Genomic DNA, 57671 nt, shown 5'->3' with positions numbered 1-57671 from the left:
AGCCGGCGGGAGGAAGTGGATGTTGGTGAGGGCGCGTGCGTGAGCAGCGTCGCGGAGTGGAGTTTGCTGCGCCCCACGCCCGACGAAAACGATGGCGATATGCGGGGCGGTGTCGCGGAGCGCGGCGGCGATTTCGAGGATGGGGGGGAGGTCGTGAACGCGGCCTAGGTTTCCCGAATAGAGGACGATGAATTTATCGGCGAGACTGGCGGGCCAAGTGGCTTTGAGCGCGGCGACTTCGGCGGGTGGGGCTTCGCTGAGTTCGGGTAGTGGCCAGTTGGGGATTGTGTGGATGCGGTCGGGAGCGACTCGGGCAGCGGATAGGACGGCGGCCATGTCGGGGCCTAGGGTGACGGTGGCGTGCGCTTTGCGCCACGACCAATCGCGCAGCGGACGAAGGACGCGTAGCCAGCGTTGGCCGCTGAGCTCGGCGGCGATTTCGGGGTAGATGTCTTGCACCCAGTGGATGATGCGCGCGCGGCGGAGACGAAGAAGGGGTGTGGCGAAGAGACCGAGTAGCGGCGGATCGGTGAGGAGGGCGACTGTGTCGCCGCGCTGGGTGTGGCGGGCGAGGTAGCGCAGCGTCGCGAGGAGAAAACAGGCGAGGTCGAATGCACGCGAAACGAGAGAGGGCGAATCACGGCGTGCGGAGCCGAGCCGGGTGATGCGCACGTTTTTGTGTGTTTCGCGGCGGGCGAGTCCTTGGCGGCGCGAGGTGAGGATGAGCACCTCAGGGGAAGTTGGGCGCCCCTTGGCGTCGCGTTTTAGAGTTGAGCTTTGCTCGTTTTGCCGAGGTGGGCTTTCCGATTCCGTTTTGTTGGCTAGCGCTTGGGCGAGGTCGGTGAGGAGCTGGCTAGTGGCGGGCTCCTCCGGCCAGTAAAAGCGATTGACGAAAATGAGGCGCGACATCGGAGAGCGCGGGTGGGAGGGGCGTTGCGAGGGAGCTAGCCCTTGCGTTGTTCGGCGCGGGCCTCGCAGAGGGCGTCGAGGATGAAGCGTTCGTAGTGCATGAGGAGCCCGCAGTAGCGAAGACCTGGGGGGCCATCGAGGAAGCCGCCTCGTAGGAAATATTGATAGAAAAAGCGGAGCTGGGGGCGCAGTGGCAGGTGAAAGGCGAGGCGTTTGAGCGCGCGGCGGCGGGTGATTTTTTTTCGTGAAAAGAGGTCGGCGAAACGGAAGGGCGGCGTGTCTGGGCTCAGGTAGGCGGCGACTTCGGCGGCGGCGTAGCGGCGGTGTTTGGCAAGCCAGTCGACTTCGCCCGAGGCCGATAGGTCGTGGAGGTAGTTGGCGTGAATCGTGCCGAGGCGGAGTCCACTCGCTTCGCGCTGGCCGTGGCCGACCTCAATGAAGCGAAAGCGTTGTACGTGGACGAGGCGGGCTTGGTAGCTGGGGTAGTCGGTGCAGTGGGGAATCCAGCGGTTTTGGAAAAACATCTTTGGCGCAACGTAGTAGCCGTCGAGTGGGAGTGGGCTTTGGGCATCGCGGGCAGCGATTGCGCAGCATTCGGCCCAGAGCTCGGGCGTCATGGTTTCATCGGCGTCGAGATGGATGAGCCAAGGGTGGCGAAAGGGAATGTGCTCGTGGGCGTAGTTGCGCTGTTGGGCGAAGTTTTGGAAGGGGTTTGCGAAGATGCGTGCGCCATGTGCGCGGGCGATCTCGATCGTGCGATCAGTGGAGCCTGAGTCGAGGAGGACGATGTCGTCGCATTCGCGGAGGCTGGCGAGACAGGTCGGGAGTTTCTTCTCTTCGTTTAGGGTGAGAATGATGGCGGAAATCATGCGGAGGCACGAGTCGGCAGCTAGCGACTCGCTAGCGTGTGTGATGAGGGGCGCGCAGCGAAGCCGTGTGTTCCGTATAAGTGAGGTGCGCGTAGCGGATCGCCGCAAAAAGGAAGACCCAGAAAGTGAGCCGCACTGCCGTGTTGCCGAAGGGGAACTCGAGCCAAGCGTAAAGGAGTATCAGTGCACAGCCGCCAAAGAGATAGGCGGAAATAGGGTTGGCGCGGATTGTTTTGCGAAAAGCAAGGAGTGGAGCCAACCCGCAGAGGGCGATGAGAGAGGAGCCCACCACGCCAAATTCGGCGAGAGTCTGGAGCCAGTCGTTATGCGCGTCGTGATAAAGGAAGGGGATGCCGAGGGTCGCTCCGTAGGTCTGGGTGTTGTAGATAGGAAAGGTGTGTGGGAAGGAGGCCATACCCCAGCCAAAGAGGAGTCGGTCGCGGGCCATGTGATAAGTGTCGCGGTAAAGTGTGAGTCGGTGGTCGATAAGGACTTTCTTTCCGCCGCTGAACTGGCCTTGGGTTTGGCGAAGGCGATCAGCGATTTGCGGCTTGGCGAGATCGTAGCCGATGAAGAGCAAGATCGCAAAGGTAACAGTCGCGAGCACAGCGGGAAGCGGTCGGCGCGCGGGTGGGCCGTCGTGGCGTTTCCAGAAAACGACAAGCGCGTGGATGGTGCCGACGAGTAACGCCAAAAGCACGAGGACGGTACCTGATCGGGAGTCGCTGAGCGGCGTCGTAATCGCAGCGGCGGCGACTACGGCGAGCACATACATCGCAGGGGTGCGGGTGAGGTCACGTAAGAGATGGCGTCGCAGGTAGTGGGCGAAGAGGCCGAGCGAGAGGGCGAGCGTCAGTACACAGAAGGCTCCCCAGTGGTTGTGATAAATAAATGAGGAGAAGAAGCGCTCCTGGGGAGAGCGGACCAGTCCGAAGAATAGGCCCTTGGCTCCACTGAGTTTTTGGAAAGTCCCAAAAACTGCGAGGAGCAGCGCATTACTCAGCGCGATAAAGAAAAACCGTCGCAGGGTGCGGCGACTTTTGGGGGCGAGAAGGAGATTAAACGCGGAGAGATAAGCTCCATTAAAAAGCCAGAGCGTGATTCCCACGGCGGGTGGGTAGGCAGCACTGGGAATCCAAGTCGCGACGCGATTGCTGATATAGAGCGTCTCTCCTTCGAATAGGAAGGTTCGGAAGCCCGGGAAGAGGAGTGAGACGGCCACGATCGTGTTGAGCGCGAGCAGCGGACACAGGCAGAGGAGGAGGCTTCGTATGCTGGGAGATGGGGCGCGAACTGTGTGTGTGCTCTCGTAGTGCTGACTCAAAATTTGGGTCTTTTGGCGGAGGTCGGCGATCTCGCGAAGATTGAGGACAAACAGCGGGAGTGAGAGCGAAGCCCATGCTGCAAGGTAAGGCTTTACCCAACCCGCATTGCCCCCGAAGAGCCAAGTTGTGGCGATGAGAAGAACGACCACATGCAGCACTGTAAGCTGCTCAAGCCGGGGCGACTTGTCGGCTACAAAACTTGGGGGCTGACGCCTTGCTGCGACTGCGGTCATGGGAGTGATTTTAGGGCGGCTAAGAGGCCTGCAGTGGCGTTGTCGTAGTTAAATGAGGCGGCGTGAGCTTGGGCGGCCCGGCCTTTTTCTGCGAGTTCAGCACGAGAGAGAGAGAGGACGTTTCGGAGCGTTTCAGTGAGTGCCTCTTTGGCTCCCGAGTGAAAGACCCAACCTGTCTTTCCATGCTGAATGAGGTCTGGATGGCAGCCGACTCGGTCACTCACGATTGCAGGACGCCCGAGGTGCATCGCTTCATTCACAGCGAGCCCCCAAGTCTCGCTCTCCGAGGGAAGGATGAGACAATCCCCTAAAAGGTAGCGAGCGGGCATCGCCGACTGGTTGGCAAAGGGAAGGAAGTGCACGCGTTGCCGAATGAGTTTTTCCGCTGTAGATAGTGTTTCGCGGAGCTTGGGCAGCAATGCGCCATCTCCAGAAAAAACCAGATGGGCACTGGGAAACTCTAAGGCAATAGGCAGAAAGGCCGATAGGAGCAGATCCGGACGTTTCTGCGGGATGAATTTTCCGGCAAAGAGCAGGACTGTTGCGTCAGCGGGAATGGAGAGTGAACTGCGGAGTTCTGAGGCGTTCTCGAGATGATCTGGAGTTGGCGTGAAGTGCTCTACATTGACGCAATGAGGCGCGGGGAACAGCTTCTTCTGCGGGACGCTACAGTGCCGAAAGTAGGCTGCGTTTGCTTGGCCAACAGGCAGAAAGGCCGCGCAGCGTGAATAGATGAAACGCAAGATAAGTCGCTTTAGTCCTTTGATAGGGTGTGGACGTAAAAGGGTGGAGTCCCCCCGAAAGATGAGTGGGGCGGGACGTCTCAGAATGAGATTAAGCAAAGACCAGTGAGGGTAGGTGAAGATTAGGAGCGCATCTGGAGAGTAGTCACAGATGGCTTTATGAAGGCCGGGGTTGCGCAGGCCCCAAAAATGATGCGTTCCGGGGTGCTTGGCAGCATTGGGGATAAACTCGTAGTCGTAGCCAGAAAGTAGATTGACATCCCAAGAAAAGGATTTCCCGAACTCGCGATCCTGTGTTTTTCTCTGGCCCTGGTCGTCCAGGTAAAAGACTCGAAGGTGTAGAGATGGCTCTCCGGCAATTTTTCGAAACCAAGGCGAGTAATACTGAATAGGATGACTTACGACAATCGCTAATCGAAGCTTGTCCGATTTATAAGACCCAAGTTTAGAAGTCATAAGCCTGCATATGTTATGGCATAAGGCTCCTCATTTTTTACTTAGACGATAAAGGAGAGGAGGTTATAGTTTTATAAAGCAAGGGAGCACCTATGCATATCACAGACATCTGAAAAAGAGTAGAGACCCAGACTGCGGCATTTTGACCGGACTGAGCTGTTGAGGAAAGCAGTAAGATTGAAAAAATGCCGACCACGGAAAACTGAGGTGAGTTTTGAGAAAGCAAGGAGATGTTTTTATATACTGCTCCCAAAAGCAAACCCAAGATGCCAACTCCAATAAACCCAAAGTTAACATAAGCCTCGATAGGTAGACCCAATGCAATATTTACTGTGATATTATCAGGATTGACAAGTCCGAGATGAATCATTAATTCATCGTTAGCAGCTAATGCGGAAGTCTTATTAGGTAAAAGAATGCGAGGGATAAGTAAGGTGGCTATACCGGTATAAGAACTCCCCATGAGATAACCTTTTTCTCTTGGGATACGATCCACAGCTAGACAGACCATTGGGAAAAGTGAAGCTCTCTCAAGGGAAGAGGTCTGGTCGATATTTGAGTATTTACTTGCGCGCTCCATTTTTAACCCATCATTAATCCATTCCGAAAAAAATGAGGGAACCTCATGGACTTTTAGCCTGTAGGATTGCGTAGCCCTCCCCGTCCCGGAAGAAGACCAGTATTTCCCTCTCATCTCCGCTTTTCCCAAATGGAGAATTGAGATTATAAAAACAAAAACTGAAAGGACTGTCCAAGGGATTTGTTTTCTTGCGCTACTATAGGATAGTATAGCCAAAAAAACTGTGGCAAACCCCATTATCAGGTAGAGTCCGAGGAATGACATGAGCGTATTGAGCGCAATGTTTATGATAAAGAGAAGCTTTCTTGATGGATTTAATAGTTTTAGTCCCCAAAGGTGAGAGGTGATGAAAATACTCAAGGTGCTTAGTCCTAGAAATAATGCTCCTAGAATGCGTTCAAGGCCTGAAGGGATTATTGAGTAAAATGTTGTAGTGAATAGGTATATGTTCGAGATAAATAGTCCTACATGGCCGAGATAGTAGAATTTACTTGGGATTAAGGAGGTGAGGAGGATTTTCTTAACTCTTGCAGGCCGACGAAAAATGGAAAATCCTAAAATTGATATGAATGTGTAAATGGCAATCAGCAAGGCTCCCTTTGAGATTGTGGCATCAGGGTAGAAACGAAGCTCAAGTGGATGAGATAGTAAGGGCAGCGCATATTGCGGTATTGCCATCAACGTCGATACTTCAAAAATAGGAAGCCATTTTTCCGAACGCTTTGCCCACATGAGGGAAGGGTAGCTGGCAAGTGACATTATTGTAATACCCCAAAGTGTTTTTCCATCAAACTCCCAATTGCCTTCGTTAAGAAACCAAATAGATACTAGGGCTAATGCAAACAATCCCCCGATATACAGACCTTTTGCGGCTTTTTTAGTTAAAAGTTGCTGGTGATACTCGAAAGGATTTCCTGTAGCTGATACTGCCATTGTTATTTTCTAGTTAAAAAATTTATAAGTCAGACATTGCCGGAGCTTGTAATTTAATTACATCATTTAATATTTCTTCCTAAAGAGTTGCTTGGGATTTCGACGAATCGATAAAATAGCTCTCCTATGGCGAAACTGCATACTAAGACTAGTATTAATAGGCTAGGAAGAGGCCAATCCATGATTCCGACTTTCATGAGGAAATAGGGTAAGGTTAAGTTGACTGCGCCATGAAGTAAGTAAGTGGAATAGGTATTCCTTCCGAGCAGGGCTAGGAAAGCGGGTTTGATTGGTTTTAATATTGCCCAGAAAAGAAAAATGAAAATCCCTAGGATAGTGGAACTGCCCTCGTGAAGCTGCCAAAGGCTCCATTCCGACACTCCAAAATAGATTGCATGGAGTGGAAGCATTGTCAGAATTCCACTTGCTAATCCAATTTTCACTGCCCGTGAATATTTCTTTCTAGGGTTTTCTGATAGGCTGTCTTCCTGCAGAACTGCACGACAGCACCCTCCCCAAAACATTAATAACATAGAGAAGGGGAGGCACTGGGAGAAATCAAAAAATGGAGCGAATCGTCCCCCTACAGTGGCGACCCAAACCGTATAAGGAATCGCTATGATAATAAGTATTGATATGAAAAACCTATATGTAAAACGTCCAAATAATAGGAAAAGAAGTGAGACTAGAAAGTAAAATACTAGTTCTATGTGCAAGGTCCAGAAATATGAACTGTGGCCGAATACATTTCGGTCTTGTACTGGTAGCATCGAAACTCTCCAGAGCAAATCTGTAATTGCGTATTTCTTTGGGTCTAGGAGTATGATGATGAGCGCAGCTGTCCAAAAAGGCGGGTAGAGTCTGAAAAAACGTCTTTTGATAAAAGTCTTTAAGCTGCCCAGTCGCGGGCCTTTTAGGGAGCTTGGGATAACAAAGCCACTGATCGAAAAAAATATCAAAACCCCGAGCCATCCCGGAGATAAGATTAAAATTATACGTTCTAGCGGGCTGCCTTGTGTTGCGGACTGAGGGAGATAGCTCAGCCCGTGCTGAATAATGACGAGTGCACACGCAATGAATCGAAGGCTATCGATTTCGATGAAGCGGGGGCTTAGGGTTTCCCTTGTTCTCACAAAGATTAGAAATTTTGAGTTAGCTCACTTGAGCGATTTTTCAAATACCTGGCACAAGTCACGTGTCATTTTTTGAGCACTGTGGGAATCTAATTTTGAGTCTTGGGTTAAACTTAAGGAGGGAGATCGAAACCCTTCATTGTCGAACCATTCATCATGGATTTTTTGAATGGTCGCTTGTGTGTTCTCCTCGGTATCCTTTGCAGAGAAATCATAGCTGGTAGCATGCCCAAATTCTCTGCTAAGTTTTAACATTAGGCTTTTTTGATATGCTATCGTGACGATTGGCTTTTGAGCAAAAAGGTAAGGGAAAATTTTGGATGCGCTGTAGCTTGGATCGTCGGATCCGATGAGTATCAGCGCCTCGGCATGGCACAGGTAACTGAGCGCATCAAAATAGGGGACGCGGTAGCAGTGCTCGGTGACGTGATCGGCGACCTCCTCGGCCTGCGCTATGGGCATAACGTGTTTCCGACCAAGAGGAGGTGGTGCATAGTCGGTACCGATGAAGTGAAAGCGCATGTGCGCAGCTTCACTAGGGGAGTTTCTCTTATAGAGCGCAAATGCACGGAAAAGCATACGTAGGGCTTGGGCCATGTCCGTATCCACTCGACCGGTGTAAACGAAGTGCACGTTGCCATCCCCGAAAGGAACTAGGGAGGGCATGGGGTGATGCGATCGTGCGACCTCTATGTCTTTAGCTGATGCTCCGAAAGGGAGGTGGTGGATTTTCTCGGGGGAAAGAGTAGGATAGCATCTGCAAAGCTCGGGGCCGTAGGACGACGATACGGAGACAATTTGTGCTGCTTGGAGTACTGCTTTGGGCTCGTGCCGTTTCGCTTGCCATTGGCTAAATGCATATTTGAGCGGCCCGCCTGGAGGAGCGGCACCGGTGAGGTCGTAGTAGTCGTTTATCCACGGGTCATGGTAATCGAGTACGTAGGGAATGCCGAATTTGCGCAGCCAGTGTGGGCCTAGGGAGAAGCTATTGAAGACCGTAGTGCTGAAAAATACGAGGTCAAAGGCCTCAGTGCTCAGAAGAGCATCACCCGCTTTGCGGAGTGCTCGTCCGCAGCGTAGCCACAACGAACCAATTCCGAAGGGGCGTGTTAATTTGGGCGAGATTCCGCGAACTCGGATTATGCGTATGTCCTTGGGGTAGGTTTTCTCCAAGAGCGGCTCGATAACGGCTCCTTCAATTGACTCGGGGGCGACGGCGAGGACGGTTGGCTCCCAGCCATGATCGCGAAGCCAAGGTAGGCAAAGTCGCACTCGATGCATGTCAGCGGTATTTACCGGTGCGAAGTGCGGACTAACTATGAGGATCTTGCGCATGATTTTGGCCGAAGGGAGGCGGCTGCTTGCTCAGTCTCGAAGGGCTCCTGCGACTAGCTCGAGGAGTCGGGGGGCTTCTTGCTCCCAGCAGTAGTGCGTCTTGGCGAGCTGGTAGGCCGCCTGTTGGCGTGCTAGGAACTCATCGGGGCTGCCAAGAAGGGTATCGAGTGCCGCAGCCGTTGTTTTGGGATCGTCAAGGTTATCGAGCAGAATGCCTGCAAGTGGCTCTTTTGAAAGGACTTCACATTGTCCTTTGGTGGCGGTGGCGATCACTGCGAGTCCTGAGCCGAGGTACTGAAGAATCTTATTAGTTATCGTTAAATCCCTGCTGAGAGGGGTGCTTTCTTCCAGCGCCAAGCCAATATCGTGTTGTGAGATGACGTTAGGGAGTTCCTCGGGAGAAACGAGTGGGCGAAAGCTGACACGATTGCGCAAAGGCTCGGGCAAGAGTGATAGGAGGTGTCGGCGATAATCATCACAGACCTGGCCGAGAAGTGTGAGGCGTGAGAGTTGCGTCGTGCGAGCATAGGCGGCAAGGAATGCTTCTAGGCCTCGGCCAGGGCCGATTGTTTGCGAAAACCAAAAAAATGAGGGCGCGGCTCCACGATTTTGTTCGCGGTGATGAGGTAGGGCGGGAAGTGGGAAAGAGTTGGTAATGACTTCCGGCCGCTGTCCTCCGTAGCGAGAAAAGAGCCCCTCCGCTAGTGCTTCCGAGGTCGTCGTAACATAGCAGGCCTGGTGTAGAAGGGCTTTTTCGTTGCGGCGGAGCAGAACAGTGGGGCGGGCCGCTCGGTCGGACGGGAGTAAGTCTTCGCTGTGCCAGTCCTCAATATCGGCAGCCACACGGCGGCCTTCTGCTAAAAGTTTAAGACCCACCCAGTGTGCGGCTTCATTGTGGACAATAGTGAGGTCGGCGGGGATCCGGCGTGCTGCGGCGAGAACTGCCGCCGAGGGCCCGAGTGCTTCGGCACTTTGCAGTCCGAAGCGGGAGACGAGTTCGCGTGCGAGTCGTTGTCGGCCCCGTCGCAAGGTGGCCTTAAAGCGTGAGGTAAAAGACTCATGCTCGCCTAGCATATCCACCCAAGTGTGCAGAAAAGGGGCTTTGGCTGTGAGTGATAGGTCGGTATCCGCAGCGTCCCTTCGATTGCGAATGCCGAGTACCGTGACGCGGTAGCCTGCTTCGCCGAGGGTGGTGGCCTCTTTGAGTACCCGTGGGTTTCGGCTAAGATGGCCTGTGGTCACGATCAGAATTTTGGAGGGGGCTGCGTCCACAGGGTCGAGGCTAGGAGAAGCGATTGCGAAGAAACTGAAGGCGGCGGGCGTTGGGCCAGCCGACTAGGCGAGCGGCGTAACTGACCCAGTTAGGGACTCCTATTGGGGTATCATTTTCAGCACCCAGTTCGCGAGCCGCTTGGCGAGCGCGGCGTGCGAGGTCCGCCGCTTCTGGGTAAAGTTCACCTGCAAGCCTGCGCCAGCCGAGCGCGGCGGCCGTGCAGCTGCGAGGAGAGTCGTTTGCGGCAAGCAGGTGGCTGATTGTGAGTTGCTCGGAGCGATACAATGAGTCGAGGGCTCGCGGGCTTCGTCGTCGGCTCAGGCTGCTGGAAATGGCCGATCGGTAGTGGACGCGGGCCTCGGGCACATGAAGCAGGTGTTCCGCTTGGAGAGCGACGCGGGCGAAGTACTCTCCGTCGTCGTTGAGGGAGAGTGATTCCTCCCAAGGGGCGACGCGCTCGCAGAGTGTGCGCGGGACGAGCCATGCTCCGGGCTGAATCATTGAGTGCGTTTCGAGTTTAAGCTGCAAAAACTCGACGCCTGAGCGTGCGTGATAAACGGCCTCGTGCTCGGCCCATACGGTTTGTGTCGGATCTGTGGTGAAGCGCCCCCAGGTCCCCATTGCTAGCGTGAGCAGGGGATGTTTTTTTAAGGCTGCAAGTTGTAGGCCGATTTTTCCAGGTGCGAGTAAGTCGTCCGCGTCGAGAAACTGGATAAAATCACCTTGGGCTAATCGCAGCGCATGGTTGCGAGCGGCACTGGCTCCGGCATTTTTTTGAGATTTGATGCGGATACGAGCCGCCGAGGCATTCGCGGCAAAGGCTTTTGCTCGCTCTAGAGTATCATCTCGGGAGCCATCATCGACGACGATGATTTCGCAGTTTGGATGAGTCTGACTCAGTGCAGAATGAAGCGTCTCTACAATCCATTGTGCTGCGTTATAGGCAGGGATAAGGATACTTACGAGCGCAGGTGGCACGGTGGAGCTGCGGTTAGGCAAAATTTATTGTGCAGTAAAGCGTCGCCAGTTGTGTTGGTAATACCAACGGCGTGACTCGGCGACGTAGTGATGCATGACTGCTTTGCAGTGGAGGGCCTCGGGAGCTTTTGGCAGGATGACGTAATCGCTCGGCGCGGGAACTATGCATTCGCGGCCTGCCAAGAGCATCGCGAGGAGTGCTTGCTCTTGATAATACGAAGGGCCTTTGCGTGCGAGCAGCTCGCGGCACCAATACTCCATTTTATCCCAATCGAAATCTTCGCTGCGCAAGCCAAGTAGCCCTGCATTAACGCGTTCCGGGACTTTGGGAAAACCCGAAAGCTCAGCGAGCATGCCGAGTGGGTAGCCGTAAGAGGTGATTATATCTTCTGCTCGAAGCGGATATTCCGGGTTGTCGTGCCAATCGAGCAGGCAGTCGGGACTCCGGAAAAAAAGCAGATCGGAGTCCATTTGGAGCCGGTAGCCGCGTTGTCCGACATGCAAGTCGAGGAGCTTTTTGAGGTGGGGATAGGCAAGTCGTCGTCCGCGCAGCGAAGGGTAGCGGCTTTCAGGTAAAAACTCGTCGAGCCTAGCGAGAGACTCAGCAGCAGTGACAATGCGCAGTGCTGGGAAGAGTCGTGCTAGTGGCTCGATGTACGGCTCGCTTAGGCTGCCATCATCGAAAAGCACGGGGCGCAGCGTGCGATTTGAGGCGGCCGCGAAAGACCAGAGGCAAAACGCAGTCTGATACCAATACTTGCGACCTGTTAGAAAATGCAACTCGACCGGCTTTCCGTGTCCAGAGGGGGGAGCTGGGAGCCTGTAAGCAGCAGCCTCCATCTCCTGCCGTCCTTTCTCGGTGAGTCGGCGTTGCTGTGGTCCACCGTCTTTTATGAGATCGCGCGTGTAGCCGTAGGGCCGATGCCACAGTTGGAAGAGGAGCTTGCCGGGGAGGCTCATGACGTCACAGGAAGAGGCGGAGCAGATGGGCTAGCGTACGCGTGCGGTAAAGTGGCCGACTGCCCCGCGCCAGTGGATTTTATTGGCGGGTCCTCGCCATGCGCGGTAGCGAAACCATGCTCGGGCAACCCGCAGCGGTAATGTCCAACGTGCAATGGGGGGCCAAGGGCAGGCATCGTGCCGCCGTAAGGCTTGGGTAAACCCAGCACTACAGCCGTAACTCAGCCTCTCTAGGTACTTAGGGGTCAGGCGAAATGGAGGAATGATGTTAGTGAGGTAAATTTCGGGCAAGTAGGCGACTTCCCAGCCCGATTTCAATATCGCCAAGATTGCGTCATTATCTCCCCCTGAAGACAGAGAGTCGCCGCAACGGTCACTCATTATGGGCTGAGTGTTGAGGTGTGCTAACCACGCCTCCCAAGCGGCACGACGCAGTACGAGACCAGCGGTGATTGGAGCAAATGGGGGATATTCGTTTCGTGTCGCTCCCGGTGGGCGAATTCCATTTGAAATCAGCATCGTATCACCATGGTCCCAAGAGGCGAAAAGGCCGTGAAGCGTATCCATCCAAACCGGAGGTTCTTTGAGGAACTCTAACTTAACTCGCCCTCCCAAGGCTCCCACTTGAGGGTACTCCTGTAACCTGATTAGTGCTTTTTCTAAATAGTCTTTGCCAAGAATATTGTCATCATCGACCAAAACCGCTAGGTCTGCGCTTGCCTCTTCTAAACCTCGCTTTCTTGCGTAAGTCGCTCCCTGCTGAGCTTCGACTAGAATTCGAATGTTTCCCCCTTCATATTTTGCGAAAAAGTCCTGAGCGGGCCACTGTGTAGAGGCGTTGTTGACTATAATGAGTTCCCATTTTTCTGAGCTTATGGTTTGCTCATACAAAGCATCCAAAACACGCTGTAAGATGCCTTCATCTGGGTTATAGCTCGGGATAATAATACTAACTAATGGATTCATAATAGTGTCCAGTGTCCTCCAATGTCTATTGATCCGGCGAGTTCGGTAGAAAATTGAGGTGGTCGAATACGATGCCCAGGGAAATGGAATTCTCTAGCAGAAGGCCAGTGATCATCCTCTCCTCGACCATTTTGGCCGAGCCAAGCATTGATCTGATATCGCCCAGAAGCGAGTGGAGGCGCTTTTAAAAGTAAACGAAAGGTTCCTCCTTGTGACGGCTTTAGGTCATTAATTGGATCTGAGCTCGTGTCTGTTCCTAAAACTGGATGTCCGAGCTCGTTCAGTATCGTAATGCCAGTATATGGCTTCTGGATAACATAGGGGGACTCGAAGGCTATCGATATAGCGATATCGCCATGCTCTAGCAACTCGGGGTCCACGGCTATATCAGTTATTCTAGGCCCCTTCGGTGCGCCTTGTACGTGTGGAGGGACAACTGTCTTCGAGCTGAAAACCTTGAGCACTTCGGAAGTATCGCTATCGGCGACGATTTTCCCGCGATCAAGGAGAATGGCGCGCGGGCACAGTTGGCGCACGTAGCCGAGGTTGTGGCTGACGAAGAGCACGGTGCGTCCTTGGCCGCGCGAGACGTCCTGCATTTTGCCCAAGCATTTTTCCTGAAATTGCATGTCTCCGACCGCGAGCACTTCGTCGACGATGAGGATTTCGGGCTCCAAGTGCGCGGCGACGGCGAAGGCAAGCCGCACATACATGCCGCTGCTGTAGCGTTTCACGGGCGTATCGAGGAACTTCTCGACCTCGGCAAAGGCGACGATTTCGTCGAACTTTTTCCGAATCTCGGCACGCGTCATTCCGAGGATAGAGCCGTTGAGGTAAATGTTTTCTCGACCCGATAGTTCGGGGTGAAACCCCGTCCCGACCTCTAGTAAGGAGGCCACACGCCCGCGCAGCGTAATTTGGCCACGGGTGGGTTCAGTGATTCGCGACAAGCACTTGAGCAGAGTGGATTTACCCGCGCCGTTTCGCCCGATGATACCGATCACTTCGCCCGGTTGGACGGCAAAGTTGATATCGCTCAGGGCCCAGAACTCTTCCTTTTCAAAACGGTCTCTCCCCCGCAGTCGCCGCCAGAGCTGGCGTGCCCCTTGGTGAAGCGTGTCGCGCAGGGTCCCTTGGTGTTGGGCTTCGTGCTGGATGATGTAACGTTTGCCCAAGTCAGAAACTTCGAGAATCGGCGCAGTCATGGAGGAGGAGAGTGAGGCTTTTGCCAGTGCGGGGAGGCGGCCTTAGATGATGTCGGCAAATTGCCGTTCGACTCGGCGGAAATACCAGAGTCCCGAGAGGAGCAGTGCGGCGGTGACGATGAGTGAAATCCCCAGCCCAGGCAGGTAGAGCTGGGTGTGCCCGCCGAGCAGACACCAGCGCACCCCATCGACGAGTCCGGCGAGTGGGTTGAGCGCGAGGAGGCTTTGCCAGCCGGGCAAGATGTCGGTGCGAAATCCCACCGGCGTCACAAACACGCCGACCTGCATCAGAAACGGTGTGATAAACCGAAAGTCGCGAAATCGGACCGTCAGTGCGGCGATCCATAGCCCTGCGCCCAGCGAGATAAGTAGCCCGAGCAGGATAAACAGTGGCAGGCATGCGAGTTGCCAGCCGATCCCCGGCCCCAAGAGCAGAATAACAGGCAGGGCGAGGGCGAGCGTGATTGCGAAATCTACGAGCGCGACGCCGAGCGCGGCCATCGGGATGACCAGCCGTGGGAAATACACTTTGCTAATTAAGTTCGTGTTCGAGACGAGGCTCTGGCCGGCACCGGAGAACGCCGTCGCGAAAAACTGCCACGCGAGCGTCCCGCAGATTACGATCAAGGGGTAGGGGACGCCGCCATCGGGCATTCCTGCGAGCTTCCCAAATACGAAAGTCAGCAGCGTGACTTGGATAACCGGCTGGATAATGGCCCACGCAACACCGAGTGCGGCCTGCTTGTAGCGCACCATGATGTCGCGCCATGCGAGGAAGCCGAGCAGCTCGCGGTAACGCCATAGGTCGAGGTAGTAGTGCCGCTCGCTCCGTCCTGCCTCAATGACGAGTTCGTGCGAGGTGGCGGAGGCCGCGTTACTTGAAAGGGTGGGTGTTTGTGAATGGGTGCTCACCGAAAAAAATAAACTGAAACTTGCGTGTGCCTCTTTAGCGCGGGAGCGCCTCAGCTAAGCGCTCGTGAAAACGCTCAAAGGAAAACTCTTGTGCGCGGTCTCGCAGCGCGACCGCTTCAGGCGGGTGGCGCTGCAGCTCGACGATCGCGGCAGTCAACTCCGCCACGTTTCCATAACCGACGCAGAGCCCGCCTGTCTCACCAATTACTTCGAGGGCGGCGCCCGCTTTTGCGCCGATACAGGGCTTCCCCTGAGTCAAGGCTTCTAGGTAAACGAGGCCGAATCCTTCCGACCGGCTTGGCAGTGCAAACACGCTGCACTCGGCATATTCTGCACGTAGTGCCTCATCACCTACACGACTGAGGAAGTGCACGGCGTGGGCCACTCCGCACTCGGCCGCGAGCGCCCGCAAACGCGGGAGGTCATCTCCAGTGCCTACGATTCGCAGCCGCGCTTCGGTGTATTCGCCTAAAACCGCTGGCATCGCTTCAATCAAGGTATCGAAGCCTTTATACGAATCGCTGCGCGTGAGCCGCCCCACGCTTAGGATCGTGGGCCTGCGCTGCGCGGCGGGCGGGTTGTGCCCCGCGCCGCTGTCCTTGCCCGCTAACTGCGGGTCGAGCGCGTTAGGCACGACCTTTAGCCGACTCGGCGTAAGCCGCTTATCAAAACGCAGCATTTGGCCACGCGTAAACTCGCTAACGCAGAAGATGCGGTCTGCCCCGCGCAGCGCCCAGCGCTCAAGTAATCCGTAGGGGCGCCAAACCTCGATTCCGTGAGCGACGACGCAGTAGCGTAACTTGCGGTTAAGCAGTCGCGCGACTCGTGCCACGATCAATTGGTTGATATGCCCGCAAACGATTAAATCGCTGCCGCGCGCCCGGCGCAGCACAGCCAGCGCAAAGCGCAGTTTGTTGTGCGCGAAGCCCCGATGCTGCCTCAGAGATTTTCCCGAGTAAGCCGTTAACAGGCCTGGGCCCGTTCCGCCGCGCCCGTCGCTCAAGCACAACGACTCCACAGTGCCTGCCTCCTGCTCACAAATCTCCCCGAGTGCCTTGAGGTAGAGCCGCATCAGTCGCTCAATTCCGCCCTCGCGCCCAAACATCGCAGGAGACAGCAGTAGCACCTTCATTGAAGCCCTCCCGCTACTCGTCTTTGGCAAAACGCGATCAACATCGCCAGCGACCACAGCCGCGACCACGCGCGCGAATCGTTGCCGTTAATAAAGTGTTCCCACATGGCCCGCGCGACCGAAGCGGTTAACCACGGACACTCGCCCAGCGTTTTTAGCGAAAAGCACTCCTCCAAAAACGGCCTCAGCGGCCCGCGCATCCAAAGCGGAAAAGGTAGGCTGAAACCCTGTTTTTTGCGCTCAAGGATGGCGCGCGGCAGCAGGTCGCGCGTTGCCTCCGCCAGCCCCCACTTTGTGACGCGCGGGTCGTATTTGAGCGCGGTAGGCTGCGCCCACAGCCACTCGACGAGCCCGCTATCAATCAAAGGAACGCGCAGCTCCAGCGAGTGCGCCATGCTAAAGCTGTCACTATCGCGCAGCAGGATGTCGCTCATGTAGCTGCGCAGCTCCCACGCGCTGATGATTTGAAAGTCGTCTGCGCTGCCCAATTCCAAGGGGAGGCTGTCGATTAACGGATGCAGTGGCCCGAGCCGTTCTGCGTGCCTCCGCGCTTCGGGCGCGAGGAGTGCGAGCCGCTGCGTTTCCGCAAAGGAACGCCGCCGCATCGCCGCCAACTCGTGAATGTCGCGCCCTGTGCCCAGCCAATCGCCTAAAAGCCGCGAGCGCATGTCCGCTCGGCCTCGCAGTCGCGCGACGATGAGTTGCCGCAATCGCACTGGCAGCATTCGCCAGCGCGGCAGCCAACGCGCGAGCTTCGGCACGTCTTTAAACGACGGATATCCGCCAAAAAGCTCGTCGCCGCCCAAGCCCGAAACCGCCACGGTGACGCCGCCCTCTTTGGCCGCGAGGCTCGCGTAATACGTGTTCACTCCGTCGCCTCCCGGCTGGTCAAAGCAGCCTAAAATCCTCGGCAAGTCGGCTGCCACTCTCGCGCCAGTGAGCCGCAGTTCGTGATGCTCGGTGCCGAGGGCTTCCGCCGTCACCTTCGCCGAGTTTTCTTCGGAGTAGCCCGCCTCATCGAAGACGATGGAAAAGGTTTTTAACTGCTGTGCTCCCGTGTGCCGCAGGAGTGCGACACAAGCCGAAGAATCCAAGCCGCCCGATAAAAATGCCCCGAGCGGCACATCGCTTCGCGCATAGAGGCGCGCCACCTCTTCGAGCCGCGAGCGCAAGTGGCGGCGAAACGTTTCATGCGCTGCCGTATCCACGAGATCCTTCCCACTGCCGCGCTGCGCGTCACGCGGATCAAGCTCGGGGAATTGCCACCACGGCTCAGTCCGCACACGCCCCAGCCGGTCGCAAGAGAGCCTATGGCCCGGCAACAGTGCGGCGCATCCGTTATAAATCGTGCGTGGTGCAGGGACGGTTGACCACGCGAGGTACTCGCCGAGCGCCGCCGGATCGAGCTCGCGCGAGACCTGCCCACTGGCGACTAGCGCGCGCAACTCCGAGGCAAAGAGCAGCCCGCCGCCCGGGCGGCGTGTGTAGTAGAGCGGTTTGATGCCCAACGCATCTCGCGCGGCAAACAGCACCTGGGCGCGCGTATCCCACACCGCAAAGGCGAACATCCCGCGCAGTCGCGGCAAACACGCCGCGCCCCATTGCACGTAGGCGGCCAGCAGAACCTCCGTATCGCACTCGCTGCGAAATACATGTCCGAGGCGGGCCAACTCGCTGCGCAGCTCGGGGTGATTCACAATCGCGCCATTGAGGACGAGCCAGTAGCGGCCATCGGCACTCGCCATCGGCTGTTTGCCGTGGGCGGGGTCGAAGATCGCGAGCCGTCGCATTCCGAGCGCCGCGCCTTGCCCTACGAACTGGCCTTCATCATCGGGCCCGCGGTGCTGCATCGCCGCGCACATCTGCGCAACCGCCCGCTCCAGTTCCTCCTCGCCTGCCTTTGCGCTAATAAATCCCGCTATCCCGCACATTGGTTTAATTATCCCGCCTTGCGCCGCCTGATTTTTCCGAGCTTCGCCCCGTCACTTCCCAGTTGGAGAGTGTTTTGGCTGAAAACGAGTTCGGGTATGCCGCGCATTGCGTAGCTTTACCGTCTTGACGGAAAAGAGCCGCGGAGCCTTCAGGACTTTCCCTAAGTTAGGCAACTTCATTTGGTTGGCGTACAATGTCCGAAGTGGATTTCGCGTGCGACTCGCTCCGCGCATGTGCGGCCCGCCAACTGCTCCACGAGCACTAAGCCAAACTCCAGCGCCGTCCCCGCGCCGCGCGAAGTCACGATCGGGCTACCCGCTGCGCCTGTGTCGCTTGCTCCACCTTCGTCTACGACTACTGCCTCGTTTGCCAAAATCTCCGGCAACTCGTCTACGACTGAGCCGTGCGCGGTGTAGCGTCTCCCCTGTAAAATCCCCGCATCAAGAAGCACGAGCGGCGCCGCGCAGATTGCCGCGAGCACGCGTCCGCTTGCGTGGTGCTGCCGCAGCGTGTCGAGCACGAGCGCGCTCGCTCGCAACGTTTTTACGCCCGGCCCGCCGGGCAGGAAAACGCAGTCGTAGGGCGTTTTCCCCGCAGCGAGCGCCTCCGCCAGTAGGCACTCTGCTTGCAAAACCATTCCACAGCGACCGGTCACGGCGAGCGATTCGGCTCCGCGTTCTCTAGTCTCGCGCGCCGTCACTGCGGCGATCGTGACCTCTACTCCCGCGCGGCGGAGTAGGTCGATTGGCGCGACCGCTTCAATTTCTTCAAATCCATCCGTGAGGATTGCGAGCACCTTAGCCATAGCCTCCACTCGCAATCACAATGCCCCGCGACACGCAGCCTCTTTTTGTGCAAAAACACCTCCTCATTCTCGGTTGCGGCTACCTCGGCCAGTACGTCGCTCGCGAAGCCCTTTGGCGCGGCATGCGCGTCACCGCCCTCACGCGAAACGAGACCCACGCCGTCGCGCTCCGCGCGCAAGGGCTCGGCGTCATCGTGGCTGACCTCGCCTCGGAGGATTGGCACGCGCTCGCGCCGCGCGAAGTCGATTACGTCCTCAACTGCGTTTCTTCGGGAGCTGCCTCCGCCGCCGCGCGAGCGGCGCTCTCCCCAGCCTCTGCCAGCGAAGACAAACTCGCTGCGCGCCGTCGCAGCTACGTCGATGGGATGCGCTCGCTTACTCGCTGGCTCCGAGACGCCGAGCGCGTCGGCACCATCGTTTACACGAGCAGCACCAGTGTTTACCCGCAGGGCGGGGGAGCCGTCGTCGATGAAGATTCGCCGACTGTGCCGCCCGACACCAACACCCGCGCGGGCATCCTCACTGCCGCCGAGCAACGCTTACAGCGCGATTGCCCGCCCGCGCCCAAGCGCTGGTTCATCTTGCGGCTCGCCGGACTCTATGGCCCGGGCCGCAGCCATTTGCTGGACCAAGTTTTGAAAAACGCGCCTTCACTCGGCCCCGTTTCACAGCGGCTCAATCTCGTCCATGTCGAAGACGCAGCAGCGGCGATTTGGGCGGCTTTTGCTGCGCCCGCTACATTCGCAAACCGGGTTTACAACGTGGCCGACGACGCTCCCGCGCCTAAATGCGAAGTCCTCACCTGGCTCGCCGAGCAAGTCGGCCCCATTTCCCCTGATTCCGCTAAAACTGCCACCGTTTCCGCGGCTCAACGTTCCTCTCGTCAAGTTTTGGACCGCATCATTTCCAATGTCCGCCTCAAACGCGAAATCGGCTGGCAGCCCCGCTACCCCGATTATCGCGCGGGCTACGCCAAAATGTTGTCGCACTAAGTCTCCCTGCTTCGCTCAGATCCACCCTTCGCCTAAACCTAATCCTCTTTTCTTCACATGGCCGGACTCGGAAAACTCCTCAAACAAGCCCAGAAAATGCAGCGCGGCGTCGAAGCCCTCCAAGCTCAACTCGACGCGCACGAAATCGAAGTCAGTAGCGGTGGCGGCGCGGTGCAGGTCAAGGTCAACGGCAACGGCCGCTTTCTCTCGCTCAGTCTCGATCCCGAGTTCTTGAAAGAAGAGCCCGCCTTCGTCTCCGAAACGATCCTTGGCGCGATCCAAGACGCCGCCGGTCAAGCCAAAACCTACAACGAAGCCGAGATGCAAAAAGTGACCTCCGGTTTCTCCATGCCCGGGCTGATGTGACCTAGGGCCTGTTCCCGCTAGATAAAAACAGTCTGCGACTGTGACGCCGAGTTTTGAGCATTTACTAAAAACCCTGAAGCAGCTCCCCGGGCTGGGCCACCGCTCGGCGGAGCGGATAGCACTGCACCTGCTTGTCGAAAAACAAGAACGGCTGCCCCGACTCGTCGCGGCGCTCGACGAGGCCGCTCGCTCTGTGCGCCGCTGCACCCGCTGCGGAAATCTTGCCGAAGCCGAGCTCTGCCCCATCTGTGCCGACCCGACCCGCGACCACGGCCTCGTTTGCGTCGTCGAGCAAGTGCCCGACCTCGTCGCCATCGAACGCAGCGGCGCCTATCGCGGCACTTACCACGTGCTCCACGGCAAACTCTCGCCGATTCAGGGAATCGGCCCCGAAGACCTGCACCTAAGCCCACTCCTTGCGCGGCTTGCTGCGGGCGAAATCCGCGAACTCGTCCTCGCGCTCTCCGGCGACGTCGAAGCCGAGGCCACCTGCCACTACCTCACCGCTCAAGTCACCGAAGTGACGCGATCAACGACAGCCCACGTGCCCGAGGCGGCGACCTCAAGGCCTTCGTCCGTTACCGTTACCCGAATCGGTTTCGGGCTCCCGAGTGGCGGCGGCGTTCTCTACGCCGACTCAGTGACGCTTAAAAGCGCGCTCGAAGCGCGCCGCGATTATACGTGATAGGCGAGGTCACGGGAGGCGAACGCGTGCGCTCACACGCTCGGACTTAGGGGCTGTTCGCGTTTCAAACGCGAGGCATCTGGCTCGCGGCTCGCCACTCACGTGTGCTGCGCACGCTCGCCGCCGAGCCCGCGCCCAAGTGGGCAAATCAGCTCGAGCTTTAGGCTTTATCGCGATTGCTGACTTGCCAAGAGCCGCGCACCTGCTTGCTGTCGCATCTGCCTTTGGCAAAACCTCTGCGGGCATAGTATATCGGCTATTATGCGTGCTTCCCAAGCATGAGAGGAGGGTTCGATTCCCTCTGCCCGCACCATGAGGATTGAGCGGCTAGGGGCTGTTCCCGTTTCAAACGTGAACCGCGACGGGACTGGTGTTTTCGGGCAACACGGCTTCCTGCATGCCAGCCCTTAGGGGGGATGCGGATTGACTGCATTTTCGAGCCTGAAAAGGCTCAGCACTATGTCGTCCCACACTTCTTCCGGTTCTTCTACGCTCGTTACGGGAGGGACGGGTTTTTTGGGGAAACGGTTGGTGTTGAGGCTGCTCGCTGAGGAGCGGCGGGTCACGGTTCTCAGTCGGCGGGCGGATGCCGAGTTGGCCTCGCGGGGCGTTCGGTTTGTCTGCGCGTCGCTCGACGATGTGCAGGCGGTGCGGGCGGCTTGCGCGGGGCAGGGGACGGTGTTTCACACTGCTGCAAAGGTGGGTGTGTGGGGCCGTTATACCGAGTTTTACAAAACCAATGTGCTCGGCACGCGGGCTGTGATTGAGGGTTGCCGCGAGCACGGGGTGGCGCGGTTAGTTTACACGAGCACGCCGAGCGTGGTTTACAACGGGCGAGACATTGCGGGGGGTGACGAATCGCTCCCACTTACGACGCGTTGCCCGAGCCCGTATCCGCTAACGAAGGCGATTGCCGAGCGCGAAGTGCTCGCGGCGAATTCGGAAAACTTGCGCACTGCCGCGCTGCGTCCGCATTTGATTTGGGGCGCGGGCGACCCGCACTTGGTGCCGCGTTTACTGGCAGCAGCCCGCTGCGGTCGGCTGCGGATCGTGGGCGATGGAAAAAACCGCGTGGACATGGTGCATGTGGAAAACGCGGTCGATGCGCACTTGCTGGCAGAGGCTGCGCTTCACCGAGATTTCGCGCGCAACACTGCGGCCGGTCGGCCGTATTTCATCACCGATGGGGAGCCGGTGAGGCTTTGGGATTGGGTGGACGGGTTACTGCGCGCGCTCGGAGAGCCGTCGGTGACGCGGCGGATTTCGCTGCGTGGGGCGCTGCGCTTGGGTGGGTTTTGCGAGGGGCTTTGGCGTGCGCTGCCGTTTCTTCTGCGCGGCGAGCCTCCAATGACGCGCTTCATCGCTGCCGAGCTGGCGAAGGACCACTGGTTCGACATTGGCGCGGCGCGGCGCGAGCTTGGTTACGTGCCGCGTGTCTCGATGGAACAGGGGTTTAGGGAACTAATCGACTGGCTGCACAGACCCTAGCCCAACGGGTTTCTATTCCGAATTTCCCTCCTAATGATTTTTTCCGAATGAAGTTTAAGACTCTGTTTTTCCCCGCATTGGCGATGGGGGCGATTGTGCTGCTGTCGAACATCCTCGTGCAGTTTACGATTAACGACTGGCTGACTTGGGGCGCGTTTTCGTATCCGGTCGCTTACCTCGTGACCGATGTGTGCAACCGGATTTTGGGCCCGAGTGCGGCACGACGGATTGTGCTCGTGGGCTTCGTGGTCGGGCTGGCCAGTTCGACGGTGCTCGCATCGCTGCAAATCACGCTGGCGAGTGGCTCGGCGTTCTTGGTGTCGCAGTTGCTCGACGTATCGGTCTTCAACCGGCTGCGGCAGCGGTCTTGGTGGCAGGCCCCGTTTATCGGTTCGTGCCTTGCCTCGGTCATCGACACGGCGATTTTCTTCAAAATCGCGTTTGCCAACTCGGAGTTAAACTGGCTTTCGCTCGCGGCAGGCGATTTGAGCGTGAAGCTTATAATGGCCGCGCTCCTGCTCCCCGCGTATCGAGCGGTCATTCGTAAGAGTGGGCTACTCCCCGCGCCAAAATCCGCCTGACGCACACGCACACAGGCCGCCTAGATTCCCCCAAGAAAAATGAGTAACGAAAACGCGGATACAGCAGAGCACCTGCACCGACTTGGCGAGCGACTTACCGCCCTAGAGCGGCACGTCTTTGAGCAGGATAAGGAGATGCTCGCGCTGTCGCGGCAGCTTGAGCAATTACGTGCTGCGCTGCTGGGCTTACGCGAACGCTTGAGCGAGCCGAGTAGTCGCGACATAGGCGGTGGCGATGCGTCGCACGCTTTCGACGCGGAGCGCCCGCCGCATTATTGATGCCGCCTTGGCGCGGATCGCCGCGGATCACCGTGCGACTCTGAAGCTAAGTGCGCACGCTACGCATCAATCGTTTCACGAGTGGCACGAGGCAGAGGAGCACTGCCGTTGCGACGAAGACGAAGAGCGCTTGTTCGCTGAAAAACCGTGCGAGTGCGCCGCTGTCGTTGCCCTCCTCGCTAAAGTTTCGCGCGAGATAGCCGCTTAGGAAGTTACCAATCGAGGTCGCCAGAAACCAGCCGCCCATGATGACGCCGGCGAGCCGCGCCGGAGCGAGTTTCGTCACCGTGCTGAGTCCGACGGGGCTTAGGCACAACTCGCCAATGGTTTGCAGGAGCAGCAGCCCAATTAGCCAAAGTGGGCTGACTAGCCCTTGGTCAGCCAATCGTGCCGCGGGCACCATGAGTGCGAAGGACAGGCCGACAAAACCCAGCCCAAAGGTGAACTTCATGGGAGCCGAGGGTTGGCGGCAGCCTAGCCGTAACCACATCCAGCCAAAGAGCGGCGCGAGCAGGATGATGAAGGCCGAGTTGACCGACTGATACCATGCCGAGGGAAACGCGTATCCGAAGATGCGGTTGTCCGTGAAATCGCGGGCGAAGAGATTGATGGAGGAGCCCGTTTGCTCAAAGACCGCGAAAAACACGATACTCGCCGCGAAAAGCACTGCGATCGCCGCGGTGCGCCGCCCATCCTCGCCGCCCCAAATCGCGTAGGCGATGGTTGCGAGGACTGCGGTGACCGAGAGCACGCCGACGAGCACGGGCACACGATTGAGCAGCCAACCGACTGCACCGAGTAGCGCGAGGTAGCCGACCGCGCGAGCCAGTCGCACGCCCTTTTGCGCGAGGCCGATTTTCGGTCCTTCGCCGACCCCCGCGAGCGTGCTGAGGCTGCGCGTGTAAACGATGAGTCCGATAGTCATCCCGACGCCTGCTAACGCAAAGGCCCAGTGCCAACTGTGCTGCGGGTCAAAGCCCCACGCGGCGAGTTTTTGCTGAAACCACGGGTGCTGTGCGAGGAAGCCAGTCAGTAGCGGAGCGACGAGTGCACCGAGGTTTATCCCCATGTAGAAAATGGAAAACCCCGCGTCGCGTCGGTCGTCGTCGTCGGGTGCGTAGAGGCTGCCGACCATCGTGCTGATATTGGGTTTGAGGAGGCCTGTGCCCATAGCGACGAGCCCGAGCCCCGCGTAAAACGAGGCGGTCGATTGCAGGGCCATCGCAAAGTGCCCGCAGGCGATGATTACCCCGCCGACGAGCACGCACTGCCGTGCGCCGATGATTTTGTCGGCGATGTAGCCGCCGAAAATCGCCAGCATGTAGACGAGCATCGTGTAGTAGCCGTAGACCAGCGCGGCGCGCTCGGTGCTAAACCCGAGTCCGCCCTCGCTCACGGTGCTCGTCATGAAGAGGACGAGCAGCGCACGCATTCCGTAGTAGGAAAACCGCTCCCAAAGTTCGGTGAAAAACAGCGGCCTTAGCCCCGCCGGATGTCGGGCGCTGGGGCGGGCTGCTGGAGTGCTTCGCGTCTGTGCTAGGTCCCTCGGTTCGGTTTCAGGCATTTTTACTGCTGCTTATGAGAAACGCTGCGCCGTGGTGGCGACCTTTTATGGCGAGGACACTACTTAGGCGCCAGCGCGGAGCATTTGGGTCTGTGCGCGAATGCGGAGACTTTGTGCCGCGATTGTGACCGATCTGCCACCGATTCGTAACACAGGCGGGCGATTGTTTGTGGCAGCTCCCGAGACGGCTTCTCGGACGCACACACACACAAGCAATGACAAACTCAATCACTCCTCTTCGTTTTCGCTCGGGTTTTCTTCTGGGCAAAAATCGCGGCTCGCGCCGGTTCTGCGGATTTCCGCTTGGTCGCGTGGCTTCGTTAACCGGTGTTTTGGCCGCACTGGGCTGCGGGCTGTTTTCCGCTTCTGCCTCGGCACAAGACAGCGGCGCATTGGTCGAGGCGCTCGTTCGCAAGGGCATCCTCACTGCGCAAGAGGCCGAAGAAATTCGCGCCGACTTGCTGCGCGAAGCAGCGGAGCCGCCCGCTGTGGCGACGGCGGGTAGCTCGCTCACGACGCGCTTGCGGATTAGTGGGCGAATCCAAACACAGTTTGCCTCGATCGATACGGACATTTCCGGAACGAGTGACGATCCGGCTTCGACGAATCACTTTTTTGCGCGGCGGCTGTATCTGACCGCGCGCGCGGATCTCGGCCCAAACTGGGCGAGCAACATCACTTACGACTTCGCGGGGAGTCTCTTCGATGCGGCGTGGGTGCAATATAAGGGCAGCGGCTTCACCGTCGATTTAGGACTGCGCAAGGTGAACCTCGGCTACGAAGAGCGCACGTCTTCGGGCAGCCTCAAAGCAATCGAGCGTTCGGGCGTCACCCGCTATTTTGTGGAGGAAAACAACGGTCGCCGACTCGGCGCGGGGAGCTACCGCGTAGGGGCTTTCGTCGATGGAAAGCAGGGCGCGTTTTTCTACGGTGCGGCGATCACGAATCCCGAGCGTGCGGTAAACTCGGGCGCAGCGGCCTCCGCCGGAAACAGCACGCGTAACCAATTCGCCTTTTGGGCAAACGCAGGGTTTAGCGGCCCGCTCGGTGAGGGCGGTGATGCGACCTACATAGTCGGTGCGGGCGCAGGTTACTTACCCGACCAAGGTGGACGGCCGGTCGGCACAGGCGACGACCTCACTGTTTACACGGTTTATGCCGATGTGCGCGGACTGGCGGGCGGGCGTTTCGGGCTCGCAGCGGAGCTGCTCGGCGCGGACGTCGAGCGCGGCGTCTCGGCGACGCGCGACGCGAGCCCTTTGGGGTACTGGGTGCAGCCGACTTTTAAGGTGAGCGAACAGTTCGAGCTCGTCGCCCGATACAGTGCACTCGATTCCGATGGGCGCGGGGTAAGCCTTTCCGATGGCGTGCGCTCGGCTCCGGGGGGCGGCACACACGACAAGCTGCGCGAATTCTTCTTCGGGGGAAATTGGTATCTGCGCGGCAACGACCTGAAACTCCAAGCCGGATACGTGCATGGTGAATCGCGCGACGAGGTTGGCGGCGGGGGAGCTGGCGGAGTCGTTCGTGCCAAAGCGCGCGGCGTCCGCTCCCAGCTCCAATTCAACTTCTGAGCAATCCATCACGACGCTCTCTCAATTCACGAAACCGAACTCTTTTCAGAATTTTTAACCCTTACCTCTCACACGTTATGAAAAATCCACTACGCCTACTTTCCTTCCTCGCGGCAGGCTTCGCGCTGACCGCCATCGCGCCCGCGCTCCAAGCACAAAAGCTCGTCATCAAGGGCTCTGATACCCTTGGCGCGAAGCTCGTTCCGACGATTGCGGAAGACTACCGCGCGCTGAATCCGGGCAGGTCGTTTGAAATCGCTGCCGAGGGCTCATCGACGGGCATTGCGGCGCTCATCTCGGGCACGGCGGACATCGGCATGTCGTCGCGCCGAGCGCGGCCCGCCGAGTTGTCCAACGGCGCGGCAAAGGGCGTCACGCTGCGCCCGCTCATCGTCTGCTACGACGGGATTGCGATTATCGTGAATGCGGCGAACCCGATCACCACACTCACGAAGCGGCAGGTCGAGCAGGTGTTTACGGGCGACCTGCGAAGCTGGGATGACTTGGGGAGCGGCGCCGCCTCGGGCCCGATTTCGATCTACACCCGCAATACCGCTTCGGGCACCTACGCCGACTTCAAGGCACTGGCGATGAACAAGCGCGACTACGCGCCGAGCTCCCAAAAACTCGCGGGTAACGAGCAGATCGTTGCCGAAGTCGCGGCCAATCCAAACGGCATCGGCTATGTCGGGCTCGCCTACATCAACGCGCCCGGCGTGAAGGTCGTCGCGATTGAGGGCGATTTGCCGAGTAAGGAAAGCGTGCTGGCCAATCGCTACCCGTATGCGCGGCCCAACTTTTTTTACACCAACGGCGAGCCGCAGGGAGAGGCCGCGCGCTTCATCGACTACGTGTTGAGCGAGGCGGGCCAGCAGGTCGTCGAGCGTGTCGGCTTCGTGCCGGTGCGCTAAGCGTTTCCCTAACACAATTTCGACTGTCATGAGGGGCTTATCCGAACCGAAAAACCCGCCTGCATTTCAAATCCACAAGCGCAGCCGACGCATCTTCGGACTGTCGCGCGAGGAGGCGATCAGGGCCTTTTTCGGCGGGCAAGCACTCGTGGCGGTCGTCGTGCTGGCACTCATAACAGTGTTTCTTTTCCGCGAGGGTTTTGGGTTTTTCGCACAGCAACGCGCGGAACTCACACGCTACCGTCGCTCGGGAGTGGAGTTTGTCGATTTGCTGCGTGCGCAAGAGAAGGCGCATGGAGAGCTGGGGCGGCGGCTGGGCTTGCGCGGTGAGGCGGCAGACCGCTTCGCCGATGCGATCGTGCCGCTGCGCGCGCTTTTAGGCGAACTCGGCGAATGGGCTTTGGAAATTAAAGAAAGCGAAGAAAGCCGAGCAGATGGTGCGCCTACCCGCTTTGGCGAGGTGGCCGAAATCACGGCTCAGTATCCAAAAATTGAGGACACGTTTGGCGAACTTACGGCGCAGCTAGGCACAATCACCGAGTCGTCGCCCGGGCTGTCTCCGGAGCAACGCGCCCAACTGGAAAAGCACCTTTCCGGTTTCGGTGCCACGTTGGCGAAGCTGCGGGCCTGGGACGCTGAAAAGCCAGTCTCTGGGTGGCAGGCGGCGCGCAGTTTCTTTTTTGGGCGGCAGTGGCTGACGGCGAGTTTTTGGCAGGATTTTTACGGAGTTGTCCCACTTTTCACAGGTTCGTTACTCGTCTCGGCAATCGCGCTCGGCTTGGCGGTGCCACTGGGGCTCGGCGCGGCGATTTATGTGAGCCAAATCGCGGGAGCGCGGGAGCGCAGTGTGATTAAGCCAGCAATCGAGTTTATCGCGGCGATTCCTTCGGTGGTTTTAGGGTTTTTCGGAATCGCGGTGCTCGGGCAGGCACTGCGGGCGCTCTCGCAAGTCGAGTGGCTCGCCTGGCTTCCGGGCTTTCCTTACGCGGAGCGGCTCAACGCGCTGACCGCCGGTTGCCTGCTCGCATTGATCGCAGTGCCGACGATTTTTACGCTGGCGGAGGACGCGCTGGCGAGCGTGCCGCGCGCCCTCAAGGAGGGCTCTTACGCGTTAGGGGCGCGGCGGATGCAGACGGTTGCGCGAGTCATCGTGCCGAGTGCACTTTCGGGAATGGTCTCGGCGGTGTTGCTGGGGCTGGGCCGTGTGATTGGCGAGACGATGGTCGTGCTTCTGTGCGCCGGAAACCGAATCGCCATCCCCGACTTTAGCGCGGGGCTGGGCGTGGTGACGCAACCGGTTCACACGATGACGGGAATCATCGCGCAAGAAATGGGCGAGGTGGCGACAGGGACGATTCACTACCGCGCCCTCTTCGTCGTGGGGCTGCTGCTTTTCTTAATCGCACTGACACTCAACTACAGTGCTCAAAAAATCCTAGGCCGCTACCGGCTGCCTTCACTCAGATGAAGATGACTAAATATAATCGTTCGGCGGAGCCGAAAACTCCGGCTCTATTTGCGGCCGCGTCACGGCCCGTTTTCGGGCGAGTCTTCGAGTGCGGTTCAGCAGGACTGCTGCGCGCGGCGACTTATTTTGTGCTGTGCTGCGGGCTCGTGGTTTTAGGCGACATCGCGCTAAAGGGCGGGCGGACGGTCTTCCAAGCGCAGTGGCCATTTGTGAATGTGAGTTTCCTGACCCAAGCTCCCGAATCGCTTCACGTTTTCGAGTACGCGGGAGAAACGCACGAGATGGGGGACGCACAGTTTCGCGCGTTTCGGGCGAACGCGCTGCGCGGGGCAGGGCGAGCCGCCGAGCCCTCGTCTCCGAATATATCCGGGGAGCAGGGAAGCGCGGTTCCGGCGATTCGCTCGCAGAGTTACGTTTATGCGGCGGGCGGTATCTGGCCCTGTATCGTGGGGACGGTTTTGCTCGTTTCGGGCGCGATGGGGATCGCGCTGTCGCTAGGCATCGGCGCGGCGATTTTTCTGAGCGAATACGCGAAGGAAGGCCGGTTTTTGCGACTGGTGCGGCTGTGTATCCTGAATCTCGCGGGGGTGCCTTCGATTGTCTTTGGGCTCTTCGGGTTTGGGCTGTTTGTGAATTTCTTTGGCTGGAATGTCTCGCTCTTGGCGGGCTGGTGCACGCTGGCGGTGATGGTGCTGCCAGTGGTCATCACGGCGGCGGAGGAGGCCTTGAAGGCGGTGCCGAGCGGGCTGCGCGAAGGGTCGCTCGCGCTGGGTGCGACGCAGTGGCAGACGATTCGCCGCGCGGTGCTGCCGTGTGCGTTACCGGGGATTTTGACCTCGTCGATTCTGGGAATCGCACGCGTCGCTGGTGAAACCGCGCCCATCATGTTTACGGCGGCCTACGTCGTCCGCGATAAGCTGCCTTGGGAGGTCGAGCGGCTGGGCGACTTCTTTTTCCAGGGCGTAATGGCCCTGCCGTACCACATCTACGTGGTCTCGACCAAAATTCCTCAAAACGCCTACACCGCGCGCGTGCAGTATGGCACGGCATTCGTGTTCCTGGCCGTCGTGGGTCTGCTGGCCCTCGGCTCAATCCTCCTGCGAGGCCGACTCAAAAAAACTTACACATGGTAACTCTAAATCACACGACCACTGCTTTTGAGCATCGTTTTATGACGACGGGAACGAGCGCGACGCGTGCGGCGCTGCCTTTGGCCGATAAACTGAAGCCTAAGCGGGTAACGCCGACGGCGATTGAGGTCGACCAACTCGACTTTGCGTATGGCGCGAAGCAGGCCCTCTTCGACGTCAACCTCGAGCTGCCCGCGCGGCGTGTCACCGCCTTTATCGGCCCTTCGGGCTGCGGAAAGACGACGCTTCTGCGCTGCTTTAATCGGATGAACGACCTCGTGCCCGAAGCTCGTTTAACGCGCGGAGCGATTCGTATCCACTCTGCCGATATTCACGCGCCCGAGGTGGACCCGACCTTACTGCGCAAGCGTGTCGGGATGGTTTTTCAAAAATCGAACCCGTTTCCCAAATCAATTTACGACAATGTCGCTTACGGACTGCGGATTCAGCGGGGGCGTCGTTCCCGCGTGCAACTCGACGAGGCGGTAGAGCGTGCGCTGCGCGCCGCTGCGCTCTGGGACGAGGTGAGGGATCGCTTGCACGACTCAGGGCTCGCGCTTTCGGGTGGGCAACAGCAGCGGCTCTGCATCGCGCGGGCACTGGCAGTGGAGCCGGATATTTTGCTGATGGACGAGCCCTGCGCGGCACTCGACCCCATCGCCACGGCCAAAATTGAGGAGTTAATCGCCGAGCTAAAACGCCGTTACACGATCGTCATCGTGACGCACTCGATGCAGCAGGCCGCGCGCTGTTCGGATAAAACCTGCTTTTTCTATATGGGCCGCTTGGTCGAGAGCGGCGATACACAGCAGGTCTTTTCAAAGCCCGCTAACCCCCAAACGGCTGCCTATATTTCCGGCCACTTCGGCTAAACTGTGCCAGCCTGAGCATTTACGCTCTCGCGCGGTCTAGTGTTAGCGGTCACAGACCTCCACTGCGCGTGGGGCGGCAGGCTGTGCCTGCACCCGTTCAATTTGGGATTTCTCATCGCGCTATCGCGCGAAAGCGAAATCCCAAATTTGAAAGCATTCCCCCTGTCGCGTTGCGACAGGGCGAGTAGTAAAAGGGAAAGTAGAGTAATAACCCGTTTGGGCGAGGTGGGAAAAATCACCAGTAAACTCCCGCCGCCAAATAAAACAGCCTGCGGCTGCGCCCCACGCGTAGTGGAAAAGTGCAGCTCACTGATGAGCTGCGTGGCCGGCCCCGCCGAAGGCGGGAAAGTGGGCTGCGTGCTTCATTTTGTCGGCGCCATAATTGTCAGAGCCGACACGGCGCTTATTTGAAGAGTTTTTCGATGCCGTAGCCGAGGAGGCCGGTAATGGGCAGTGTGAGCACCCAGGCCCATATGATGCGCTCGACCAGGCCCCACTTGACCGCGCTAAAGCGTTTCGAGGAGCCCACGCCCATAATCGAGGTCGTAATGACGTGCGTAGTCGAAATCGGGATACCGAGCGTGGAGGCGCCGTGGATGACGAGTGCGGCGGTGGTCTCGGCGGCGAAGCCGTGGATGGTCTGAAGCTTTACCATTTTGTGGCCCATCGTGCGGATGATTCGCCAGCCGCCCGCTGCAGTGCCCGCTGCCATCGTGAGGGCACAGGTAATCATGACCCAGCGGTGCACGGTGAATTCCGGGGTTTCCAGAAAACTCGCCCAGCCGGGTAGGCCCTCAAAAATCCCCGCTTGCGTGCCGGTGAAGAGCGCGAGCGTGATAATGCCCATCGTTTTTTGCGCGTCGTTTGAGCCGTGGCTGTAACCCATGAAGCCTGCGCTAACGAGTTGGGCTTTGCCAAAAATCATCCCGATGAGGCGCGGGCGCAGTTTTTTGAGCAGGGCGAGGAGCAGATACATGAGTGCCGCGCCGAGCAGGAAGCCGACAAAGGGCGAGCTGATCATCGGCAGGACGATTTTGGGCCAGAGTCCGCTGTGGCTGCCGTCTTCGGCGATTAGGTGCCAGTGCAGGACATGCCAATTACCGTCGGAGGCGGTGAGTGCTGCGCCGCAGAGCCCGCCGACGAGTGCGTGGCTGGAGCTGGAGGGCAGCCCGAGCCACCAGGTAAAAAGGTTCCAGATGATGGCGGCGAGCAGCGCGCTCAAGACGGTCGTCATGTCGATAACGTTGGTATCGACGAGGCCGCGACCGATGGTGGTCGCAACGGCGGTGCCCATGAGTGCGCCGACGAGGTTCCAAAACGCGGCCCAGACCACGGCTTGGCGTGGCGTGAGTACCTTGGTCGAGACGACGGTGGCGATGGAGTTCGCCGTGTCGTGAAACCCGTTGATGTATTCGAAAATTAGCGCGGCCAGCAAAACGAGCACGAACAGCGTCATAGGAGCAGCGTGGGCCAGAGGTGATTAGGCGTGGTGGTGTGTGGGCGGAGAGGGAGGCCGCGGGCGGCCTGAAGCACAGCGCCGGCGCGTAGGGGCTGTGGCATTACGAGTGCTTGAGGACGATTTGCACGACGATGTTGCCCGCGTTGCGGCAGCAATCGACCGACTGTTCAGCCAGTTCGTAAATCTCCTGCAGGATGACGAGCTCCTTGGCCTCGTAAGGGCCTTGGTAGAGCTCTTTGAGTAAGTCGAACATGACGCGGTCGGCCTCGCCCTCGGCGTAGTGGAGCCGGTCGGTGGCGGTGCGGATTTTTTCCAAATTGGTGCCGCTGCGGAGTTGGCGCACCATCTCGACCACGGCTTCGGCGGCGAGTTTGAGGAGTTCGGCTTGGCGTTGGAAGGCGGTGTGCGGGACACGGCCGGGGTAGATGGAGAGCCGCTCGACCATCTTTTCTATGGACTTGGGGACGCGGTAGAGGGCGACGGAGAGGGCCTCGATGTCTTCGCGTTCGAGCGGTGTGACGAAGGTGCGGCTAAGCTCTTCGAGGACGAGGTTGCGGATCCGTTTCTCGGCGCGGCGGCTGTGCATGAACTCGTCCAAGTTCTCCGGCGGCTTGCCCGTCTTGTAGAGTTGTTCGAGATAGCCTTCGAGAAGCGAGACGCTGGCCTTGGCCTCGTCTGCCCCTGCTTCTAGCAGGTCGTAAAACTTGTCGTCTTTGCCGAAGAGTTTTTTGAGCGAAAACATAGGGTTCTTTGGAGGCCTTCGAGTTGGAGGGAGCCACAAGCCCTGTGCAAGCCTAGCGGATTTGTTTTATTTGGCGGGCTGCTCGGCCGGAGAATCGTCGCAGCCTGTGACTTTAACCACTCAGGCTCGCGCGCCGCACCACACTGGCGGCAGCGTCTTTCAAGGCGCGACCACTGGCTGTTTCGTTTTGCTAGCGCTGTCTCCTTACCGCGCCTTAGGCCTTGCCGCGCAAATAGGCCCAGAGCAGGCCGAGCCGTTCGTAGATGCCGCCGGTGCTGTGTGTGAGCCCGCTGATGTCGGCGCTGTATTCGTTCCAGCGGAATTTTGGGTCGGGGCGAATCGCGAAGTTTGCCGGACAGGGGAGCGCGTGCAGTCCGGCTTTTTCGGCGTAGGCCATAATACGCGGCATGTGCGCCGCGGAGCTGATGAGCGCGAGTGGGGTATTGGGGCCGTAGAGTGCGGCCAGTGCGGCGACCTCGCCCTCGGTGTCGAGCGCGGTGGTGAGGAGGCGCATGCGCTGCGGCTCAATGCCGAGCGATTCGGCGGCGCGGGCGAGAGTCGCGGCGGCAGTCTCGCTTTCGGGCGCGCCTTTATCGCGTGCGGGGCCGGTGAGGATGAGTGTGGCCTCGGGCAAGAGTCGGGCTAGCCGGACGCCTTCGACTAAGCGCGCGAGTCCGGCTTCGCTGAGTCGTAGCGTGGCGGGGAGCCGGGCTGTGTTTGCGGCTCCGCCGGCGAAAACGACGATGGCGCGGCACTCGGCAAGTTCGGGCGGCAGTGCCTCGCCGACTGCGAGTTCGGGGATGGGCGCATAGCGAGTTTCAAGCGGGCCGAGCAGCGCGCGCCCGACGGGTTTTAAGCTAAAGCCGAGTAAGAGGAGCAGTCCCGAAGTCAGGCAGAGGCGGCCCAGGATTTTGCGTCGTGTGAGCCACACCAAAATGCCCCCCAAGAGCATGAGCGTGAGGCTGAGTTGGAGCGGAAGGAGGAAGTAAGTGACCGCTTTTTTCAGCCAGAAGAGTAGGGGCATCGGGAGGGGCTCTAACTGTTTGGTCGCGTGGGTGTGTGCACGGGCATTTGCCGTGTGCTGCGCGAAGCTGGGGCGGCCAACGGGACTCGAACCCGCGACCCCTTGAATCACAATCAAGTGCTCTAACCAACTGAGCTATGGCCGCCACAAAATGAGGGCGGGACGCTCGCGTGGTTTCGCAGCGCCTGTCAATCCTTGACCAACGAATTCCTTGGCCGTGTGCTTTTCTCAGGGGCTGGAGCGGCGAAGGGTGGGGCGATTTTTAGGGACGGGTGGAATCGGCCTCGTCTTGTTGAGGTGGAGCTGGCATAGGAACCGCTGTGCCTCCGAATAGAGAGTCTTCTGATACGGGCCCTGCCGCTAGGCGGGAGAGCGATTTGCCTGCTTCATCCTGTCCGCGAGGTGAAGGGCAAAGGCCACTGGCCTTGCGGGTGCTGACTTTTAACATCGCGCATGGGCGCGGGCTGACGCCGATCCAAGGGCTGACCTTGCGGCACAAGTTGCGGGTAAACTTGCGGCGGATTGCGCGGCTGATTCTGAAGCTAAAGCCGGACATCGTCGCGCTCCAGGAAATCGACCATCATTCGCGCTGGGCGGGGAATTTTGATCAGCTCGACTATCTGCGTTGGCACACGGGCTACCCGCATGCGGTGTTTGGCATCAACAATCGGCGCGAGGGCTTTATGAATTTGAGCTATGGAAATGCGTTTCTCTCTAAGCACCCGATTGTGGACTGGGAGAGCCGCGCTTTTGGGGCGGCGCGCGTCGGCGAAAAAGGGTTTTTATATGCGGAGTTTGACTGTGCGGGGCGGCGCTTGCCGCTCGTAAACATGCATCTGCACTACCGCTCGCGCGGGCGGCGCTTTGCCCAAGTCGAGCAGGTCATGGACTACGTGGCGGCGAAGCACGCCGCCCGGCGTGCGCAGTGGGACTTGTTGCCAATCGTGTGTGGAGACTTGAACAACGTGGCGCACTCTCCCGATGCGACTGCGGAGTTACTGCGCTACTTTTCGCTGCATGGGCACTACTCGCTGCATCCGCAAGGCGGGCTGACCTTTCCCTCGCCACTGCCGAGTCGCGGGCTCGACTTTATCTTTTTGCCGCCGGGCTGTGGGGAAGTGCGCTGCGAGGTCGTGCCAAGCTATTTGAGCGACCATCGGCCGGTGTGGGTGGAGTTTGAGCTGTGAGGTGAATGGGCCGCAGGCCCCCTTTGGGGGGAGCTGCCCCGAGTTTACCGACATGGCGCGAGGTGGAGTAGAGCAAGCTTAGTGCGGGGCGGGGAGGCGTCACGGGGCGCGGAGCATGTTACTTATAGGGAGGGCGAATAATGCTAATAATGGTGAAAAGTAGAAAATAGGACTTGTTCTCATAAAGAAGTGAGCCATTCAGCGAGTCCGCACCCACGCCCTTTTATGAGTAAGTCTACCTACCTCGTGGACCGTTTGGCCTCCATGTCGGTCTCAGCCCAGAATTGCCGCACAGTGGCATTAATCGCCGCGTTAGTCGTAGCGCTGGGCTTGCCATCAGCGGCGTCTGCGCAGCGTGTCCCTGCGAGCGCGCTCCTTGATGGGCTAGACGATGACCAAGTCGTCACCCTCGCAGAGATGGAGGTCGAGGCGGGACAACTTCAGAAGCATGCGTATCAGGGGAATATGGACTTGGTGCGCACGGAAAACGATATCCAGCCCTACAGCATCATCGGGCGGGAGCGGATCGCGCGTTCGGGGGCGACTACGGTTGAGGATTTGCTGCGGCAGCAGTTGACGATGAGCACGTCATTTGCCTCCAGCGATAATAGCCCGGGTGGGTGGACGGGCAGCAGCAGCAGTTTTAGCCTGCGCGGGATGGGCGCGGCGCAGACACTCGTGCTCGTCAATGGTCGCCGCGTGGCCGGGGTGGGCAGTCGTGGGACGGCGGAGGGCAGCGACCAAGCGGATCTCAATGGGATCCCGCTTTCGGCGATTGAGCGGATTGAGGTGCTGCCGGCCTCGGCTTCGGCGATCTATGGGAGCGGTGCGCTCGGCGGCGTGATTAACGTCGTATTGCGCGGAAACTACAGCGGGAACGAGTTCAACGCGCGCTATGAAACGACGGACGATGGGCACGCCTCGATCGAGACCTACAACCTGACTTCGAGCTTCCAGTTTGAGCAGGGGCGCAGCCAACTCTTGCTCTCGGTGCAGTCGCAAGTGACCAAGCCGCTCTATGGGTATCAACGCGACTTCCAAGTGCGCGGGCGCAATCGGGAGTTGGTCAATAATCCGGACGCGCTTTACGTGCCGGCCGGGCGAACCGGTAACCCACCTGCTGGGGCACTGGTTAATATTCGCAGTGCCAATGGGAGCCCGCTGTTTGGGCCGGGATCGTCTCACTTTACACATATCCCGGTGGGCTATCGCGGTTGGCAGCTCGATGGCTTGCAGCCCCTGATTGACAACCAAGGAAGCTACAACCTCGACCTCGCACGCGGTGCGCTAAATGGGTTTAGCGGCGACATCGTCCTGATCGGCGCGGTGCGCTCGAAGTCGCTTAACTTGAGCAGCAGCCGGAGCATGACTGAGCGCTTTAAGCTATTTTTTGACGGAGGGGCCTCGGAGTCGCGTCAGCGCGATGTGAGCACTTACTACACGGCGCGCGTGGCGACGCTGGCCGCGAATTCGACCAATAACCCGTTTGGGCAAGCGGTGCGGATTACCTATCCGGCTCGGCACATCGACCGAGAGACTGCGCCGGATTCGTTTTCGGTGAATCGCCAGAAGCGAGCGGCGGTGGGCTTCGAGCTAAGCTTGCCTCACGACTGGAAGATCGTCGGCGACTACGCGTGGAGTTACTCGTATGTGGATCGCACTTACCGTCGCCAATACGGGAGCCCGACTTTTGCCGAAGCGGTGAATGCAGGCACGGTCGATTTGCTGCGCGATACGACCTCTTTTGAGACGCTGATCGATCCCTACTCGAATCTGCCGCACACGACGACCAAGGCGTGGCAGGGAGATACGACGCTACGCGCGGCCGGGCCGCTGACGGCGTGGTATGCCGGAGACATCACGCTCGCCAGTGGTGTGGAGCACCGCGAGTTGCGCAGTGCGGGTTTCCCTGACTACACGACGCCGAGGCCGCCCCCGACCTATCGCCGCCAGCAAATCGATAGCCTGTATGCGGAGGCGACGGTGCCACTGACCTCGCCCGATCTGGGCTTGCGCGGGCTGCACAGCGTGGACGTGCAATTGGCGCTGCGGCACGAGCGTTTCGATGTGGAGACGGCGGGCAACAAGTTCGACACGACGGTGCCGACGGTCGGGCTGCGCTGGCTTCCGGTGCGCGATCTGATGCTGCGCGGCTCGTGGGGGAAGGGCTTTCGCGCGCCGACTTACTCGCAACTGGCCGACCCGACTCTTTCTACCACGACAAGCCAAGTGAATGACCCGAGGCGTGGGGGCGAGGTTTCGGACATTTACACGCTGGGCGGGGGAAATCCCGAGCTCCAGCCAGAGACTTCGCGCAACAGTAACATCGGCATCGTGTGGACGCCCGAGTTTGTGCGCGGGCTGCGGCTCTCGGCCGATTTTTATAAAATCGAGAAGAAGAATAACCTGACCTCGCTCGGAGCGCAGGCGATTCTCGACCAAGAAGCGACCTTTCCCGGGCGCGTGATCCGCGACACGCCTGTGGCAGGCGATCCCTACGGCGTGGGCGAGGTGCTCCAAGTAAACACCTACGCGATGAACATGCTCAAGATGGAGACGGCGGGCGTGGATTTGGGGGCGCGTTACTGGTGGCAGAGTGCGGGTGCGGGCGAGTTTGACCTCGGGGTAAACGCTACGCTGACCGACTACTACCGCGAACAGACCGCCTTTAATACACCGCTTGTGGACTGGGTTGGCGTGCCGTCGCGCAACTCCGCGAGTCCGCTCGATGCCCGGTTTACTGCGAGCCTACTGTGGAATCGCCAGCAGTGGAGCGCTGGCTGGGCGGCCCAATACTACGACCACTACCGGCTTAATCCGACGAGCACTGCGGCGATTCTCAGCCAAGGCAGCGAGCGCGTGCCTAGCCAGACTTACCACGACCTGTTTGTGCGTTACCGGCTGGGTGCGCGGTACCGGATTTTGGCAGGCCTAGAGCTGACCTTTGGGGCCAAGAACATCTTCGATAAAGCTCCGCCCGTAGATATGTCCACTAGCCGCTACTACAGCACACTGGGCGACCCACGGATGCGCCGCCTGTATGTGAATTTGAAGAAGACGTTTTAGGGCGAGTGGTTTGCACTCGCTCCAATTAATGGGAGTGGGGCCATGTGAGCGGCCACTTGAGCGGCCAAGTGCTTGGGTGTGCGGATACTGCGTTCGCACACCGCAATTTCCGCTATCGGTACGTAAAACAGACTAGTGGTTTCGGCTGCGAAACCGACGCTCAGCGCGGCTGCGGTATTCGTGTGATTCCTTATGCGTTATTGAGACTACGTTATTCCCTGCTGGCTGCGGTGTTGTTTGCACTGAGCGGACTCGGGGGCGGGCTGCCGTTTGCGCATGCCCAGCTTGTCGTTGGCGATGGCGAGGCAGAGGAGCTAACGGGGCGCGAGCTCGTGGCGGCGCTCGGCTCGGAACCTGGGCAAGTGCGCTGGTCGGGCTCGGGCGGTTTTGCGACGATGCAGGGAGAGACGCGCATAACGCTAAACGAGATGGAGTGGCTCATCTGGGGCAGTGCCGACTTCGTGCCCGATGGGCGCGCGCTCGTCTTTGGGCGGCCCGACTCGGCGGGTACGATTGACTGGAACTCGCGGATAGACCTCGGCGGCAGTAATAAGAAGCTGCCGCGCCAGATCCGGCTCGTGCGCGGGCGGCTGGGCGATCGAGCCAATGTCGTGCTGCGGCTGCGCGATGCGCTGCGCTCGACCGTTTACGAGCAGAGTAAATCGAATTGGCGGCTCGATTTTCTGGGGGACGGGCGTTTCGACATCCTTGCTGCACAGCCGCATCTGGCGCGGGGCGACATCCATGTGGCGCGGGCCGAGCTGCGGGTTGCCGAGGCGGGCCAGTTGAACCATGTGCGCAAGTTTGTGCTGTCGCGGGGGGCGAGCTTTGTGGTGGATGAACGCGAGGCCGAGCTTGACCGTCTCGGTGCGAAGGCAGACCTCAAGCTCGACTCTAGCACGTTTCGGTATTGGGGCGGGGGTGCCGCGCAGCCCGATGCGAGCGAACACTTAGGGCGCGTTTTCTTAGCCGGTGGGGTAAGCACGATTGAGGTGATCAACAGCAGCGATGGGCGCAGCAGCGTGTTCCTAAAATCGCTAGCTCGCACAGGCGGCTCAGGTGCCGCCAAGGCCGCGCGCGGAGTGTTCGAGATACACACGCGCGGGAACTTCGTGCTCAGCAGCGAGCAGGTTAACCCCGACTTTGAGGGCTACGGAGGGATCCTCCCATGGGCGACGATTAATGGGGAGGACTGGGTTGCGCGCTCGGGGAAGGACTGGGTGCAGGTGAACAGCCACTACACGGCCAACGAGTCGAGTTGGGAGCCCGGCCACAACGTCACTGTGCGCGAGGCGCAGCAGCTCACGACCGACCGTACGATTAACTCGCTGCGCGCTCACGGCGGCAGCCTCAACCTCGGCGGGCACACGTTAACCGTGAGCTCGGGCGGCCTAATCGCTGTGGGGCCGGACTTCACTTTTGGGAGCTCGGATGCGAGCGGGGACTACTACCGGCCCAGCATCATCACGACGGGTAAGACACGCAATCCGCTCTACGTGCACGTCCACACGGATAACGTTTGGATGCAGGCGACGCTCACTGGGGGTATGGATTTGGTGAAAGCGGGCGGCGGTGTGCTGCACCTCATGCATGGGTACACGGGCGAGCTGGGGGATGTTTATATGCACGAAGGCCGTATCGAGTTTGCAGCGAAGTCGAAAGGGACGCTCCAGACGGGTGCGCTCTACGTCGGCGATGGGGCTCGGACTGCCGCGCTCAAACTCGCAGGCCGCGAACGCTTGAGCAGCCGCCCGCACCTTAGCTTGCGAGGCAGCGCGCACACACCTGTGGACGCCGGTGTGTTGGAGCTCAGCGGGGCCACGCAGCAGAGCTTTAGCAGACTGCATGTGGAAAACGCGGCGGTCATCGACTACGTGGACGGCTCCGTGGGCGCGGAAAATGTGCTCTTCGTTGATGAGCTCACCTTTAACAGCGAGGCCGCCCGCCTCGTAATCCGCCATTGGGTGAGAAACGAAGACCGGCTTATTGTGAGGCGAAGTGCGAACCTGAGCGCGCGCGCGATTAGCCAGATTGACTTTGAGGGCTGGGGAAATGCCCGGCTCGTGGACTACGATGGCGATCATTGGGAAATCGTTTCGGGGCCGCTCAGCGATTCGGCGGCGGCGATTCACGCGCACCCAGCTGCTCCGCTTACGCCGTCGCTGCCAGAGCCCGCGCCTAGTCGCGCATCTGCGCTCGGCTCCTCGATTTATGGGGCGACAACTCCCAGTCCTTACGGGGCGGCGATTTCTGACAGGGCAGAGTATAATAGCGTCGAGTCGCTGCCCTACGTGCCGCCTCCCGTGCACGAAGTGGTTTCTCATGGAGTGCCCTCGACTCGCTCGCCGGAGCCTTCGGCTTTACCTTATTCCAGCAGCAGTACTTCGGGGTTTTACCAGACACCGACTCCGTCGCCCGCCGCGCCCACTGCGCCGATTGGCTCTCTGCCGGAGCTACCCGCTCCCAGCACTTCTTACGGAGCCGGATACCAATCAAGCTGGCCGCAAACTGACATCCAAGCCGCCCCGCCGCCGCCGCCCTCTGCCCGCGAGATCGAAGAGGAAATCGAGCGAATCCTCTACGAGACCGCTTACCGCAGCTAAACGCGGTAAGCGGGGCAGCGGAGCCCACTGCCTCCGCCTTCCCGTGCAAGGTCGCCCTGCGCGGCCCGCTGAAGGCGCGTGCGATTAGTGGCACATGAGCAAAACAGCCTTTGCACGGGCGGCGTTTATCTCGCAGACAGGGGCGCATATCATGGCTGCTGCTGTTGTCGCTTCTTCTCGTATCCAAAAAACGTTTTCCCGCACCCAAGCGGAGGGCCGCGCTGCCTTTGTCGCTTATCTTTGCGCGGGGGATCCCGACCTCGAAACCTCGCTCGCGGCGTGTCGCACGGTGATTGAAAACGGGGTTGATGTGCTGGAGCTGGGCGTGCCGTTTTCTGACCCGCTGGCTGATGGGGTGACCAATCAGCTCGCCGCGCAGCGTGCACTCCGCGCGGGAATCGGGCGTAAGCAAGTCTTTGAGTTGGTGCGCCGGATTCGCGCGGAGTTTAGCGAGCTGCCGATTGTCCTCTACACTTACTACAACCTCGTCTTCGCCAACGGCATCGACGACTACGTGCGCGAGGCGCGGGCGGCGGGAGTGGATGGCTTGTTGACGCTCGACTTACCGCCCGAAGAGGCCGGCGAGTTGAGCGCGGCCTGCGAGGAGCAGGGGCTGCAAACGGTTTTTATCGTTGCGCCGACAACTCCGGCAGAGCGTGTCACGCGTATCGTGGAGTGCACTACGGGGTTCATTTATTATGTGTCTCGCGAGGGCGTCACGGGGACGCGCGACTCGCTCGTGGCGGGGCTGGGGGAGGCGGTGGCGAAGATCAAGGCGCGGACTACGTTGCCGGTGGTCGTGGGCTTCGGCATCTCGAAGCGCGAACATGTGCAGGTGGTCGGCACAGTCGCCGATGGAGTCGTGGTGGGAAGCCTGCTCGTAGGGACGATTGCCGATAATATCGGCTCGACGGAGCGCGTGTGCGCGGCACTCGCCGAGCAGATGCGCGAACTCTCGCCCGGGCTTGTGCGGTCGTAGCGGGCCCCGCTTCTTCAGGCTTTTGGCTGGCCAGCGTCTCGGCTCATGTCTCGCAAGCGGATCCACGTTATTACCGGTTGCACGGCGGTGGGGAAGACCGAGTTGGCACTGCGTTGGGCGGAAGCGCACGGGGCGGAAATCGTGTCCTGCGATTCGCTGCTGTTTTATCGCGGGATGGATATCGGCACGGCTAAGCCGACGGCGGAGGAGCGGGCGCGTGTGCCGCATCACTTGATCGACGTTTGCGAGCCGAGCGAGCCGATGGATATCGCGCGTTACTGCGATCGGGCGCGAGCGGTGGTCGAGCAATTGAGCGCGAGGCAGGCGGCTGGAGTGCCGATTTTGGTGACGGGGGGGAGTGGGTTTTACCTAAAAGCGTTTTTTGCGCCAGTGGTGGATCGGGTCGCCGTGCCGGAGGAGATTCGGACGGCGGTCGCCGCGCTTTCGCTCGACGAAGCGGTTGCCGAGTTGCGGCGGCTCAACCCGAGCGAGGCGGCGCTGGGCGGGCTCGACTTGGCGAATCCGCGCCGCGTTGCACGGGCCTTGGAGCGTTGCTTGGCGACGGGAAAGACGGTCGCGGAACTGCGGCGCGAGTTTGCCGCGCAGCCGTCGTTGTTTGCGGACTACGAGTTGCGGCTAACTGAGCTCGTTCGCGAGCCGGACGATTTGGCGCGGCGGGTTCGCGAGCGTGTGGCAGCGATGTTGCGTGCAGGGCTGCTGGATGAAGTGCACGGGCTTTTGACTCGGGGGATTAAGGAGAACCCAAGCGCGGCGGGAGCGATTGGCTACCGTGAGTCAATCGCGGTGCTGGAGGGACGCGCACCGCTCGCAGAGTTGGAAGCGCAAATCGTCCGCAACACGCTCGCTCTCGTAAAAAAGCAGAAAACCTTTTTCCGAGCTATGCTGCCCGAGCATGAGCGTGTGGACCTGAGGCAGTGGGTAGATGTACTGCCCTAGGGAATACTTTCTTTTTTCCACCACGCGTGGGGCGGCAGGCTGTGCCTGCACCCATTTACAGAGCCGCTTGGTGGCCGTGCATTCGCACGGCAGCCAAGCGGCTCTGTAGAAAGGAACCCAAACTTTGGGACGTGGATTTATTCGTGATTTTTCCCACCTCGCCCAAACGGGTTATCACTCTACTTTCCCTTTTACTGCTCTCCCTGTCGCAACGCGACAGGGAGAATGCTTTCAAATTTGGGATTTCGCTTTCGCGCGATAGCGCGATGAGAAATCCCAAATTGAACGGGTGCAGGCACAGCCTGCCGCCCCACGCGTAGTGGCGGTCAGTGAATGCGGTTTCCGAGCTGCTGTGTCTCTCCCGCCAGCTCCGCAGTGCGGGGCTCACTGCGCGATGTTGTAAAGCGCGAGTGAGGTGCCGTCGATGCGGTTGAGTTCGGCCATTGCCGTGCGGAGGTTGACTTGGGCTTGGAGTTCGGCGACGCGGGCACTTTCGAGGTCGTCTTGTGCTTCGAGAACGCGGCGGCTGGTGGAGAGCCCGGCGTCGAAGCGGGCGCGTTCGAGTTCGTATTGGCGCGTGCTCAACTCGGTCGCTTTGCGCGAAATGGAAACGGAGGCGAGGTTGGTCTCGACGGAGCGGACGGCGGAGCGGACGTCGAGCGCAAGGTTTTGCTCGATTTGGCGAAGGCGGGTTTCCTCTCGGCGCAGGGTGTTGAGCGCAGTGTTGTAGCGGGCGCGCTCGGCGCGTAGCCCCCAAGGGAAGCGGAGCGCGAGGTCGAGTTGCCACGAGTAGCCGTCGCCATCGGGCAGGCGGTTGTAGGCGCGGTTGAGGCTGGCGTCGCGGGTGTTGTAGCCGCCGGCGGCGTTGAGATCGAGTGAGGGCAGGCGGTTGCGGCGCGCGGTGCTGAGGTCGATCTGGAGCTGTTTAATGGATTCGGTGGCGGCGCGGTATTCGGGCTGCTGTTTGAGGGCGAGCGCGTAGGAAATCGCGTAGTCGGGGCTAAAAGTCGCTGTCGGCGGCAGCGAGACTTCGCCGAGAGCTTCATCAAACTCGAATTGGCCGATGAGGTTGAGGAGCCGGTCTTCGGCGTCGCGCACGGTTTGCTCAGCGAGGAGGACGCTGCGGCGGGCGTTTTCGACACCGACCTCGGCCTGGAGAACGTCGAGGTTTGTGGCGACACCGGTGCCGAGGCGGGTGGTGTTTTCGGCGAGGAGGCGTTGGGCGAGGTCGAGGCTCTGGTTGCGAACTTTCAGGCTCTCGCGGGCGTAGACGAGGGAGTAGTAGGCGGCTTCGGTGTCGCGCACGACTTGGAGGATGCGTGCGGTGGTGTTGAGGGAGGCGATCTCGGTGCCGAGTTCGGCGCGGCGGATTGAGGCGAGGGCAACGCGGCTACCTGCGCCGCGAAGCAAGGGCTGGGAAACGCTGAGCGAGAGGTCAGCGGTGTAGGCCGGGTTCATCAGCGCAAAGGCGTTATTCGTGCCGCGCCGGTTGAGGCTTTGCGAGAGGGAGAGGGTCGCGCCGGTGGGGATTTTTTGCGAGACGCCAAGTCGGGTGCTGAAGTTGTCGTTGCGCGTGCCGACGAGGCTGGTGTCGGCGTTGTCGGCTTGGCTGGCAGAGCGCCCCGTCGTGAGCGTGAGTGCGGGGTCGTAGTCGGCACGGGCGATTGTGAGCGATTCAAGTGCGTTGGCCGCGTCGAAACGCTGGATGGCGAGGCCGAAGTTTTTATCAAGCGCGCGCTCGATGCAGGCTTGGAGCGTGAGGGGAGCGGTGCTGCCGGGCGCAGACTTTGCCAGCGCGGCTTGTGCGGGAGAGAGTGGCAGAAGAGCGACGGAGAGCGCGAGTGCGGCGAGTTGTGCGAAAGCGCGAGGAGTGAGGCGTTTGAGGTAAGTGGGGGCGGGCAAGAGGCGTTGCATAGGACGCGGGGAAGACGGTAGCTGGCCGCGGGAGTTTCAGCGGACTTTTAAGCTTGGGGCAGCTTTTGCGTTGAGGGGAGTTGCCTGTAGTTGGCAGGGACACTGCGGATCAGCTCGCCGGGTTTTTGCTAGGGTCTGTTCCCGTTTCAAACGCGAGCCGCGCTGCTGCTTACGGCGCAGCCCGAAGGGACGGGGCATCTGGCTCGCGGCTCGCCACTCACGTGTGCTGCGTACGCTCGCCGCTGCGTTACTCGTCGCTCATTTGCATGAGCAAACTTCGCTTCTCGTGCCTTGCGGCGCACAAAATCTGCCTCCGTCGCCGCCACGTTTGAAACGGGAACAGTCCCTAATGGCTGAAGGGGAAGGGGGCGCGTTAACTTGGCCTTTGGAAGGCAGGGAGGATTACTAATTTTGTGATAAAACTCCGCTTTGGGAAATATCCTGCGTGACTTTTTGAAAAGAGGCGACATCGGCAGGGGGGCTCTTAGCCCTACATGAGTTCCCCCGCCGCTATCCCCGTTCCGGCTCCTCTTCTGCAAGGAGAGGCAGTGCCCCAGAATGCGTCGCCGAAGATGCCGACATTATTGCGGCATAATCTGCGTTATTGCTCGCTCGACGGCATCGCCGCGATGCCGATTGCGGTGCTCGGCCAGCCGGGAAATGTCGTGCTGGCTTCGCTACTTAGCGGGCTGTTTGGGCTGTCGCCGGCGCATTACGGGCTGATCATTTCGCTGCCGTTTTGGTTCAATTTTTTACAAGTATTGGTGACGCCTCGGCTTTCTCAACAAATGGACGCGCGGCGGCTGTGTATCGTCACGGCCTGGCTGCATTTTTCGGGTTGGGCACTGCTAACCGCAGCACTGCCCTTCATTCCGAGAGCGGATACGCCGCTGACGCTGGGCGTTTTCTTTGTCGGGTTTAGCATCATTTCCTTTGCCGGCGCGGTAAATGGAGTGACTTGGAATGCTTGGATGCAGGACGTGGTGCCGCAGCGTCTTCGGGGGAAGTATTTTGGTATGCGTAATCAGGTGCTTCAGGTGTCGATGATAGTATTTTTACTCTCAGTTTCGGGGCTCACTGCGCTGCTACAGGGCTCACTGGGCGCTTACATGTTGCTCTTCGGGTTGGCACTCGGCGTGCGAGTTTTGTCGATTTTCGCCATGCAGCGGATGGCGACGCCGGGCGAGGCAACCGTGGGCGTGGCGAGTCCTGGGCTTGGGGCTCAGTCACGCCTAGGATGGGCGGAGCAGTTGCAGGTTTTGTGGGCCGATAAAGGGCTAATGCGCTTCATCGGCTTCGGAGCGTTAATGGCATTTTTCGTCAACCTGTTCGGCCCCTTTTATCCGATTTTTATGTATGAGGAGTTGGGGCTTAGCGTAGCGCGGGCCAACTGGATTTTACTTTTCATACCGGTAGGAGCGGCGGCGTCTTTCCCCGCGTGGGGCCGTTTATTGGATCGCTATGGGAATATCCCGGTGATGATTGTCACGCTGGGGCTTGGGCAGCTTTTTAGCCTTATCTGGTGCGTGATCGATCAGACGAATCTATGGTTGCTGTATCTAGTGGCGGCAGCGGCCGGAATGTTTAGCGCGGGCTATGGGGTGGGGCTTTTTGCGTTGATGCTTAAGTTGATGCCACCAAGTGCACGTACCCTCGGTGTGGCACTTTTTATTTCTCTCTCGTCGCTTGCAGCGGCGGCTGCTCCCCCGCTCGGCGGCTATTTGATTACTTGGGCGAAGGATTATGGTTTTGATGCGCTTGCGATTTATCGGATGGCCTTTGCGGTAAGCCCTATTGCAAGTATTTTCGGAATACTGATTTTGCGGCGTGTGCGCGAGGAGAATGCGGCCCGGGTGGGCGAGGTTGTTGGGGCAATGCGCAACGTGCGCACAGTGACGGCGCTCTTTGGCCTATCCTTTCTCGTAAACCAAGTTTTCTACCGAAAAGTGGGGCGCCGCCGCCGTGGCTAGCCCCGCTTAACGCGACTCTTAGGTAGAGTACTGAAGAAAATAAGGTCCGGAGCTGGGGCATTCTATTTGCTTTTAATAAGGTCAAAGACCACTATTTGCTCCTCTGGATATTCGATTAAAATATCGTTATCGTATATGTCGGAAGGGTCTACACCTGCTGCATTTAGTAATGCCAATGTTCCCGCTCCGGGCTCGGACCAGAGTAGAAGATAGTCGGCCACGGGGTTGATATAACCACTATCGGTTTCTCTTACGATTTCGACAAATGGGTAGCTATTTCTATTAATGTAAAAATTTAAGGGCGGTATGAATGCGTACTCGGCTTGAAGCGTTACTAGTTTGTTGTTTGACTCTCCAATTTTGTTTATGGCCTTTAATATTTCTTCGTTGTGTGCATCGAAATCCCATGTAGTGGTTTTATAAGTATTGTGGTTTATTATTAAGTTAAGCGAAAATCCCAATACTACCAGTAGGGAAATAATTGTCCTTACGTACTTATTGATATTTCTTAAGGAATAAAATAGACAGAAGATGAATAGGGGATAGAAGAATAGGGCTACTCGATCTATGGGGTATTTAATTCCGGCTAGATAATGGGCAGACGTAATCAGTAAAATGATTAGGGCTGTTATTGCTATGAAGAAATTTTCTGAGTGGTGAGTATGTTTTTTTCTAGAGCGGAGGTAGGATATTAATATGCAGCCTATTAAGACTACTATGAGTGTATTTAGTATAATGTAGACTTCGGGAGCGGTTTCTTGCCTGTAGTTTTTCGATAAAGAATGTTGTGTCAAAGTAACTAGGGTGTCGCTATAGAAACTGTCAGTTCCTCCATAATACAGTTCGCCGTAAATTATTAACCTTGATAGGGGCATTCCTATAAGGAGTAGGGTGGATAATCCAATAAACGCACTTTGTTTGAGTGATATTCTGAGAAGTTCCTTGTTTTTCTTTAAATAGGTCGATAGATTTAGTATTAGTATCAAGGCCGAGAAAAAGTAAATCATCGAGAAGACCGCCCATACCGAGAGGGCTCCAAGAATAAGGCTCTTAGAAAGGGTTGACGGGGAAAATGTCTTTACATTTTCTGAAGCAAAATAAAGTGCTCCAAGCATGAAAGATAAAGATAGTCCGTAGCCTCTTGCTAGGGAGAAAAACTCAAGCAGGAATGGATTACTAGATAGGAGGAAGAAGCAGCCTAAGCCTATAATGCCAGATAGGTTCTTAGATGTTATTTTATAGCCAAAGTATAGGTATGGGATAAAAGAAAGCAGGCTGGGTAGTCTGGCGATGAATAAGGAGTCGTTTCCTGTCAGGAATAACAATTTTATTAGAATTGTATATGGAATATGATTATTAGCGATGACAATAGTGAAGAGGACTCTAAGGAAGGAATAGTTGCTGATCTCAATCGTGGCTGCCTCATCGTGTGTCACTCCTACGTTAATTGCTCTGATCAGCACATAGGTAAAGAAGATCGCGCTTATTAGGAGGTAGCCTAGTTTTAGCTTTTTTTTATTCATCTATAGGGGAGGATTAACTTCGACTTCTTTCCGAGTAAAATCAGGCGGGATTGTTGGCTTATGGGGCTTAACTACGAAAGAAGCCTCGTTTCAAAACGAGGCTTCTTTATGGTGCACCGTGTGTGCGGTATGCACTGCTGCGCAACTAGATCACACTCACTTACACGATTTCGTAGGTGGGGAGACGTTTTTCGACTTTGGTTTTTTGGAGTTGGGCGTAGGTCGGCAGGCCGTTTTCGTGCGGTACGGCGACTTCGCCTTGGATTAGCGGTTGGGCGTAGCGGGCGAATTGGAAGTTCATGCTGACGCCGTCTTCATTGATCCACTCGGGGGGGAGGAGTTTTACGCCGTTGGCGATGTCGCTGAGAGGGGCGAGGCCGGTTTCGCAACTGTAGGCTTCGGTCTGACCGCGGACGAGGGTGACCATTTTGTCGGTCTCGCCGTTGATGGCAGCGATGACAGCGGCTTGACCTGCGAGGTAGGCTTCGTCGGCGTCCGTTTTGGACGCGGCGTGGGCGGCGGCGCGTTGGACGAGGCCGGGTTTGGCGACGCGGACTTTCACGCCGGGGAGTTTGCCTTCGATAATGGAGGCGAGGGCGTCGCCTGCACCGCCGAGCTGGGCGTGGCCGAAGGCGTCGGTTGCGGTGGAGGCGGCGATGTAGTTGCCATCGGAATCGACGAGGCCTTCGGCGACGACGATAGAGCAGAATTTCTCGCGTTTGAGGACTTTAGCGACGTCGGCCAGCACCTTTTCTTGGTTAAAGGGGACTTCGGGCAGGAGAATGAGGTGCGGCGGGTCGTGTGGGTGGTCGCGGCGTTTGGCTAGTGCGGCGCCGGCGGCGATCCAGCCTGCGGAGCGGCCCATGACTTCGATAATGGAGACGAGGTCGCCTTGGCCCATCGCTTGGCTGTCGCAGGCGACTTCGCGGACGGTGGTCGCGAGGTATTTGATGACGCTGCCGTAGCCGGGGCAGTGGTCGGTGACGGGGAGGTCGTTATCGATGGTCTTGGGCACGCCGATGACGCGCAGTTCGTAGCCCTGGGCTTGTGCGAGTTTGGAAATCTTATCGGCGGTGTCTTGCGAGTCGTTGCCACCGATGTAGAAGAAGTAGCGGATGTTGTGTGCCTTGAACACTTCGAGGACGCGCTCGAAGTCTTGCTGCTTTTTGAGTTTGTAGCGGCAGGTGCCGAGGGCCGCCCCGGGGGTGTGGCGCAGGGCGCGGATTTGCTGCTGGGACTCGGCGGCGAGGTCGATGAAGTCTTCGTTTAGGAGGCCGAGCACGCCGTTTAGGGTGCCGTAAATTTCGTCGATGCACTCGTGGTTGAGTGCTTCGGCAATCACACCGGCGACGCTGGCGTTGATGACAGAGGTGGGGCCGCCGGACTGGCCGACTAGGACGTTTCCTACGAGTTCAGACATGATGGTGGTAAGTATGGGTAGTTCTGGAAAATTGAGGGCCGAGCGTGTGGAGCGGCGAGCGACACTGGCAAACTTAATTAATGAGCGTGGTTTGCTGCGTTGTGCACGAAAGTGACGCGAGACTTTGGGCATGATGTTCCGCGAAGTTTTCCCCCAAGAGACTGCGTAAAACAGGCCCACTGATGGGAGAGATTACTAGGGGAGGATATGCGCATTTTTATGACTCTATATGCGCCCTCCCTATCCCCATGCCAGTCGATGTCAGAGGTCACAGACCTCCACTGCGCGTGGAGCGGCAGCGTGTCGCTGCACCCATTTACCGACCGCTTGGCTGCCGTGCATGAGCACGGCGGCCAAGCGGTCGGTAGAAAGGAGCCCAAACTTGGAGGCGGAAGTTTACTGGTGATTTTTCCCACCTCGCCCAAACGGGTTATCTCTCTACTTCCCCCTTACTTGTCGCAACGCGACAAGGGAAGGGATTTCAAATTTGGGAATTGGTTTCGTCGCGAAGCGACGGAGCCAATTCCCAAATTAAACGGGTGCAGCGACACGCTGCCGCCCCACGCGCAGTGGGAAGCGTTATCCCGCTAGCAAGGCCAGAGGCGGCATGGCTCAGCGCTAGAGCAGTTTCATGGGGGCGTAGCGGGCTGCGCCTTTGTGGGCTTTGGCGAGGGCGCGTGAGGTGGCGACGAAGTGGTCGACTTGGGCGGGCGCGGCTCCGACGAAGCGGTGCGCCTCTGCCAAGATTTTTCGCAACGCAGTCTCGCTCAGCCCGAGTCGGGCATCGCCCGCGAGCCGCTCGACGAGGTCGGGGGCGCTCGCAGTGTCGCCTTCGCGCAGGGCGCGCGCAGCGGCGAGGGCGTGCTCCTTAATCGCTTCGTGCGCGGTTTCGCGTCCGGCCCCGGCTTTCACGGCTTCCATAAGAATAGTCGTGGTGGCGAGAAAGGGGAGTTGGCGTGCGTTTTCGGCGGCGATTGCGGCGGGAAAGACGGTCATTTGCCCAAGCACGTTGAGCCAGGTTTCAAGGAGCCCATCGATGGCGTAGAAGGCATCGGGCAGGGCGACGCGGCGGACGACCGAGCAAGACACATCGCCCTCGTTCCATTGGTGTCCGGCGAGCCCGGCGCACATGGTGACGTAGCCGCTGAGGATCGTAGTGAAGCCACAGATACGCTCGCAGTTGCGTGCGTTCATTTTGTGCGGCATGGCCGACGAGCCAACTTGGCCTTTTTGGAAGCCTTCGCTGAGCAGCCCTTGCCCGGCCATGAGTCGGAGCGTGGTGGCAAAGCTGGCGGCGGCGGCGGCGATCTGGTGGAGCGCGGTGACCACCTCAAAGTCGAGGCTGCGCGGGTAGACTTGGCCAACTGCGCTGAGCGCGGCCTTAAACCCGAGGTGTTTGAGAATGCGTTGTTCGAGTTTTTGCGTTTTCTTAAAATCGCCGCCGAAGAGCGTGAGTTGGTCGAGCTGCGTGCCGACTGCGCCTTTTAGCCCGCGCACCGGGTAGCGTCCGAGCAATTCGCCCAAGCGGGTAAAGGCACTGAGGAGCTCTTCGCCAAACATGGCAAAGCGCTTGCCGAGTGTGGTGGGCTGGGCGGGGACGTTGTGCGTGCGGCCTGTGAGCAGTTGGTCGCGGTGGGTGGCGGCTTGCGCGGCGAGCCGCGAGAGTGCGGCAGCGGCCTTGAATTGGACGAGGCGCAGCGCGCGCAGGACTTGGAGTTGCTCGACGTTTTCGGTGAGGTCGCGGCTGGTGAGCCCGAGGTGGATGAACTCGCGTCCCGCGAGACCAGAAAACTCCTCAATCCGCGCCTTTACGTCGTGGAGCGTGAGTCGTTCGCGGGCGTCTATGGAGTCGAGGTCGATTTGCGATTTTACGCGTTCGTAGTCGGCAATCGCGGCGGCGGGAATCGCTAGCCCGAGCTCGCGCTGCGCCTTCATGACGGCGATCCAGAAATCGCGCTCTAGGGCGATGCGGCCCGTGGGCGACCATAGGGCCTTCATAGTGGGCGAGGCGTAACGCTCGGCGAGAACGTGGGTGATGGGTGAGGGCGCGGGAGTAGGAGTGTGGGCGGCGTTCACGGCGGAAGAGATTGGGCCAAGACGCCGTGCGAATCGCCACCAAACAAGGAAAAACGCTCAGCTATTGGGCGAATGTCTGCCCTTCGTTTATCGGCGGCTTCCGCTCACCGGGAGGCGTACGCCGTTCTTTGTAGGGTATTCGTAAAATCACTACTTTGTTTTTTGTGGCGAGTAGGGCGGCGGTTTCGCTGCTGTTTGTGACGCCCCATTCCCCTCTTTATGCGCAATTTCTTACGTTCCCTGACAGAGCGGTTTTTCTCGCCGGGTGCCCTCGTCATTTTCGCGCTCGCGCTGATAACGACGGTAGCCGTCACCCTCATTCCGGCCAGCGAGCCGCGAGGGATTCAGTTTTGGGTAGTGGCTAGGCAGCAGCGCGATTCCTACGTGGAAAAGATTGCCGAGTGGAACGGCTCCCACTCCGAGGGCCCCTTTGCGATGACGCTCCTCCACGACCGCTCGCTGGAGCAGCGGATGCTCGCGGGTTTTCTCTCGGGGACGCCGATGGCCGATCTTCTCGAAATGCATGAGGGCGTCTTCCCCAAAGCGTTTCTGGGGCCAGTCGATCAGATCGGTTTTTTGGACATCACCGAGCGGCTTCACGCCGAGGGGCTTTACGAGCAGATAAACGAGCCGTCGTTTTCCCAACAAATCTCGCGGGGACGGCATTTTGGGCTCCCGCACGATGTGCATCCGGTGCTGCTCGCCTACCGCGCCGACCTCGTTGAGGCGGCTGGAATTACCGATGCACAGATTTCGCAAATCGAGACTTGGGACGATTATTTTAGGGTGATGCGCCCGTTGATGGCCGACCGTGACGGCGATGGCCGGCCCGACCGCTATTTGCTTAACCTTTCCGATATGCGTGAGGACATCATCTCGATGCTCGTCCTCCAAAACGACGGGGAGATCTTCGATGCGCAGGACCGCCCCATTTTCGCCAACGAGCGCAACGCCGAGACGCTCGCGCGTATCACGCCGTGGCTTACGGGGCCGGAGCGCGTGAGCTTCGATGTGGCTTGGTTCACCGCTGCCGGACACAAGCAAATCCTCGACGGACTCGTCGTCGGCTCAATGGTGCCGGACTGGCTGCTCGGGTTGTGGAAAATCGAGAACCCGCAACTCGCCGGTAAAATAAAGCTGATGCCCTTGCCGGCATTTGAGCGCGGTGGGCGGCGCACCAGCACGCGCGGCGGCTCAATGATTGGCATAAACAAACGCAGTGCGCACATTGAGGAGTGCTGGGAGATGGCCAAGGCACTCTACACCTCTGCCGAAATTGCCGAGCAGACTTGGGAAAAAACGATGATCCTCTCGCCGGTAAAAACGCTGTGGGATGAGCCCTTTTACCACGCGCCCGATCCCTTCGTCAGCGGCCAACGCGTAGGCACGCTCTTTATCGAGCAAGCCCCGCATGTGCCACTGCGGCCCTCCTCGCCCTACACCAATATCGCCTACGCTTACCTCTCTAACGTGGCGATGGGCCTGCGCAGCTACGCGGAGAAACACGATTGCTACGACCCGGAAGTGCTCAAACCCGAAGCCCTGCGCCTGCTCCACTACTACCAAGACCGGCTCGAAAAACTCATCTCTCGAAACGTGTTTCTGGAAGAGGAATGAGCCTCCCAGCCCTCTCTCTGAGCTTCCACTGCGCGTGGTGCGCAGCCGCAGGCTGTTTTATTTGGCGGCGGGCTCGTTGGCCCGCCGTCCATCGCTGCACCCATTTACAGAGCCGCTTGATTGCCGTGCATTCGCACAGCAGCCAAGCGGCTCTGTAGAAAGGACCACAAACTTGGAGGCGGGAGCTTATTAGTGATTTTTCCCACCTCGCCCAAACGGGTTATCACTCTACTTCCTACTCCCTGTCGCAACGCGACAGGGGGAGTGCTTTCAAATTTGGGAATTGGTTTCGTCGCGAAGCGACGAGGCCAATTCCCAAATTGAACGGGTGCAGCGACACGCTGCCGCCCCACGCGCAGTGGAACTCCCGTCCTCAACGCTGGCACTTTGGGCAGTAATAAGTCGCACGTTGGGCCTGCACGATTCGCCTAATCGGGGTTTGGCAAGTGTGGCAGGGCTGGCCTGCGCGGTCGTATACTTTCGCGTGAGCGTCAAAGTAGGCACCGGGTTGACCGGAGGCATTGACGTAGTCGCGTAGTGTGCTTCCGCCGGAGTCTAGCGCGTTTTCCAACACCGCCTGTATCGCTGCGTGCAGCCGCTCTACTCGCCGTGTCGATAGCCGTCCGGCGGGTGTCAGTGGGTGGATGCCTGCGCGAAACAGCGATTCGCAGGCATAGATATTACCCACGCCGACCACGATTTGCCCGCCCAGCAGGGCCAGCTTTATCGCCTGCTGTTTGCCGCGAATCCCGCGCTGCAAATGCGACGCCGTAAACGCTTCGCCTAGTGGCTCGACTCCCAAGTGTGCCAGCAGCGGGTGGGTCTCGACCGGCCCTTGTTGGGCATCGTGCCAGAGCAGCGCCCCAAAGCGGCGCGGGTCGTGCAGTAAGAAACGGCTCTCATCAAAGCACCACTCCACATGGTCGTGTTTACGTCGTGGCTCGGAGAGTGACACACGACGCAAAGAGCCGGACATGCCCAAATGGACCAGCAGGCAACCGTGATCAAAATGCAGCAGCAGGTATTTGCCTCGCCGGTCGCAGCGTCGCAGCACCTGCCCACTCACCCGCCCGGGTAAATCTGCTGCGATCGGCCAGCGCATGCGCGACTCATGCACGATGAGTTGGCGCAATACGTGGCCGCTCATAAACGGCGCAATACCGCGTCGGGTGGTCTCGACCTCGGGTAACTCGGGCATGCGGGCACTTAGGGCGGACTCCCGTCGGCACACAAGCCGGAGCGCGTGCGCTCGCCGCTTGCTCGAAGTCCTGAGTCGGCCGCCCCTGCGTCAGCAGCGAAGAGGGCGGCTACTGTGAGTAAGGCGTCGCGTGAGCGTGCTCGGCTACACGCAGCAGCGGGTGACCATCTCGCCCAGCACCTGTTCCTGCTCGCGAGGGCGGCTGATCGTCTCCTCGAAGGCGGTGATGAATTCCTGCTGATTATCGATTAGGCGGCGCAAGCTCGGGAGCCCTCCTGCGCGTCCGGGGCCGCTTCCCGCGCTCGCGAGCTTGCCGACGTAAAAAGGGTGCTGGGAGAAGAGATTGAAGGAGTTCTTCTCGCTCGCGCCGATAAACTTCGCGGCGTAGCGGCTCTTGGCAGCGGGGAGTCCTTCTAGTCCGCGCTGCCCGAGCTGCGCGTCGCCCGCGTCGATCAGGGTGCGGATCTGGATTAGCAGGCGATTGCGATTTTGGAGTGCGGCGAGAATGGGCCGTGCGTCGCCGCCCGCGAAGAAATGCCGGCGCAGCGCAGCAAGCGTCCATTGCAAGTCGCCGCTAAAAAACGCCTCCGCCGTCTCGAAAAACTCGCCCTCGGCGACGTTGGGCGTGAGTTCGGCGACGTGCGCTTCCTCAATCGTCACCGTGTTGGCGGAACCCGTGTGGGCGTTTTGGCCGGAGGCATGACTTTCGGCAGTCTCGTCGTCGCTATCGCTGCCCGCTTCGACGAAGTTTGCGAGCTTGTGCAGCTCTTCGACGATTAGCCGCGTGTTGCTGCCGATGCGTGCGAGGAGCAGCGCGCTGGCATCGGGCGTGATGCTTACGCCGAGGGCGGCGGCTTCGCTGCGGATGACACCGAGCAGGGCCGCTTCGCCGCCGTCTTCCTTGTCGTCGATTAGGGTGAAATGGGCGGTCTTTTCGCACCACTTGGGGAAGGCGCGGCGGCGGTCGACGGGGGCGGCGGTGATGAGCAGCGCGGTTTCCTGCGGGTTAATCGCGGCGAGGATTTCCCTAAACTCGTCGAGCAGCGCGAGGGTCGAGTCGGCGCGGCCTGTCACGGAGTCGGCGAGGAAGTTGACGTCCTTAAGCCACACGACACGCCGCTCTCCTCCGCCAAACATTGAGACTGTTTGCACGCTGTCGCGCAGCCGATAGATGCTCGCGCGCACTTCGTCTACGTTGTTGGCAAAGCCGCTCAAAACCTCCCTAGCAAACTCGTCTTGTGAGTCGCCGACCATTGCGGCGAAGCGCTCCTTGCCTAGGCGGTCAACCAAAAAGTCGTCACTGCCGCAGATAAAGGTGAAGGGTTTTTCCGAAGCCATTTTTAGGAAAACTTAGTTTTGGCCGATGCGGCGAAAAAGTAGGGCGGCGAGCCCGAGGCAGAGTAAGTTGGGCAACCAGAGGAGTAGGTCGGGGCGGAGCTCGGGGCTGCGGTCTAGCCAGTTAATCGCCACGGTGAGGAAGTAGTAGCCGAGCGAGAGAGCGACGGCGATGCCGAGATTGGCGGAGGTCTCGCGGCGCGAGATGCGGATGCCGAGCGGAATCCCGATTAGGGCAAAGGAGAGGATGGCCAGCGCGTTTTGCTGCTTTTCTTGGATAACGAGCCGTAGCTCCATTTTTTGTCGCAGGCCTTCAGGTGTGGCGTTCTGTGAGATTTCGGCGGCGCGGCGGCGCAGCTCTGAGTAGCTTAGCCACTTGAGCTTTTGGCGGACGCTGCGGCGTGCAAAAATCGAGTCCAGCGGCAGGCGCACTTGCTCGGTGCGCTCGAAGGTGCCGACGAGCGGCGGCTTGGAAAAGTCTTCGGGGTTGGCGCGGTCGCGCGACTCGACTTGCACGTGGTGTAGGCTGAGGAGCAGTGCGTTGCCCTCCTCGTCGAAATCGAACTGGCCGTTTTCCGCGTGGACGATGCGGTGGACGCGTTGTTGGGCGTCGAGCTCCCAGAGCCAGAAGTCGCGAAGTTGCGCCCCCTCTTTTTCGCCGACGTAGACCACGAAGCCCGGGAAATCGCGGATAAAGGTGCGCGGGATGATGAAGCGCAGCGGATTGGCGCGGACGGTTTCGGCGAGCTCGTGCTGGTAGCGGGTGCGGGCGCGCGGCATTGCCTCGAAGTTGAGGTAAAGCCCTAAACCTGAGCCGAGGAGCCCGAGGGCGAAAATCGCGCGGGAAAGCCGCCAGACGCTGATGCCCGCCGCGCGCATCGCGGTGATCTCGCTGTCCGCCGAGAGTCGCCCGAGCGTGAGGAGCACCCCCGTGAGAATGCCCATCGGCAGCGCGTAGGCCGCCACGTAGGGCACGAGCAGCACGAGCAGTTTCAGGAAGACGAGTGCAGGGAGTTGGCCCGCGAGCACGCCGCCGAGGAGGTCGCGAATCGCATTCCCGAGCAGTAGCACGAACCCGAAAAGCCCCACCGCCGCGAGGCAGGCACCGAGCACATGGCGAAAGAGGTAACGATCGAGTAAGTTCACAGTCGAAGACTGGTTCTAGCGGGCGGGCCCTCGTTGGCGGGCCCGTCAAATTTGCGGGCTGACATCTGTCTGCATTACGGGGGCGCATGTCGAGCAGTCTCGAAAAAGGGGCGAGGACTGCTCCCGTTTCAAACGTGGCCGCGCTAACATGCTTTTTCCCACTACGCGTGGGGCGGCAGGCTGTGCCTGCACCCGTTCAATTTGGGATTTCGCATCGCGCTATCGCGCGAAAGCGAAATCCCAAATTTGAAAGCACTCCCCCTGTCGCGTTGCGACAGGGAAGGGGTGAGGGAAATGGGGAGAGCCCTCCGGTTTTCCGAAACGGGAAGAGTCACGGACAAATCCACGTCCCAAAGCTTGGGTTCCTTTTTACAGAGCCGCTTGGCTGCTGTGCGAATGCACGGCAACCAAGCGGCTCTGTAAATGGGTGCAGCGACACGCTGCCGCCCCACGCGTAGTGGGAAAAAGCGTGTTAGCGCGGCCATGTTGGAAACGGGAGCAGATTTTAGGAAAATCTACTTATTTTAGCGCGGAGCCTGCGTAGTGCTTTTTGGCAGTTTCGCCCAAAGGGAGCCGTTTTAGATCGCGGCATGCAATTTTTCCGCTCCACCAACCTCTGTATTCTCATCGCTCTAGTGGTATTTCTGGTGGACTTGTATTTTAGCCGCTAAGAACGCTGGCGGGACTGCTTACTCGTTGATTTCTTACTCGTTGTAAAGTGCTACGCAGCGGCTTTGTGTATGCGTAGTGAGTAAGGACGGGATTTCATCGTCACACGATGAGAAACTTCCGCCTTCTTGGTTTTTTATATGTAGCGCTCTTTAACTCGAATATACTATTTTCTACCCCCCCCCCCCCCCCCCCCC

General features: G+C 59.0%; 45 protein-coding genes and 2 tRNA genes (1 of these 47 running past the window's edge). 19 read left to right on the top strand and 28 right to left on the bottom strand.

The features are described 5' to 3' along the window. From AXK12_RS05815 to AXK12_RS05755, 16 genes are all read right to left on the bottom strand, one after another. Nucleotides 1-909, bottom strand: partial view of a glycosyltransferase family 4 protein gene (locus tag AXK12_RS05815; protein ID WP_068712410.1) — the 5' portion only. 384 nt of this gene lie to the left of the window's left edge; 909 of the gene's 1293 nt are visible here — the first part of the coding sequence; its start codon is at nt 907-909; its stop codon lies beyond the left edge, outside the window. 35 nt (nt 910-944) lie between these two features. Beyond that, on the bottom strand, nt 945-1778 hold the full coding sequence (locus AXK12_RS05810) for a glycosyltransferase family 2 protein (protein ID WP_068712408.1): 834 nt from the start codon (nt 1776-1778) through the stop codon (nt 945-947). Between the two features lie 31 nt (nt 1779-1809). Next, nucleotides 1810-3336: an O-antigen ligase family protein gene (locus AXK12_RS05805; RefSeq protein ID WP_068712406.1), complete on the bottom strand. Its 1527-nt coding sequence runs from the start codon at nt 3334-3336 to the stop codon at nt 1810-1812. After that, nucleotides 3333-4535 carry a glycosyltransferase family 4 protein gene (locus tag AXK12_RS05800; RefSeq protein ID WP_068712404.1) on the bottom strand — a complete coding sequence of 401 codons (1203 nt, stop codon included), beginning with the start codon at nt 4533-4535 and terminating at the stop codon, nt 3333-3335. Before AXK12_RS05800 ends, AXK12_RS05805 begins: the two co-directional genes overlap by 4 nt. 37 nt (nt 4536-4572) lie before the next feature. Next, complete coding sequence (locus tag AXK12_RS09065; RefSeq protein WP_156468895.1) at nt 4573-6048, bottom strand: hypothetical protein; 1476 nt, start codon at nt 6046-6048, stop codon at nt 4573-4575. A 62-nt stretch (nt 6049-6110) separates the two neighbouring features. Then, a complete protein-coding gene (locus AXK12_RS09595) occupies nt 6111-7181 on the bottom strand; it encodes an acyltransferase family protein (RefSeq protein ID WP_197457010.1) in 1071 nt (356 codons plus the stop codon). 24 nt (nt 7182-7205) lie between these two features. After that, nucleotides 7206-8516, bottom strand: a complete 1311-nt coding sequence (locus AXK12_RS05795) for a glycosyltransferase (protein WP_082782690.1) — start codon at nt 8514-8516, stop codon at nt 7206-7208. A 30-nt stretch (nt 8517-8546) separates the two neighbouring features. Continuing rightward, on the bottom strand, nt 8547-9758 hold the full coding sequence (locus tag AXK12_RS05790) for a glycosyltransferase (RefSeq protein WP_156468894.1): 1212 nt from the start codon (nt 9756-9758) through the stop codon (nt 8547-8549). Nucleotides 9759-9798: 40 nt separating this feature from the next. Then, nucleotides 9799-10767, bottom strand: coding sequence for a glycosyltransferase family 2 protein (locus tag AXK12_RS05785; protein WP_068712427.1), 969 nt, complete (start codon nt 10765-10767; stop codon nt 9799-9801). A gap of 24 nt (nt 10768-10791) precedes the next feature. Next, a complete protein-coding gene (locus tag AXK12_RS05780) occupies nt 10792-11727 on the bottom strand; it encodes a hypothetical protein (RefSeq protein ID WP_068712400.1) in 936 nt (311 codons plus the stop codon). 30 nt (nt 11728-11757) lie between these two features. Continuing rightward, nucleotides 11758-12693: a glycosyltransferase gene (locus tag AXK12_RS08550; RefSeq protein ID WP_082782688.1), complete on the bottom strand. Its 936-nt coding sequence runs from the start codon at nt 12691-12693 to the stop codon at nt 11758-11760. Next, nucleotides 12690-13898, bottom strand: a complete 1209-nt coding sequence (locus tag AXK12_RS08545) for an ABC transporter ATP-binding protein (RefSeq protein WP_082782687.1) — start codon at nt 13896-13898, stop codon at nt 12690-12692. The genes AXK12_RS08550 and AXK12_RS08545 overlap by 4 nt, the downstream gene beginning before the upstream one ends. A 42-nt stretch (nt 13899-13940) precedes the next feature. Then, entirely contained in the window at nt 13941-14810 is an 870-nt protein-coding gene (locus AXK12_RS05770; RefSeq protein WP_068712398.1) for an ABC transporter permease, read from the bottom strand. A 34-nt stretch (nt 14811-14844) separates the two neighbouring features. Beyond that, nucleotides 14845-15942 (bottom strand): glycosyltransferase family 4 protein, encoded by a 1098-nt coding sequence (locus tag AXK12_RS05765; RefSeq protein ID WP_068712396.1) that lies wholly within the window; start codon nt 15940-15942, stop codon nt 14845-14847. After that, the gene (gene asnB / locus AXK12_RS05760) at nt 15939-17873 is read right to left on the bottom strand and encodes an asparagine synthase (glutamine-hydrolyzing) (protein WP_068712394.1); all 1935 of its coding nucleotides are present in this window, start codon (nt 17871-17873) and stop codon (nt 15939-15941) included. Before asnB ends, AXK12_RS05765 begins: the two co-directional genes overlap by 4 nt. Nucleotides 17874-18049: 176 nt before the next feature. Beyond that, a complete protein-coding gene (locus AXK12_RS05755; RefSeq protein ID WP_068712425.1) occupies nt 18050-18679 on the bottom strand; it encodes a DJ-1 family glyoxalase III in 630 nt (209 codons plus the stop codon). Nucleotides 18680-18699: 20 nt separating this feature from the next. Between AXK12_RS05755 and AXK12_RS05750 the strand changes: the two genes are divergently transcribed. From AXK12_RS05750 to AXK12_RS05720, 7 genes are all read left to right on the top strand, one after another. Continuing rightward, nucleotides 18700-19671 carry an NAD-dependent epimerase/dehydratase family protein gene (locus AXK12_RS05750; protein WP_068712392.1) on the top strand — a complete coding sequence of 324 codons (972 nt, stop codon included), beginning with the start codon at nt 18700-18702 and terminating at the stop codon, nt 19669-19671. A gap of 57 nt (nt 19672-19728) precedes the next feature. Continuing rightward, nucleotides 19729-20037 (top strand): YbaB/EbfC family nucleoid-associated protein, encoded by a 309-nt coding sequence (locus AXK12_RS05745; RefSeq protein ID WP_068712390.1) that lies wholly within the window; start codon nt 19729-19731, stop codon nt 20035-20037. Nucleotides 20038-20077: 40 nt separating this feature from the next. Beyond that, nucleotides 20078-20722 carry a recombination mediator RecR gene (gene recR / locus AXK12_RS05740; RefSeq protein WP_068712388.1) on the top strand — a complete coding sequence of 215 codons (645 nt, stop codon included), beginning with the start codon at nt 20078-20080 and terminating at the stop codon, nt 20720-20722. A gap of 238 nt (nt 20723-20960) precedes the next feature. Continuing rightward, nucleotides 20961-21035 (top strand) — tRNA-Gly (locus AXK12_RS05735). A gap of 146 nt (nt 21036-21181) precedes the next feature. After that, nucleotides 21182-22210, top strand: coding sequence for an NAD-dependent epimerase/dehydratase family protein (locus AXK12_RS05730; RefSeq protein ID WP_068712386.1), 1029 nt, complete (start codon nt 21182-21184; stop codon nt 22208-22210). A gap of 47 nt (nt 22211-22257) precedes the next feature. Further along, a complete protein-coding gene (locus tag AXK12_RS05725; protein WP_068712384.1) occupies nt 22258-22791 on the top strand; it encodes a queuosine precursor transporter in 534 nt (177 codons plus the stop codon). 39 nt (nt 22792-22830) lie between these two features. Then, nucleotides 22831-23070, top strand: a complete 240-nt coding sequence (locus tag AXK12_RS05720) for a SlyX family protein (protein WP_068712381.1) — start codon at nt 22831-22833, stop codon at nt 23068-23070. Between the two features lie 46 nt (nt 23071-23116). Here the strand turns inward: AXK12_RS05720 and AXK12_RS05715 are convergent, their stop codons facing one another. Continuing rightward, complete coding sequence (locus tag AXK12_RS05715; RefSeq protein ID WP_068712379.1) at nt 23117-24634, bottom strand: peptide MFS transporter; 1518 nt, start codon at nt 24632-24634, stop codon at nt 23117-23119. A 311-nt stretch (nt 24635-24945) separates the two neighbouring features. Between AXK12_RS05715 and AXK12_RS05710 the strand changes: the two genes are divergently transcribed. From AXK12_RS05710 to pstB, 5 genes are all read left to right on the top strand, one after another. Continuing rightward, nucleotides 24946-26208, top strand: coding sequence for a porin (locus AXK12_RS05710; protein WP_197457009.1), 1263 nt, complete (start codon nt 24946-24948; stop codon nt 26206-26208). Between the two features lie 77 nt (nt 26209-26285). After that, on the top strand, nt 26286-27119 hold the full coding sequence (locus tag AXK12_RS05705) for a phosphate ABC transporter substrate-binding protein (protein ID WP_068712375.1): 834 nt from the start codon (nt 26286-26288) through the stop codon (nt 27117-27119). Between the two features lie 28 nt (nt 27120-27147). Then, nucleotides 27148-28587 (top strand): phosphate ABC transporter permease subunit PstC, encoded by a 1440-nt coding sequence (gene pstC, locus AXK12_RS05700; RefSeq protein WP_068712373.1) that lies wholly within the window; start codon nt 27148-27150, stop codon nt 28585-28587. Nucleotides 28588-28589: 2 nt separating this feature from the next. Then, nucleotides 28590-29720 carry a phosphate ABC transporter permease PstA gene (gene pstA, locus AXK12_RS05695; protein ID WP_068712424.1) on the top strand — a complete coding sequence of 377 codons (1131 nt, stop codon included), beginning with the start codon at nt 28590-28592 and terminating at the stop codon, nt 29718-29720. 38 nt (nt 29721-29758) lie between these two features. Beyond that, entirely contained in the window at nt 29759-30589 is an 831-nt protein-coding gene (gene pstB / locus AXK12_RS05690) for a phosphate ABC transporter ATP-binding protein PstB (protein WP_068712422.1), read from the top strand. A gap of 403 nt (nt 30590-30992) precedes the next feature. Here the strand turns inward: pstB and AXK12_RS05680 are convergent, their stop codons facing one another. The 4 genes from AXK12_RS05680 to AXK12_RS05665 form a co-directional block, all read right to left on the bottom strand. Then, a complete protein-coding gene (locus AXK12_RS05680; RefSeq protein WP_068712369.1) occupies nt 30993-32045 on the bottom strand; it encodes an inorganic phosphate transporter in 1053 nt (350 codons plus the stop codon). Nucleotides 32046-32148: 103 nt separating this feature from the next. Then, nucleotides 32149-32790, bottom strand: coding sequence for a DUF47 domain-containing protein (locus AXK12_RS05675; protein WP_068712367.1), 642 nt, complete (start codon nt 32788-32790; stop codon nt 32149-32151). A 214-nt stretch (nt 32791-33004) separates the two neighbouring features. Further along, a complete protein-coding gene (locus AXK12_RS05670; protein WP_068712366.1) occupies nt 33005-33814 on the bottom strand; it encodes an ElyC/SanA/YdcF family protein in 810 nt (269 codons plus the stop codon). A 68-nt stretch (nt 33815-33882) separates the two neighbouring features. After that, nucleotides 33883-33959, bottom strand: a tRNA-His gene (locus AXK12_RS05665). A gap of 286 nt (nt 33960-34245) precedes the next feature. Between AXK12_RS05665 and AXK12_RS05660 the strand changes: the two genes are divergently transcribed. The 5 genes from AXK12_RS05660 to miaA all read left to right on the top strand — a co-directional run bounded on the left by AXK12_RS05660 (nt 34246) and on the right by miaA (nt 42606). Continuing rightward, the gene (locus tag AXK12_RS05660) at nt 34246-35001 is read left to right on the top strand and encodes an endonuclease/exonuclease/phosphatase family protein (protein WP_231863557.1); all 756 of its coding nucleotides are present in this window, start codon (nt 34246-34248) and stop codon (nt 34999-35001) included. A 225-nt stretch (nt 35002-35226) separates the two neighbouring features. Further along, nucleotides 35227-38067, top strand: a complete 2841-nt coding sequence (locus AXK12_RS05655; protein WP_082782685.1) for a TonB-dependent receptor domain-containing protein — start codon at nt 35227-35229, stop codon at nt 38065-38067. Nucleotides 38068-38267: 200 nt separating this feature from the next. Beyond that, nucleotides 38268-40670, top strand: a complete 2403-nt coding sequence (locus AXK12_RS05650; protein ID WP_156468893.1) for a hypothetical protein — start codon at nt 38268-38270, stop codon at nt 40668-40670. Nucleotides 40671-40821: 151 nt separating this feature from the next. Then, nucleotides 40822-41649, top strand: coding sequence for a tryptophan synthase subunit alpha (gene trpA, locus AXK12_RS05645; RefSeq protein WP_068712358.1), 828 nt, complete (start codon nt 40822-40824; stop codon nt 41647-41649). Nucleotides 41650-41694: 45 nt separating this feature from the next. Continuing rightward, complete coding sequence (miaA, locus tag AXK12_RS05640) at nt 41695-42606, top strand: tRNA (adenosine(37)-N6)-dimethylallyltransferase MiaA (protein WP_068712356.1); 912 nt, start codon at nt 41695-41697, stop codon at nt 42604-42606. A gap of 384 nt (nt 42607-42990) precedes the next feature. On the opposite strand, the gene AXK12_RS05635 is transcribed toward miaA, so the two are convergent. After that, a complete protein-coding gene (locus tag AXK12_RS05635) occupies nt 42991-44520 on the bottom strand; it encodes a TolC family protein (protein ID WP_068712354.1) in 1530 nt (509 codons plus the stop codon). A gap of 572 nt (nt 44521-45092) precedes the next feature. On the opposite strand from AXK12_RS05635, the gene AXK12_RS05630 reads away from it, so the two are divergent. Next, nucleotides 45093-46490: an MFS transporter gene (locus AXK12_RS05630; protein ID WP_231863556.1), complete on the top strand. Its 1398-nt coding sequence runs from the start codon at nt 45093-45095 to the stop codon at nt 46488-46490. 62 nt (nt 46491-46552) lie between these two features. Here AXK12_RS05630 and AXK12_RS05625 read toward each other — a convergent pair whose 3' ends face one another. The 3 genes from AXK12_RS05625 to purB all read right to left on the bottom strand — a co-directional run bounded on the left by AXK12_RS05625 (nt 46553) and on the right by purB (nt 51509). After that, complete coding sequence (locus AXK12_RS05625; RefSeq protein ID WP_068712350.1) at nt 46553-48013, bottom strand: hypothetical protein; 1461 nt, start codon at nt 48011-48013, stop codon at nt 46553-46555. 160 nt (nt 48014-48173) lie between these two features. Continuing rightward, complete coding sequence (locus AXK12_RS05620) at nt 48174-49433, bottom strand: 6-phosphofructokinase (RefSeq protein ID WP_068712420.1); 1260 nt, start codon at nt 49431-49433, stop codon at nt 48174-48176. A 618-nt stretch (nt 49434-50051) separates the two neighbouring features. Then, a complete protein-coding gene (gene purB, locus AXK12_RS05615; RefSeq protein WP_082782684.1) occupies nt 50052-51509 on the bottom strand; it encodes an adenylosuccinate lyase in 1458 nt (485 codons plus the stop codon). A gap of 219 nt (nt 51510-51728) precedes the next feature. Between purB and AXK12_RS05610 the strand changes: the two genes are divergently transcribed. Further along, nucleotides 51729-53126, top strand: coding sequence for an ABC transporter substrate-binding protein (locus AXK12_RS05610; RefSeq protein ID WP_068712346.1), 1398 nt, complete (start codon nt 51729-51731; stop codon nt 53124-53126). Nucleotides 53127-53499: 373 nt separating this feature from the next. Here AXK12_RS05610 and mutM read toward each other — a convergent pair whose 3' ends face one another. From mutM to AXK12_RS05595, 3 genes are all read right to left on the bottom strand, one after another. Beyond that, nucleotides 53500-54324 (bottom strand): bifunctional DNA-formamidopyrimidine glycosylase/DNA-(apurinic or apyrimidinic site) lyase, encoded by an 825-nt coding sequence (gene mutM, locus AXK12_RS05605; protein ID WP_068712344.1) that lies wholly within the window; start codon nt 54322-54324, stop codon nt 53500-53502. A gap of 144 nt (nt 54325-54468) precedes the next feature. Beyond that, entirely contained in the window at nt 54469-55662 is a 1194-nt protein-coding gene (gene holA / locus AXK12_RS05600; protein ID WP_068712342.1) for a DNA polymerase III subunit delta, read from the bottom strand. A 12-nt stretch (nt 55663-55674) separates the two neighbouring features. Continuing rightward, on the bottom strand, nt 55675-56805 hold the full coding sequence (locus tag AXK12_RS05595; RefSeq protein ID WP_082782683.1) for an LptF/LptG family permease: 1131 nt from the start codon (nt 56803-56805) through the stop codon (nt 55675-55677). Nucleotides 56806-57671: the final 866 nt, after the last annotated feature.

The sequence above is a fragment of the Cephaloticoccus capnophilus genome (assembly GCF_001580045.1).
Classification (GTDB): Bacteria; Verrucomicrobiota; Verrucomicrobiia; order Opitutales; family Opitutaceae; genus Cephaloticoccus; species Cephaloticoccus capnophilus.
Note: the sequence above shows the minus strand (reverse complement) of the source record. Positions and strands in the feature narration are given on the sequence as shown.

What these genes read in the sequence shown, in the direction of transcription:
- AXK12_RS05810 (WP_068712408.1), bottom strand. Translation starts at nt 1,778, where the DNA reads ATGATTTCCGCCATCATTCTCACCCTAAACGAAGAGAAGAAACTCCCG.
- AXK12_RS05805 (WP_068712406.1), bottom strand. Translation starts at nt 3,336, where the DNA reads ATGACCGCAGTCGCAGCAAGGCGTCAGCCCCCAAGTTTTGTAGCCGAC.
- AXK12_RS05800 (WP_068712404.1), bottom strand. Translation starts at nt 4,535, where the DNA reads ATGACTTCTAAACTTGGGTCTTATAAATCGGACAAGCTTCGATTAGCG.
- AXK12_RS09065 (WP_156468895.1), bottom strand. Translation starts at nt 6,048, where the DNA reads ATGGCAGTATCAGCTACAGGAAATCCTTTCGAGTATCACCAGCAACTT.
- AXK12_RS05795 (WP_082782690.1), bottom strand. Translation starts at nt 8,516, where the DNA reads ATGCGCAAGATCCTCATAGTTAGTCCGCACTTCGCACCGGTAAATACC.
- AXK12_RS05780 (WP_068712400.1), bottom strand. Translation starts at nt 11,727, where the DNA reads ATGAGCCTCCCCGGCAAGCTCCTCTTCCAACTGTGGCATCGGCCCTAC.
- AXK12_RS08550 (WP_082782688.1), bottom strand. Translation starts at nt 12,693, where the DNA reads ATGAATCCATTAGTTAGTATTATTATCCCGAGCTATAACCCAGATGAA.
- AXK12_RS08545 (WP_082782687.1), bottom strand. Translation starts at nt 13,898, where the DNA reads ATGACTGCGCCGATTCTCGAAGTTTCTGACTTGGGCAAACGTTACATC.
- AXK12_RS05765 (WP_068712396.1), bottom strand. Translation starts at nt 15,942, where the DNA reads ATGAAGGTGCTACTGCTGTCTCCTGCGATGTTTGGGCGCGAGGGCGGA.
- asnB (WP_068712394.1), bottom strand. Translation starts at nt 17,873, where the DNA reads ATGTGCGGGATAGCGGGATTTATTAGCGCAAAGGCAGGCGAGGAGGAA.
- AXK12_RS05755 (WP_068712425.1), bottom strand. Translation starts at nt 18,679, where the DNA reads ATGGCTAAGGTGCTCGCAATCCTCACGGATGGATTTGAAGAAATTGAA.
- AXK12_RS05750 (WP_068712392.1), top strand. Translation starts at nt 18,700, where the DNA reads ATGCCCCGCGACACGCAGCCTCTTTTTGTGCAAAAACACCTCCTCATT.
- AXK12_RS05745 (WP_068712390.1), top strand. Translation starts at nt 19,729, where the DNA reads ATGGCCGGACTCGGAAAACTCCTCAAACAAGCCCAGAAAATGCAGCGC.
- AXK12_RS05730 (WP_068712386.1), top strand. Translation starts at nt 21,182, where the DNA reads ATGTCGTCCCACACTTCTTCCGGTTCTTCTACGCTCGTTACGGGAGGG.
- AXK12_RS05725 (WP_068712384.1), top strand. Translation starts at nt 22,258, where the DNA reads ATGAAGTTTAAGACTCTGTTTTTCCCCGCATTGGCGATGGGGGCGATT.
- AXK12_RS05720 (WP_068712381.1), top strand. Translation starts at nt 22,831, where the DNA reads ATGAGTAACGAAAACGCGGATACAGCAGAGCACCTGCACCGACTTGGC.
- AXK12_RS05715 (WP_068712379.1), bottom strand. Translation starts at nt 24,634, where the DNA reads ATGCCTGAAACCGAACCGAGGGACCTAGCACAGACGCGAAGCACTCCA.
- AXK12_RS05705 (WP_068712375.1), top strand. Translation starts at nt 26,286, where the DNA reads ATGAAAAATCCACTACGCCTACTTTCCTTCCTCGCGGCAGGCTTCGCG.
- pstC (WP_068712373.1), top strand. Translation starts at nt 27,148, where the DNA reads ATGAGGGGCTTATCCGAACCGAAAAACCCGCCTGCATTTCAAATCCAC.
- pstA (WP_068712424.1), top strand. Translation starts at nt 28,590, where the DNA reads ATGACTAAATATAATCGTTCGGCGGAGCCGAAAACTCCGGCTCTATTT.
- pstB (WP_068712422.1), top strand. Translation starts at nt 29,759, where the DNA reads ATGACGACGGGAACGAGCGCGACGCGTGCGGCGCTGCCTTTGGCCGAT.
- AXK12_RS05680 (WP_068712369.1), bottom strand. Translation starts at nt 32,045, where the DNA reads ATGACGCTGTTCGTGCTCGTTTTGCTGGCCGCGCTAATTTTCGAATAC.
- AXK12_RS05675 (WP_068712367.1), bottom strand. Translation starts at nt 32,790, where the DNA reads ATGTTTTCGCTCAAAAAACTCTTCGGCAAAGACGACAAGTTTTACGAC.
- AXK12_RS05670 (WP_068712366.1), bottom strand. Translation starts at nt 33,814, where the DNA reads ATGCCCCTACTCTTCTGGCTGAAAAAAGCGGTCACTTACTTCCTCCTT.
- AXK12_RS05655 (WP_082782685.1), top strand. Translation starts at nt 35,227, where the DNA reads ATGAGTAAGTCTACCTACCTCGTGGACCGTTTGGCCTCCATGTCGGTC.
- trpA (WP_068712358.1), top strand. Translation starts at nt 40,822, where the DNA reads ATGGCTGCTGCTGTTGTCGCTTCTTCTCGTATCCAAAAAACGTTTTCC.
- miaA (WP_068712356.1), top strand. Translation starts at nt 41,695, where the DNA reads ATGTCTCGCAAGCGGATCCACGTTATTACCGGTTGCACGGCGGTGGGG.
- AXK12_RS05635 (WP_068712354.1), bottom strand. Translation starts at nt 44,520, where the DNA reads ATGCAACGCCTCTTGCCCGCCCCCACTTACCTCAAACGCCTCACTCCT.
- AXK12_RS05630 (WP_231863556.1), top strand. Translation starts at nt 45,093, where the DNA reads ATGCCGACATTATTGCGGCATAATCTGCGTTATTGCTCGCTCGACGGC.
- AXK12_RS05625 (WP_068712350.1), bottom strand. Translation starts at nt 48,013, where the DNA reads ATGAATAAAAAAAAGCTAAAACTAGGCTACCTCCTAATAAGCGCGATC.
- AXK12_RS05620 (WP_068712420.1), bottom strand. Translation starts at nt 49,433, where the DNA reads ATGTCTGAACTCGTAGGAAACGTCCTAGTCGGCCAGTCCGGCGGCCCC.
- AXK12_RS05610 (WP_068712346.1), top strand. Translation starts at nt 51,729, where the DNA reads ATGCGCAATTTCTTACGTTCCCTGACAGAGCGGTTTTTCTCGCCGGGT.
- mutM (WP_068712344.1), bottom strand. Translation starts at nt 54,324, where the DNA reads ATGCCCGAGTTACCCGAGGTCGAGACCACCCGACGCGGTATTGCGCCG.
- holA (WP_068712342.1), bottom strand. Translation starts at nt 55,662, where the DNA reads ATGGCTTCGGAAAAACCCTTCACCTTTATCTGCGGCAGTGACGACTTT.